General features: G+C 69.8%; 32 protein-coding genes and 2 pseudogenes. 22 read left to right on the top strand and 12 right to left on the bottom strand.

The window, feature by feature from the left end; all coding sequences use genetic code 11:
• The 3 genes and pseudogenes from ACOJVU_RS14655 to ACOJVU_RS14645 all read left to right on the top strand — a co-directional run.
• A partial coding sequence (locus ACOJVU_RS14655) for an aminoacyl--tRNA ligase-related protein (protein WP_421530433.1) occupies positions 1 to 376 on the top strand: 376 nt, incomplete at its 5' end.
• Between the two features lie 118 nt (positions 377 to 494).
• Positions 495 to 1,604 (top strand): GGDEF domain-containing protein, encoded by a 1,110-nt coding sequence (locus ACOJVU_RS14650; RefSeq protein ID WP_421530440.1) that lies wholly within the window; start codon positions 495 to 497, stop codon positions 1,602 to 1,604.
• A gap of 10 nt (positions 1,605 to 1,614) precedes the next feature.
• Positions 1,615 to 1,704: pseudogene (locus tag ACOJVU_RS14645) on the top strand (hypothetical protein); the annotation flags it as partial.
• On the opposite strand, the gene ACOJVU_RS14640 reads toward ACOJVU_RS14645, so the two are convergent.
• Positions 1,668 to 3,431 (bottom strand): AMP-binding protein, encoded by a 1,764-nt coding sequence (locus ACOJVU_RS14640; RefSeq protein ID WP_421530432.1) that lies wholly within the window; start codon positions 3,429 to 3,431, stop codon positions 1,668 to 1,670. The pseudogene ACOJVU_RS14645 and the gene ACOJVU_RS14640 sit on opposite strands and share 37 nt — an antisense overlap.
• A gap of 211 nt (positions 3,432 to 3,642) precedes the next feature.
• Here ACOJVU_RS14640 and ACOJVU_RS14635 point away from each other — a divergent pair.
• From ACOJVU_RS14635 to ACOJVU_RS14620, 4 genes and pseudogenes are all read left to right on the top strand, one after another.
• Positions 3,643 to 5,832 (top strand): annotated as a pseudogene (locus ACOJVU_RS14635) (acyltransferase domain-containing protein); the annotation flags it as partial.
• Positions 5,833 to 5,838: 6 nt separating this feature from the next.
• Entirely contained in the window at positions 5,839 to 6,135 is a 297-nt protein-coding gene (locus tag ACOJVU_RS14630; protein ID WP_421530439.1) for an acyl carrier protein, read from the top strand.
• Entirely contained in the window at positions 6,098 to 7,537 is a 1,440-nt protein-coding gene (locus ACOJVU_RS14625) for an acyltransferase (RefSeq protein WP_421530431.1), read from the top strand. Before ACOJVU_RS14630 ends, ACOJVU_RS14625 begins: the two co-directional genes overlap by 38 nt.
• A 19-nt stretch (positions 7,538 to 7,556) precedes the next feature.
• The gene (locus tag ACOJVU_RS14620; protein WP_421530430.1) at positions 7,557 to 10,748 is read left to right on the top strand and encodes an RND family transporter; all 3,192 of its coding nucleotides are present in this window, start codon (positions 7,557 to 7,559) and stop codon (positions 10,746 to 10,748) included.
• A 2-nt stretch (positions 10,749 to 10,750) separates the two neighbouring features.
• On the opposite strand, the gene ACOJVU_RS14615 is transcribed toward ACOJVU_RS14620, so the two are convergent.
• Together ACOJVU_RS14615 and ACOJVU_RS14610 are read right to left on the bottom strand one after the other, a co-directional pair.
• Positions 10,751 to 11,851 carry a PE-PPE domain-containing protein gene (locus ACOJVU_RS14615; RefSeq protein ID WP_421530429.1) on the bottom strand — a complete coding sequence of 367 codons (1,101 nt, stop codon included), beginning with the start codon at positions 11,849 to 11,851 and terminating at the stop codon, positions 10,751 to 10,753.
• 11 nt (positions 11,852 to 11,862) lie between these two features.
• Entirely contained in the window at positions 11,863 to 12,537 is a 675-nt protein-coding gene (locus ACOJVU_RS14610) for a GAP family protein (RefSeq protein ID WP_421530428.1), read from the bottom strand.
• Positions 12,538 to 12,649: 112 nt separating this feature from the next.
• On the opposite strand from ACOJVU_RS14610, the gene ACOJVU_RS14605 reads away from it, so the two are divergent.
• Positions 12,650 to 14,080, top strand: a complete 1,431-nt coding sequence (locus ACOJVU_RS14605; RefSeq protein WP_421530427.1) for a condensation domain-containing protein — start codon at positions 12,650 to 12,652, stop codon at positions 14,078 to 14,080.
• On the opposite strand, the gene ACOJVU_RS14600 is transcribed toward ACOJVU_RS14605, so the two are convergent.
• A complete protein-coding gene (locus ACOJVU_RS14600; protein WP_421530426.1) occupies positions 14,064 to 14,408 on the bottom strand; it encodes a hypothetical protein in 345 nt (114 codons plus the stop codon). The two genes, ACOJVU_RS14605 and ACOJVU_RS14600, sit on opposite strands and share 17 nt — an antisense overlap.
• Positions 14,405 to 15,955 (bottom strand): Rieske 2Fe-2S domain-containing protein, encoded by a 1,551-nt coding sequence (locus ACOJVU_RS14595; RefSeq protein ID WP_421530425.1) that lies wholly within the window; start codon positions 15,953 to 15,955, stop codon positions 14,405 to 14,407. Before ACOJVU_RS14595 ends, ACOJVU_RS14600 begins: the two co-directional genes overlap by 4 nt.
• A 162-nt stretch (positions 15,956 to 16,117) precedes the next feature.
• On the opposite strand from ACOJVU_RS14595, the gene ACOJVU_RS14590 reads away from it, so the two are divergent.
• Genes ACOJVU_RS14590 through ACOJVU_RS14580 form a run of 3 tightly spaced genes read left to right on the top strand, consistent with a single transcriptional unit; the run spans position 16,118 to position 18,532 of the window.
• Entirely contained in the window at positions 16,118 to 16,879 is a 762-nt protein-coding gene (locus tag ACOJVU_RS14590) for a lysophospholipid acyltransferase family protein (protein WP_421530424.1), read from the top strand.
• Positions 16,880 to 16,902: 23 nt separating this feature from the next.
• Positions 16,903 to 17,688, top strand: coding sequence for a lysophospholipid acyltransferase family protein (locus ACOJVU_RS14585; protein WP_421530423.1), 786 nt, complete (start codon positions 16,903 to 16,905; stop codon positions 17,686 to 17,688).
• A 28-nt stretch (positions 17,689 to 17,716) separates the two neighbouring features.
• Positions 17,717 to 18,532 carry an HAD family hydrolase gene (locus tag ACOJVU_RS14580; protein WP_421530422.1) on the top strand — a complete coding sequence of 272 codons (816 nt, stop codon included), beginning with the start codon at positions 17,717 to 17,719 and terminating at the stop codon, positions 18,530 to 18,532.
• A 3-nt stretch (positions 18,533 to 18,535) separates the two neighbouring features.
• Here ACOJVU_RS14580 and ACOJVU_RS14575 read toward each other — a convergent pair whose 3' ends face one another.
• Both ACOJVU_RS14575 and ACOJVU_RS14570 read right to left on the bottom strand, forming a co-directional pair.
• Complete coding sequence (locus ACOJVU_RS14575; RefSeq protein ID WP_421530421.1) at positions 18,536 to 20,218, bottom strand: N-acetylmuramoyl-L-alanine amidase; 1,683 nt, start codon at positions 20,216 to 20,218, stop codon at positions 18,536 to 18,538.
• A gap of 134 nt (positions 20,219 to 20,352) precedes the next feature.
• Positions 20,353 to 21,249 carry a PirG gene (locus tag ACOJVU_RS14570; RefSeq protein ID WP_421530420.1) on the bottom strand — a complete coding sequence of 299 codons (897 nt, stop codon included), beginning with the start codon at positions 21,247 to 21,249 and terminating at the stop codon, positions 20,353 to 20,355.
• A gap of 212 nt (positions 21,250 to 21,461) precedes the next feature.
• On the opposite strand from ACOJVU_RS14570, the gene glf reads away from it, so the two are divergent.
• The 11 genes from glf to ACOJVU_RS14515 all read left to right on the top strand — a co-directional run bounded on the left by glf (position 21,462) and on the right by ACOJVU_RS14515 (position 40,675).
• Positions 21,462 to 22,667 (top strand): UDP-galactopyranose mutase, encoded by a 1,206-nt coding sequence (gene glf, locus ACOJVU_RS14565; protein ID WP_421530419.1) that lies wholly within the window; start codon positions 21,462 to 21,464, stop codon positions 22,665 to 22,667.
• Positions 22,664 to 24,568, top strand: a complete 1,905-nt coding sequence (locus ACOJVU_RS14560; RefSeq protein ID WP_421530418.1) for a glycosyltransferase — start codon at positions 22,664 to 22,666, stop codon at positions 24,566 to 24,568. Before glf ends, ACOJVU_RS14560 begins: the two co-directional genes overlap by 4 nt.
• Positions 24,561 to 25,133, top strand: a complete 573-nt coding sequence (locus ACOJVU_RS14555) for a phosphatase PAP2 family protein (RefSeq protein WP_421530417.1) — start codon at positions 24,561 to 24,563, stop codon at positions 25,131 to 25,133. The genes ACOJVU_RS14560 and ACOJVU_RS14555 overlap by 8 nt, the downstream gene beginning before the upstream one ends.
• Entirely contained in the window at positions 25,126 to 26,037 is a 912-nt protein-coding gene (locus tag ACOJVU_RS14550; RefSeq protein ID WP_421530416.1) for a decaprenyl-phosphate phosphoribosyltransferase, read from the top strand. Before ACOJVU_RS14555 ends, ACOJVU_RS14550 begins: the two co-directional genes overlap by 8 nt.
• Positions 26,038 to 26,062: 25 nt before the next feature.
• Positions 26,063 to 28,003, top strand: coding sequence for a terminal beta-(1->2)-arabinofuranosyltransferase (gene aftB, locus ACOJVU_RS14545; RefSeq protein ID WP_421530438.1), 1,941 nt, complete (start codon positions 26,063 to 26,065; stop codon positions 28,001 to 28,003).
• A 379-nt stretch (positions 28,004 to 28,382) separates the two neighbouring features.
• Positions 28,383 to 29,444 (top strand): diacylglycerol acyltransferase/mycolyltransferase Ag85A, encoded by a 1,062-nt coding sequence (gene ag85A / locus ACOJVU_RS14540; protein ID WP_421530415.1) that lies wholly within the window; start codon positions 28,383 to 28,385, stop codon positions 29,442 to 29,444.
• A 146-nt stretch (positions 29,445 to 29,590) separates the two neighbouring features.
• Positions 29,591 to 30,502 carry an esterase family protein gene (locus tag ACOJVU_RS14535; RefSeq protein ID WP_421530414.1) on the top strand — a complete coding sequence of 304 codons (912 nt, stop codon included), beginning with the start codon at positions 29,591 to 29,593 and terminating at the stop codon, positions 30,500 to 30,502.
• 86 nt (positions 30,503 to 30,588) lie between these two features.
• A complete protein-coding gene (locus ACOJVU_RS14530) occupies positions 30,589 to 31,599 on the top strand; it encodes a cutinase family protein (protein ID WP_421530437.1) in 1,011 nt (336 codons plus the stop codon).
• Positions 31,600 to 31,771: 172 nt separating this feature from the next.
• Positions 31,772 to 33,664 carry a long-chain-fatty-acid--AMP ligase FadD32 gene (fadD32, locus tag ACOJVU_RS14525; protein ID WP_421530413.1) on the top strand — a complete coding sequence of 631 codons (1,893 nt, stop codon included), beginning with the start codon at positions 31,772 to 31,774 and terminating at the stop codon, positions 33,662 to 33,664.
• A 100-nt stretch (positions 33,665 to 33,764) separates the two neighbouring features.
• Entirely contained in the window at positions 33,765 to 39,086 is a 5,322-nt protein-coding gene (gene pks13 / locus ACOJVU_RS14520) for a polyketide synthase Pks13 (RefSeq protein WP_421530436.1), read from the top strand.
• A gap of 8 nt (positions 39,087 to 39,094) precedes the next feature.
• Positions 39,095 to 40,675: an acyl-CoA carboxylase subunit beta gene (locus tag ACOJVU_RS14515; RefSeq protein WP_421530435.1), complete on the top strand. Its 1,581-nt coding sequence runs from the start codon at positions 39,095 to 39,097 to the stop codon at positions 40,673 to 40,675.
• A 55-nt stretch (positions 40,676 to 40,730) separates the two neighbouring features.
• On the opposite strand, the gene ACOJVU_RS14510 is transcribed toward ACOJVU_RS14515, so the two are convergent.
• From ACOJVU_RS14510 to ACOJVU_RS14490, 5 genes are all read right to left on the bottom strand, one after another.
• Positions 40,731 to 42,524: an acyl-CoA dehydrogenase family protein gene (locus tag ACOJVU_RS14510; RefSeq protein WP_421530412.1), complete on the bottom strand. Its 1,794-nt coding sequence runs from the start codon at positions 42,522 to 42,524 to the stop codon at positions 40,731 to 40,733.
• 21 nt (positions 42,525 to 42,545) lie between these two features.
• Positions 42,546 to 42,920, bottom strand: a complete 375-nt coding sequence (locus ACOJVU_RS14505; protein ID WP_421530411.1) for a Crp/Fnr family transcriptional regulator — start codon at positions 42,918 to 42,920, stop codon at positions 42,546 to 42,548.
• The gene (locus ACOJVU_RS14500; protein ID WP_421530434.1) at positions 42,917 to 43,348 is read right to left on the bottom strand and encodes an FHA domain-containing protein; all 432 of its coding nucleotides are present in this window, start codon (positions 43,346 to 43,348) and stop codon (positions 42,917 to 42,919) included. Before ACOJVU_RS14500 ends, ACOJVU_RS14505 begins: the two co-directional genes overlap by 4 nt.
• A 26-nt stretch (positions 43,349 to 43,374) precedes the next feature.
• Positions 43,375 to 43,842, bottom strand: coding sequence for a hypothetical protein (locus ACOJVU_RS14495; RefSeq protein ID WP_421530410.1), 468 nt, complete (start codon positions 43,840 to 43,842; stop codon positions 43,375 to 43,377).
• Between the two features lie 153 nt (positions 43,843 to 43,995).
• Positions 43,996 to 44,733, bottom strand: a 738-nt coding sequence (locus ACOJVU_RS14490) for an arabinosyltransferase C-terminal domain-containing protein (RefSeq protein ID WP_421530409.1), incomplete at its 5' end; no start/stop codon positions are given.

Here is a 44,733-nt window from a genome sequence, read left to right as displayed (position 1 = left end):
GCGGCTGCTGGGCTGGCAGCGCCAGATGCTGGCGCAGATCGAGGTGCCGTACCGGGTGATCGACGTCGCCGCGGGCGACCTCGGCTCGTCGGCCGCCCGCAAATTCGACTGCGAGGCGTGGGTGCCCACCCAGGGGACCTATCGGGAGCTGACGTCGACGTCGAACTGCACCACCTTCCAGGCGCGCCGGCTGTCGACCCGCTTCCGCGACAACCAGGGCAAGCCGCGGGCCGCGGCGACTCTCAACGGCACCCTGGGCACCACGCGATGGTTGGTGGCGATCCTGGAGAACCATCAGCAGCCCGACGGGAGCGTGCGGGTCCCCCAAGCTCTCGTCCCGTTCGTCGGCGTCGAGGTGCTGGAGCCGAAGGCCTGACCCGTCCGCCTCCGACGGGTGTGCGGCTGGCGCCGCCGCACTATCATCTGACAAGCATCGGCAACCCACGTCGGGTGCGTTGCAAGGGGTACCCCGGAAGGGGGAGACGGTGACCACGATGAAGTGGGTCGGTCGCTGGTGGCGCCAAACCGATGATTACGAACAGCTCATCAGTCACCTGCGCACCCGCGGGATGCCGCACCTTGTCCGGGCCGCGATCTCGCTGATCTCCGCCGGGCTGGCCCTGGCCGCGCTCGCGACCGTGTGGACTCCCACCGGCCCGCGGGGGACGGCTCAGGTCGCCTGCGTCGTGCTCGCCTGCGGCAGCGCCGCGATCGTCGCCGCGGTGTGGGCGGTGTGCTGGCCGCCCCGGGACCGGGCCGTCCGGCTGGCCCTGCTGACCAACACCAGCATCGCGCTGGCGGTGTTGGCCCAGAGCCATCCTGTCGCCGCCCTGCTCGTGTGCACGACGTTCGGGATCAACGCCTGCTATGTCGCGGTGTTCCACACGGCGCGCCAGATGGGGTACTGCGTTGCGGTCGCCGCCGCCGTGGGAGCATTCGAGGCCGATCGGATCGCCGGACGGTACGGCCTTGCCGCTGCCGGGGTCAGCTACTTGTTGATCCTGATGCTTGACGCGGCCATGCCATTCGCGCTCCAGACCATCACCTACATGTTGCGCACCGACGCGGTGCTCGCCGACCGCGACCAACTCACCGGATTGCTGAACCGGCGCGCATTCCGTCGGCGCGCCAAAGTGCGGTTGCAGGAGCAGCGCGTCGAGTTCGGGCATTTCGTCGTCGCCGTGATCGACCTGGACCGCTTCAAACTGCTCAACGACGTCCACGGGCACGGCACCGGCGACGACGCGCTGGTGTCGGTGGCGCGGGCGTTGCGCGCCGGCGCCGACGGTACCGCGGTCATCGGGCGCGTGGGCGGCGAGGAGTTCCTGGTGGCCGACGCCTGGTCCCCCGACGAGGTGCGGGTGCGAGCGGAACGGCTCTGCGCCGCGATCGCCGCGCTGCCCTTCGGTGTCACCGCCAGCGTCGGGACCGCCGGTGTGCACGGGCGTTTCCCGGACCGGGACAACGACGAATTGCTCAATGAGCTGATCTCGGTCGCCGACGCCGCGATGTACGCCGCCAAACGCCGCGGCGGCAACTTGGCCGGCCGCCACGTGCCCCTGACCTTGTGCTGCGGCGACGGGCCCGGCGCCGAGAAAAATTAGGCGTCCACGGTATCTGGGCAGTGCGGGTTGCCACGGTGGGCCGGGGATCACCTTCATCCCCGGCTACAACGCCGGCCGCGCGGCGCTCGAGGAACGGCGCGGTGAGACATCCAGGCGGCTGAACAGGCCGCTGTGGTAGAGCCGGGCGCATTCCGCTCGCCTGACCTTGCCGCTCGTGGTGATCGGGATGGAGCCGGGGGAGACCAGGACGACGTCGGAAACGCCCACGCCGTGCGAGGCCGAGATCGCCGCGGTCACCTCACGCGTGACCACGCGGAGCCGGTCCGCGTCACCGCGCGGACCGAATTCGGCGACGGCAACCAGCTTTTCGGTACCGTCGCCCGGAACCGCGATCGCCGCGCAGCGGCCCCGGGTGATCTCCTGGATGGTCGCTTCGATGTCGTCGGGAGAATGGTTGCGCCCGTAAATGATCAGCAAGTCCTTGATGCGGCCGATCACGAACAGTTCGCCGCCGGAGACGAAGCCGGAATCGCCTGTTCGGAGCCAGGGCGACTCGGGTGTCCCCGGCGACGGCGCAGAGATTCTTTCTCCGAAGGTCCGCTCCGTGTCCCCCGGCCTCTGCCAGTAGCCGGCCGCCACGTTGTCGCCGAATACCCAGATCTCGCCGACCGTGCCCTCCGGACACTCGATGCGGGTGTCGGGATCGACGATCCGCACGAGCGGTGATGCCCGCAGGGGGTAGCCGACCAGCGCGGTGCCCGCCGCGTCCGGGCACCGCCGGGCGCGGCCCTCGGCGAGTTGCCCGGAGTCGAAGTGGGCGATCGACGCCGGTCGACCGGGATCGCCGGCCGCCACGTACACCGTGGCTTCAGCGAGTCCGTAGGAGGGTCGGAGGACCGAGGCGCGCAGGTTGAAACGGGCGAAGCGCTCGGCGAAGCGCTCGAGGGTGGCGGGTTGTACACGTTCGCTCCCGCTGAGGATGGTGTGCACGTTGCCGAGATCGAGGCCGGCCATATCGTCGTCCGACGATTTGCGCGCGGCCAGTTCGAACGCGAAATTGGGGGCCGCCGAAAATGCCCGAGAATTGGTCGCCAGCAACTGCATCCACCGGTGAGGTCGCTGTAGGAACGACGCCGGACTCGTGAGCACGGCGTGAAATCCGCTCAATATCGGCGCGCAGATTCCGAGCACCAAACCCATGTCGTGATAGAACGGCAGCCATGACACCAGCGTGAGGTCCAACGGTGCGACGCCCCCGCTGTCAGCGAAGTAGCCGGACATCAGCTGCGCGAAATTCGTCAGGACGTTCTCGTGGGAAATCATCACTCCCGTCGGCTCACGGGTCGATCCCGATGTGTACTGCAGGTAGGCCGTGTCCGGGAAGTCGGCGCGCCCGCAACCGGATGCCAGCGGGGAGTCGCTGCTCAGCAAATCGGTCTCGATGATCGACGGGGCGGACTCGAACGGCAACGCCGTCACCCGCCGAACGACATCGCCGACGACGGAGGATGTCGTGAGAATTGCGGTGGGCGCGGCGTCGCGCAGCACCGAGTCGACCCGTTCGTCGGCGGCGCCGCCGAGGTCGCCGGTGAGCGGAACCGCGATGACCCCGGCCTCCAACGCGCCCAGAAAAGCCACCACATAATCGAGCCCCTGCGGCGCGAGGAGCACAGCGCGGTCGCCGGGTGATGCAACAATCCGGAGTTCCCGCGCCACAGCGAGAACCCGCCGATACGTCTGCGACCAGGTGAGGCTTTCGCGGAGACCGGCCGGGTCCCGTTCGTAATCGACGAACGTGAAACCCGTGCCGTCGGGCGCCAGGGTGGCGCACTCGCGCAGCATCGCCGGAACGGACCGCTCGATCACGAGGCGCCACCCTACCCGCGGGCGATTTTGCGGCGAACCCGCGATTTCGGACTGCATCGGCGAAGCGGCCGCTACGCTGTCGCTCAACTCGGCGTGCGGACTTCGGCCTCGATGCCGGGGCGGTGCCACCTCCCTGACGTAGGTGCCCTGCCGGATCGGAACCGACCACCACGGCGTGAACCGCTGGCGAGAGAGGTAACGCTTGACGGACGTGGCCCCCCCACATGTGACCCCGGTCGCCGTAGTCGGCATGGCCTGCCGGCTGCCGGGGGGGATCGACTCTCCCGAGCTGCTGTGGGCGGCGCGGCTCGATGGCGGCGACGCGACCGCCGAATCGTCTCGGCAGCGAGGGGATCCGGACGTTTTCGACTGCGACTTCTTCGGGATCGGCGAGCGCGAGGCCGCAGCACTCGACCCCCGGCAGCGTCTGCTGCTGGAGGTCTCCTGGGAGGCGGTGGATCACGCCGGGCTGACCGCAGGGGCGCTGGCCGGCTCGGCGACCGGGGTGTTCGTGGGCCTCACGCAGGGGCCACACGGATCGCCGCGCACCGGTCACGGCACGGCGTCCGGGCGGATCGCCGACGCTATCGGGTCGCACGGCCCGGCGATGACGGTGGACACCGACTGCTCCTCCGGCCCGGGCGCGGTCCACCTGGCCTGCCGCAGCCTGCACGAGGGAGAAAGCGATCTCGCGCTGGCCGCCGACGGGTTCGCTCCGGGCGACGGCGGCGCCGCGCTGATACTCAAACGGTTGTCCGACGCGCTTGCCGACGGTGACCGGGTCCTCGGCGTCATCCGCGACGACGCGGACCCGTGCGCCGTGCGGGCCGACGGCGCGCACCCGTGGTCCGTCGGCGGGGTGCTGGCGCTGATGAAGGAGGTCCTGGCCGTCGGGCCCGCGGTGATCCCGTGCGGTTCGCAGCTCGACCGCATGCCCGCAGAGCTCGATGTCCACGGCGCCGGCAGGTCCGCTTCGCCGGGGCCGGCCGCGTTCCTGGTGTCGGCGTCCTCGGCCGACGCGCTGCGCGAGACCGCCGACCGGCTCGCGGACTGGGTGCACGGGCGGGCGCACTGCGTGGTGCCGTCGGACCTGGCCTACACGCTGGCGCGGCGACGCACGCACCGGGCCGTACGCACGGCGGTGATCGCCGACGGCGTCGAGGAGCTGATCGCCGGCCTGCGGGAGGTGGCCGGCGGCGACACCACGTACCGGCCCGCGGTGGGGCGCGACGACCGCGGCCCGGTGTGGGTGTTCTCCGGTGCGGGATCGCAGTGGGTTGCGATGGGGGCCGATCTGCTGACGAGCGAACCGGTGTTCGCCGCGACCGTGGCCACGCTGGAACCGCTGATCGCGCAGGAGTCGGGGTTCTCGGTGACCGCCGCGATGACCGCGCCCGAACTGGTTGCCGGTATCGCCCGGGTGCAGCCGACCCTGTTCGCGATGCAGGTGGCGCTGGCCGCCGCGCTCGGGTCTTATGGGGTCTCCCCGGGTGGTGTGATCGGTTACTCGCTGGGCGAGGCCGCGGCGGCGGTGGTGGCGGGGGCGCTGTCGCTTCAGGACGGGGTGCGGCTGGTCTGCCGCAGCTCCCGCCTGATGGCCACGGTTGCCGGTCCGGTGGCGATGGCGGCGGTGGAGCTGCCCGCATTGCGCGTGCGTTCGGAACTGACCGCCCTGGGCATCGACGACGTCGTCGTCGCGGCGGTGACCTCGCCGGTGACCGCGCTGATCGCCGGGCCCCCGGAGTCGGTCCGCACGCTGCTCAACGGGTGGGAGGGGCGTGGGGTGACGGCGCGAGAAGTGGCTGTCGATGCCCTCGGCGTGGCACATTGCCCGCACGTCGACGCCATCCTCGACGAGCTGTCCGAGGCACTGGCGCAGCTGCGTCCGACGGCCCCCCGGGTGCCCTACTACTCGGCGACCCTGTTCGACCCGCGCGAGCAACCGGCGTGCGATGCCCGCTACTGGGCGGACAACCTGCGTCACACCGTGCGGTTCTCGGCCGCGGTGCGCGCAGCGCTCGATGACGGGCACCGCGTCTTCGCCGAGCTCTCCCCGCACCCGCTGCTGATCCAGGCCGTCGAGCAAACGGCCGCGGCCGCCGGCACGCCGGTGGCCGCGTTGGCGAGCATGCGGCGGGGCGGACGGCCACCGCACGGACTGCGGGGCGTGTTCGCCGAGTTGTACGGCGCGGGCGCGGCGGTGGATTTCGCGGTGCCCTATCCGCAGGGATGCCTGCTCGACGTGCCGCCGGCGGCCTGGACACGGCGCCGCCTGCCCGGCTCCGGCGGCGTCGCGGACGCGCACGGGCGCGGCGGTGCGAGCGTCGCGGACCAGCCGCTGCCGGGGGCGCACGCACCGCCGCCCGAGGACCGTGCCACGAGCGAATTCCGCGCCGAACTCGACGACCTGCCGCCGCAGGAGCGGCCCGCCCGGCTCCGTCAACTGGTCTTCGAGCAGACCGCTCTGATCCTGCGCCGCGCGGTCGACCCGGACCGGCCGCTGCCCGAGTACGGGCTGGACTCGCTGAATGCCCTCGAACTGCGCACCCGCCTGCAGGCCGAGACGGGAATACGACTGGCGCCCAAGGACATCAGCACCACCGCGCGCGGTCTGGCGGATCATCTCCACGAACAGCTGGACAATCGCCGAGATACAGGAGGCAGCAGTGCGAATAGGGCCACTCGACGTATCGACGGTCACTGACTGGGATCCCGGTCCCGGTTCGCTGGTTTCCTGGCACCCCTCGCCGGCCGTCCGTGCCAAGGCCCTCGCCGCGCCGGTGAGCTCGGTGCCGCCCAGCTACATCCAGACTCGGCATCTGCGCAGCTTCTCCGATCAGGCCGCCCGGGGACTGGATCACTCGAGGCTGCTGATCGCCTCGGTCGACGTGGACGGCCGGTGCGATCTCCGCGCGATGTCCTACGTGATCAACGCGCACCTGCGTCGGCATGACACCTATCGCAGCTGGTTCGAGTACCGCGACGCCGACCACATCGTCCGGCACACCATCGCCGACGCCGCCGACATCGAGTTCGTGCCGACCACGCACGGCGAGCGGACGAGTCCGCAACTGCGCGACCACATCGTGGCCACACCCGGCCCGCTGCAGTGGGATTGCTTCAGCTTCGGGATCATTCAGCGCGCCGACGGCTTCACGTTCTACGCCAGCATCGACCATCTGCACGCCGACGGGCAGTTCGTCGGGGCGGGGCTCATCGAGTTCCAGACGACGTACCACGCGCTCGTCGTCGGCGCTCCGCCCCTCGTGCTGCCCCCGGCCGGCAGCTATGACGACTTCTGCGTGCGGCAGCGCGCGTACACCGCGGCGTTGACCCCGGATTCGCCGGAGGTGGTCTCATGGATCGGCTTCGCCGAGGCGAACGGCGGAACATTCCCGGCGTTCCCGCTGGCACTGGGGGAGTGGTCGGTGCCCTGCGGCGGTGACCTGCTCGGCGTGACCCTGCTGGACCGGGAGCAAACCGAGCGGTTCGACTCCGCCTGCACCGCGGCGGGCGCCCGGTTCGTCGGGGGCATGTTTGCGTGCATCGCCCTGGCGGTCCACGAATTGACCGGCGGCGAAACCTATTACGGCCTGACACCTAAAGACACCCGTCGCACCGAGGCGGACTTCATGACGCAGGGCTGGTGCACCGGGCTGATCCCGATCACCGTTCCCGCGGCGGCGTCCTTCGGCGAGGCGGCCCGCGCCGCGCAGGCGTCCTTCGATTCGGGTGCCGACCTCGCGCAGGTGCCGTTCGAACGGGTCGTGGAACTGGTGCCGTCGCTGATCCGGCCCCGGCCGTTGTTCTCGCTGGTGAACTTCTTCGACGCCCAGGTGAGTCCGCTGTCGGTGCTGACGAAGATGTTCGGGGGCCTGCATGTCGGTGCGCACAGCGACGGCCGGGTCACCTATCCGCTGAACACGATGGTGGGCCGGTTCGACGAGACCGCTGCGAGCGTGCTGTTTCCCGGCAACCCGGTCGCCGGCGAATCCGTGACCCGGTACCTGGCGGCCCTGCGATCGGTCTGCGTGCGCGTCGCCGATGGTGAAGCCGCCGGGGCCGGCGACGACTCCGGGGCGCTTCGGCGCCAGCAGGCGTGCTGACGGTGGGTGACCCGACGCGATGAACGAGACCAGCCGATGCGGTGACGCGGGGGTGTTCCCGCGGCTGGGTCGCGTGATCGTCCGGTGGCCGTGGCTGGTGATCGTCTGCTGGGCCGCGCTCGCAGGCATCCTGTCGTTGACGATGCCGTCCCTGGAAGAGGTCTCCCAGAACCACCCGGTGGACATCCTGCCGCAGTACGCGCCGTCGTCCGTCGCGAACGAACGCATGACGGCGGCATTCGCAGAAGCCGGGTCCGACAGCCTGGCGGTGGTGGTGCTGGTCGATCCCAAGGGGCTGAGCCCGGCCGACGAAGCCGTCTACCGCAACCTGGTCGGCGCGCTGCGCCGCGACACCCGCGATGTCGTGACGGTGCAGGACTTCCTGGCGACGCCGCCGCTGCGCGATGTCCTGACCAGCAAGGACCACAAGGCCTGGATCCTGCCGGTCAGTCTTCCGGGCGAGTTGAGCTCGCGGGAGTCCAAACAGGCGTACGCGCGGGTCGCCGACATCGTCGGGCACGCCGTCGCCGGGTCGACGCTGCGCGCCGACCTGACCGGCCCCGCGGCCACCGTCGCCGATCTCAACCGCACCGGCCAGCGGGACAGGACCCGGATCGAGCTCGCGATCCCGCTGTTGTTGTTCGTCATCCTGCTGGTCATCTATCGCAACCCGGTCACCATGCTGTTGCCGCTGCTGACGATCGGCCTGTCCGTCCTCGTCGCGCAGCGCGTGGTGGCCGGAATCGGGACGCTGGGATTGGGCGTCGCCAACCAGACCGTCATCTTCATGAGCGGAATGATGGTGGGCGCGGGGACCGACTACGCCGTGTTCCTCGTCAGCCGCTATCACGACTGCCTGCGGCGCGGAATGGAATCCGACCAGGCGGTCGTGCGGGCGCTGGCATCGATCGGCAAGGTGATCGCCGCCTCGGCGGCCACCGTCGCGGTCACGTTCCTGGCGATGATCTTCACCCGGCTCGGGATCCTGCGAACGGTCGGCCCGGTGCTGGGTGTGTCGATCGTGGTGGTGTTCCTGGCCGCGGTGACGCTGCTGCCGGCCCTGCTGGTGCTCACCGGGCGCCGTGGCTGGGTTGCGCCGCGCCGCGAGCTGACCCGGCGGCTGTGGCGTCGATCCGGGATTCACATCGTGCGGCGGCCCTGGGCGCATCTGCTGGCGAGTGCGGTGGTGCTGGTCATCCTGGCCGGCTGCGCGGGCATGGCCCACTACAACTTCGACGAGCGCAAGAGCCTGCCGCCCTGGGTCGCCAGCTCGCTCGGATACGCCACTCTGGACCGCCATTTCCCGCCCAACTTGATCGTCCCCGAATACCTGGTCATCACCTCGCCGCGCGACTTGCGCACACCGCGCAGCCTCGCCGACCTGGAGGAGGCGGCGCGACGGGTCAGCCAGGTTCCGGGTGTCGCGGCGGTGCGGGGCATCACGCGACCCATGGGCCGGTCGCTGCAGCAGGCCAGGGCGTCCTGGCAGGCCGGCGAAGTCGGCGAAAAGCTGCAGGACGGCGCCGAGCAGATCACCGGGCACACCGGAGATCTCGACAAGCTGACCGACGGAGCCCATCTGATGGCGGCCAAGCTGGGCGATGTGCGGGACCAGGTGAACCGCGCCGTCGCCACGGCCGGCGGTCTCCTCGACGCGCTGTCCCACCTGGGCAGCGCCTTCGGCGGACACCGGACGCTCGGGGAACTCGACGGAACGGCGAAACTGGTCGGCAGCATGCGCCGACTCGGCGAAAGCATCGGTGCCGACGCTGATTTCGTGGCCGCCAACTCCGACTGGGCCGGCCCGGTACTGGGCGCACTCGACGGCAGCCCGATGTGCGACGCCGAGCCGGGCTGCGCCAAGGCGCGCACGCAACTGCGGCGTGTGGTCATCGCCCGCGACGACGGAACCCTGGGCAAGCTTTCGGAATTGGCGCGGGAGCTGCGGTCGACGCATGCCCTGCAGACCCTGGCGGCCACGGTGGCCGGCTTGCGCAAGGCGCTGAGCGCCGCCGTAGGCGCCCTGGGTGCGCTGGGGATGGGTGAGCCCGGTGGCGTGCGGGGCAAGGTCGGTTTCCTGCAGCAGGGCGCCACCTCGCTCGCCGACGGGAGCCGGCAACTGGCCGACGGGGTGCAGTCGCTGGTCGACCAGGTCAAGAAGATGGGCCTCGGGCTGGGCGAGGCGTCGGATTTCCTGCTGGGAATGAGGGACGAGGCGACCACGCCGGCGATGGCGGGGTTCTACATTCCGCCGCAGGTGTTGACGTACGCCCTCGGCGCGGGGGGCACGCCCGCCGAGATGCCACCCGCCGCGCGGGACCTGTTGGGGGGCTTGAATGTCGACGAACTCAGAAAACTCGCCTCGGCCTTCGTCTCGCCCAGTGGGCACGCGGTACGGTACCTGATCCAGACGAACCTCGATCCGTTCGGCGCCGCCGCCGCGGACCAGGTCCGCGCGATCACGGCCGCTGCTCGGGGCGCCCAACCGAACACCACGCTGGCCGATGCCGCCGTCTCGGTGGTGGGTTTACCGGCGGTGCTCAAGGACATGCGCGACTACTCCGATCACGACGTCCGGCTCATCGTCGTCATGACCATCTGCATCGTGTTGCTGATCCTGATCCTGTTGCTGCGCGCGGTCGTCGCGCCGCTGTACCTGATCGGCTCGGTCATCCTGTCCTACCTGGCGGCGCTGGGTGTCGGCGTCATCGTGTTCCAGTTCCTGCTCGGCCGCGAGTTGCACTGGAGCGTCCCCGGATTGACCTTCGTCGTGCTGGTCGCCGTGGGTGCCGACTACAACATGCTGCTCGTCTCCCGACTGCGTGACGAATCGGCTGCGGGCCTGCGCTCCGGGGTGATCCGCACGGTGGGCTCGACGGGAGGGGTGATCACCGCGGCCGGGCTGATCATGGCCGCCTCGATGTACGGCCTGCTGTTCGCCAGCCTCAGCAGCGTCGTCCAGGACGCCTTCGTCCTGGGCACCGGGCTGCTGCTGGACACCTTCCTGGTTCGCACCGTCACGGTGCCGGCCATCGCGGTGCTGGTGGGCGAGGCGAACTGGTGGCGCCCGTCGCTGCGCTGGCCGTTACGGCCTGATCGCCGGCGCACCCGTCCCGCCGAGCGCACATCGCTGCTGCCCGAGGAACTGCGCATGCCGGCCGACGCCGAGGACCTGATCGGCTTCCGGATGGACCACGGCCTGCGCCTCTGAGGTCATTTACCCTTGGGCAGCAGGCGTCTGATCGTCCCCAACGCGCCCTTGGCGCCCTTGAGTGCGCGGGCACCCCGCAGAGCGTTCGTCGCGGCCCTGGCGGCCCTGGCGGCGCTGAGGGCGGTGGTGGTGCCTGACACGGGAACGCTGACCGACGGGGCGACGGCGGGAGCGTGGCCGACTCCGGTGAGCAGGCGTACAGGGTTCCCGGGCGCTGCCGGCCCCGGGGCGTAGGCCCGGTCGATCATGGGCCGCAGCACCGCGTCGAGCGTCCCCGCCGCCTCGGGCGGCAGGCCGGCCATGTCCACCAGTGCCCGTACCAGCGGTAGCCGGGCGCTGCGGATGAAGTAGGTCGTCGTGGTGGCGCCCAGGCTGTTGGTCGTCGTCGTGACGTCCCACGGCGCCACGCGGGCGGGGTCGGAGAACGCGGTGGCGCTGTGGCCGTAGTACCCGCCCGCGGCGACCGCGTTGAGATCGGCGAGCAGGTTCCCCACATGGTGGGGCGGGTCGGAGAAGATGTCGTACTGGCCGACGACGTTGACCGTGTCGTACTGGCTTTCCGACGGTGCCGGAACGGTGTAGTCGAGCACGGGGATGTGGGTTCCCGGCTTGAACGCACGGGAGAGCAGGTTGTCGGGGTCACCGGCTTTGATGAACGTCAGCCGGTCCGGCGGCGGCGCATTCGGGTCGTTGGCGAGCCTTGCCTGTTCCCGGTCGAGCGCCAGTGCGCCCTGCGACAGCCCGGCCACCGAGATGGGCCCGCCGGTGCCGCGGATGGCCGCGTCCAGGTTGGCGGCTCCGGTGGCCACCGAACTGCCGACGGTCGGCGACTGCAATCCGGTCACCGGCCAGAAGCTGCCGGGATAGGCAATGACGCGCCGGGTGGCATCGGGGCTGTAATAGTTCGCGCCGATCTCGGGCCGGGTCGCGGGATCGAAGTGGTACAGCGACCTCAGCGGCTGGTACGGGGACGGCGCGGTGCCGGGCACGATCAAGGCGGTGTCGGCGGAGGCGACGCCGTCATCCACCGGCACCGCCCACGTCAGCAGCCCCACCGCCACGGCCCGGCCCAGCAATCTGTTCACCGAATCCGCTGATGCCACTGCGCCGGTCCTCAGAGCCTGCTCAATCCGAGCGTGAGCATGAGGCAGCCGCCCGCTCCCACCATGAAACCGGCGCCGCGTTGCGTCCGGGCGCGCAGCCAGTCCCTCAGTTCGGCTGCGGCGGCGCGCGTCTTGTGCGGCGCCACCACGTAGCTGATCAGCGGGATCTCGGCCATCGCGAACGCCACGGCGTTGAATGCGAACAGCGCTTCGGCCCGCACCGCGGGTACGGCACCGGAGGCGAGGATTGCCGCCATGGCCCCCAGGTAGTTCGCCGACGGCAGCGCGGCTCCCAGCCCGGCGACCGCGGCGACACACAGCGAATCGCCGTGCAGAAGCCGCCGCGCGATCGCCGAGAGCCGCCCGACGCCGCGGATCGTCGTCCCCGGCGGAACCCGGCGAAAGAACCTGGCCGAGGCGCCGGTGATCAGCGTCGCGGCGACGAGCAGAGCGATCAGCCCGGTCGAGATCTGCACCCCGGCAATGGTCAGGTGCCCAGCCAACGGGGTGGCGCCGATCAGGAACAGCAGGACCAGGCCCACACCCACGCCCATTGTCACACCGCCGCAGAGAAATACCCACAGTTGAAGCATCGGGCGCCGCCGGTTCAGCATGAGGACCACCAGGCCGATGCGTATCGGTTCCAGCACCACCGAGAGCCCCAACAAGAGCACGGTCGGCCACATGGTGTCGAACCTACTGCACCCGAGCGGGCCTCGGGCGGAAACAAGTCCCGAACCTGCGTCGCCGGGTAAGGTCGTTATCTCGGGCCGGGTGCGGTGGCAGAACAGGGAGATCGTGTTCGGTATAGCAACGCTGCGGGACTGGACGCCGGGGCCCGGACAGGTCGTCTGTTGGCACGCCTCGCCTGCGGCCAAAGACAGAGCCCGCCAGGCGCCGGTCAGCGCGGTGCCGCCCAGCTACCAGCAAGCCCAGAATCTGCGCCGTTACCGCGAACATGCGGCCCGGGGCCTCGATCTGTCGCGGCTGATGATCTTCACCTGGGACGTGGCCGGGCGGTGCGACGTGCGGGCGATGAACTTTGCCGTCAACGCGCACCTACGGCGCCACGACACATACCACAGCTGGTTCGACTGCGAGGATTCGGGTCGCATCGTGCGGCACACCGTCGCCGATCCCTCCGCCATCGAGCTGATGCCGGTCGAGCATGCCGAGATGACGGCGGCGGACCTGCGCGACCACATCAGTGCGCCGCACCCGCTGCAGTGGGACTGCTTCGTGTTCGGAATCGTGCAGAGCGACCACCACTTCACCTTCTACGCGAGCATCGCTCACCTGTTGGTGGACCCGATGGTCATGGGTGTGCTGTTCACCGAGATCCATGCGATGTACGGCGCGTTGGTGGGCGGTGAGCCGCCCGTCGCGCTGCCTGATGCGGGCCGCTACGCCGATTACTGCCTGCGCCAGCAGCGCGACGCGTGCGCGTTGACCGGGGAGTCTGCCCCGGTCCGCGGGTGGATCCGGTTCGCCGCCGACAACGGCGGAACCCTTCCGTACTACCCGTTGCCGCTGGGCGACCTGTCGGTGCCCTACGCGGGCAAGCTGATCACGGAAACGCTGCTGGACGAAGAACAGTCGGAGCGGTTCGAGTCGGCCTGCGTCGCGGCGGGCGCGCGCTTCAGCGGCGGGGTCTTCGCCTGCGCCGCGCTGACGCAACGCGAGTTGACCGGTACCGGAGCGTTCTCCGTGGTCGTCACGACCGATACCCGCAGAACCGCAACAGAACTCGTGACGATGGGCTGGTTCACCGGGCTGGTCCCGGTGACCGTCCCCGCGGGCGCGACGACCTTCGCCGACGCCGCCCGAGCCGCGCAGGCATGCTTCGATTCAGGCGTGGAGTTGGCCACGGTACCGTTCGACCGCGTGGTGGAATTGGCGCCGCCCGCGATGGGGCTCACCAGGCCCCGGCCCGGCAACTTCGTGATGTCCTTCCTGGACGCGAGCATCGCGCCCCTGTCCGCGGTCGCCAATTCCGACCTGAATTTCCGGATCTACGACGAAGGCAGGATCTCCCATCAAGTCTCGATGTGGGTCAACCGTTTTTCGCATGAGACGACGGTGACGGTGCTGTTCCCGGACAATCCGGTCGCCCGCGAATCCATCGATCGGTACCTCTCGGCGATGAAATCGGTGTACGCGCGCGTCGCCGACGGCGGGCACCTCCGCAGTCTGGCCGGTGCGCGGCCGGCCGCTAACGGCGGCGACTGATCAGCTCGTCGAGCAGCGCCAGGAACTCCTCCGGGCGCTCCGGGGTGCACGCCGGGCTGGGCCAGGTCCCCGGTATGTCCAGCGTGACCAGCAGCGACTTCAACGGCCGGTGGACGTCCAGGGGCAGCCAGCGGCGCAAGTCGGAGCTACCCCAGATGCGGAACCGCTGGACGAACAGGCCCAGTCGTTCGGCCTTGTACCCGCGGACGCTGTCGAGTGCGATCACCTTCGACGTACCGGACGGAAAGTGGTAGCGGCGCAGCGTGATCGCCGCCCGGTCCAGCTGGATCAGGCCGTCGTCGTAGGTTTGGCCGCCGGCCCGGCTCACTCCCGCGAGCTTCGCAGCTGATGCCCCCGCGCGGTCAGGCAGTGGCCGTCGGTCAAGCGCCATTGCCATCCGTGCAGGTTGCAGGTCAGCGCATCACCTTCCACGACACCGAATTTGGAGAGGTCGGCCTTGAGGTGTGGGCAGCGGCGTTGAACCTGCCAGCCCCCCAAGGTGATCGACGCGGAGTCGTCGTGCTTTTCGGCGAACCATCCGTCGGCGTAGGCCACCCGTTCGTCGGTCAGGCACTTGAAGAACGTGTACAGGTATTCGTTGTAGCCGCCGATCCGCCATGCCGTGAAACGGGTGGACAAGAAGATGGTGTTGACCCAGTCCGGTTCGTCATCGCGCAGCACGGTGCGCACCAGCTCGGGCGCAATCGTGAAGCCGTAGCGAACCGTTTCGTCGGGATTCGGTTCGCGCACTGTGCGTTTGGGGAAGTCCAGGATCACCGTCTCGGGACCGATCACCAACTCGACCGGGGAGCCGATGCCGTCGCAGATCTCGTCGCTGGCTCCCATGATCGGCTCGAACAGTGCGCGCAGCTGCCCGAGCAGCGGCTCCCCGGCCGCCGGGGCCCAGCCCTCACGCTCCCTGGCGATGACGCCGGCCATCCGGTCGGCGTAGTCGGCGATGTAGTCCGCCTTGGCGGTGGTGAAGATCGCCTCGACCCGATCCTCGGGCAGCGGGTGGTGCAGCGAGATCAGCGTCGCGCCGGAGAACTCGGCGACCGACCCGGGGATCATCAGCAGCCCGCCGTCGTGCCCACCGATGCGCATCTGCTCCAAGAAGACCATCTGGTCGGGGAAGATGTTGGCTGGATCCGAGCCGTCGTCGTTGAGGTGGCGCAGCTCGGGGTCCAGGAAGCACGGCGGACCCGCCGACGGCACCACCCAGGTCGCCCCCACCTGGGCGATGTACTGGCGCGCCCGGTCCATCTGGCGTTGCCGCTTCTGGATGCCGAAGGACTCCTTCGCCCGCGCGGGCATGTCGTAGACCATCGGATACCAGATCGCCCCGGAGTACTGCAGCATGTGCACGTCGACGTGGCCGAATTCACTTGCCAGCACGTCCAAGTCGACCGGGCGGGCGTCGTTCATGTTGAAAACCGTTGTGACGCCGTCGGAAACCGCCAGCGCCGAGTCGCCGATCGGGCCGTCGGCAGGTGCCCGCAGGGCGATGATCATGACGTCGAGGTCGCCCTTGGGGCCGCTGACCCGGTGTTTGACGGCGTTGCCGGTCTCGAAGAACCGGTGAAAGCCCAGTTTTTCCAGCTCGTTTCGCAGGTCGGGCACCGGGAAGTCCGGCAGCAGGACCACCGCATTTTTGTTGACGTGCTCGCGCAGGTTCCGCGCGTCGAAATGGTCTTTGTGCAGGTGGGAGACGTAGAGGTAGTCGCAGTCGCCCAGTGCGTCCCAGTCCAGCGTGCTGTTGTCGGGAAACGGGAACCAGGACGCGAAGTAGGCCGGGTTGACCCACGGGTCGCACAGGATGCTGCCCGCGTGGGTCTGGATCAGAAATCCGGCGTGGCCGACGCTGGTGACCTGCACAAATCCCCCTCGTCGATGGTTGAGGCTTCGCCTCGTCAGCCCCCGAGCTTAGCGCGCGGCGGAATCCTCGGCTCGCCACAATCGCCGGTAGTGGGCGAGTCGGGCCGGGTCGGGTTCGACGCCGTAGGCGGCGCGCGGCCGTGCGCACTAGGCTGGGAACCTGTGGAACCGGCGTACTGGACTCTCATTCAGCTAGCCCGCTTGGTGTGGCGGGTTCAGGGACTGTCCATCACCGTCACGGGTCTGCAGAACCTGCCGGCCGCCGGTGGCGCCGTCGTGGCGATCAACCACACCAGCTACCTCGACTTCACGTTCGCGGGTTTGCCCGCCTACCGGCAGGGCCTGGGCCGCAAAGTGCGGTTCATGGCCAAACGGGAAGTCTTCGACCACAAGGTCACCGGGCCGATCATGCGCCGCCTGCGGCACATCCCGGTGGACCGGCAGCACGGCGCCGCTTCCTACGAGGCCGCCGTGCGCAACCTCAAAGACGGCGAGCTGGTCGGCGTCTATCCGGAGGCCACCATCAGCCGCAGCTTCGAGATCAAGGAATTCAAGACCGGGGCCGCGCGGATGGCGGTCGATGCCGGGGTGCCGATCGTCCCGGTCGTCGTCTGGGGAGCGCAGCGGATCTGGACCAAGGGCCATCCCAAGAAGCTGTGGCGACCCAAGGTGCCGATCACGGTGCTCGTCGGTGAACCGATCGAGCCGACACTGGGCGTTACGGAGCTCAACGCCCTGCTGCACTCGCGCATGCAGCACCTGTTGGAGCGGGCGCAGGAGGAATACGGACCCCACCCGGCCGGCGAGTTCTGGGTGCCGCGCCGGCTGGGCGGGGGCGCCCCGTCGCTGGCCGAGGCGGCCCACCTGGACGCCGAGGAAGCGGCGGCGAGGGCGCAGGACCCTTCGCCGGGCCAGGCGCGGTAAACGCGCGCAGGGGAAGGAGCGACATGGCCGAGCCGTTTTTCCGCTTCGCGGAGACGATCGTCCCGCCCGTCGTGGCGATGAACGGGACGAAGATCACCTACCAGGAATTGGAGAACATCCCGGCGCGGGGTGGGGCGCTGATCGCGCTCAACCACACCAGCTACCTGGACTGGCTGCCCGCGTCGCTGGCCGCCCACCGGCGCAAGCGGCGCCTGCGCTTCATGATCAAGGCCGAGATGGCCGACGTGAAGGGGGTCGGCTACGTCGTCCGGCACGCCGGGCTGATCCCGGTGGACCGCCGTGACGGGCGCGACGCCTACGCGGTGGCCGTCCGGCGGCTGCGCGAGGGCGAGCTCGTCGGCGTGCACCCCGAGGCCACCATCAGCCGCAGCTACGAGCTGCGGGCCTTCAAGACCGGTACGGTACGGATGGCGCTGGAGGCGCAGGTGCCGATCGTCCCGCTGATCGTCTGGGGAGCCCACCGCATCTGGCCCAAGGATCATCGCAAAAAGTTGCTGCGCAACAAGATCCCCATCATCGTGGCGGCTGGGCGGCCGCTGCCGCCGGAAGGCAAACCCGAGCACCTCAACGCGGCGTTGCGGCGGGCGATGAACTCGCTGCTGTACCGGGTGCAGGAGGAATACCCGCATCCAGCGGGTGAATTCTGGGTGCCGCGCCGGATGGGCGGCGGTGCGCCGACCCAGGACGACTCCCGCGCGATGCGGGTGGCCGAACTGCTGCAGCGGGCGCAGCAGTACGGGCACGACGGCGTCACGCCGCCGGGGCGCGCGCAAGACGGAATCCACTGACGGCGGCCGGAAATCCTGTGATCCGACAATGACGCTGCCGGCGCTCGTCGCCTGTGACGTCGACGGCACCCTGTTCGACGACGACGACACCATCAGCCCCCGCACCCGCGCCGCGGTGCGCGCCGCCGTCGCCGGCGGCGCGCAGTTCGTCCTGGCCACCGGTCGCCCACCGCGCTGGATACGCCCGGTCGTCGACGAGCTCGGATTCGCGCCGATGGCGGTGTGCGCCAACGGGGCGGTCATCTACGACCCCGGCAGCGACCGGGTGGTGTCGGCGCGCACACTCGATGTCGACACTCTGGCCGAGCTGGCCGAACTGGCCGCTCGCGTGATCCCCGGTGCGGGTCTGGCGGTCGAGCGGATCGGCGAACGCGCCCACGACACGGCCACCCCGCAGTTCGTCAGTTCGCCCGGCTACGAGCACGCGTGGCTCAATCCGGACAACATCGAGGTGGCGATCGAGGACCTGCTCAGCGCCCCGGCGATCAAGTTGCTGATCCGGCAGTCGGGTGCCCGCAGCGCGGACATGGCCGCCGCCCTGGCCAGACATGTCGGCATCGAGGGCGACATCACCTACTCCACAGACAACGGACTGGTCGAGATCATGCCGGTGGGGATCAGCAAGGCCACCGGTGTCGAGGAGATCGCCACGGCGTCGGAGATCGGTCGCGGTGAGGTGCTCGCATTCGGCGACATGCCCAATGACCTGCCCCTGCTGCTGTGGGCCGGCCATGGTGTGGCGATGGGCAACGCCCATCCCGAGGTGCTCGCCGCCGCCGACGAGATCACCGCGCCCAACAGTGACGACGGGGTGGCGCGGGTGCTGGAACGCTGGTGGCTCTGAGCGCTATACGGTCGGGTGGGTCGGCAGCGAGAAGTGTTCGGCGGGCACCTGAGGCCCGCTCGGGGCCTGGGTCGACGACGGTGTCGACAACGGCGTGGTGATGCCGTCGACGACCTCGGTGACGTCCCCGGTGAGGCGCTCGAAATTCAGGGTTCCGTGCTGGAAGTTCTGCGTGATCTGCAGGGGTTCTTGAATTTCCGCACTTGTCGGCAGCCCCAGCGGACCCCGCTCGTAGCTCAGGGATGCCCACGCGTTGTAGATCGCGCCGGTGACGGGCTGCGGTCCGGTCACCGGCGACCAGTACATCGCGCCCCTGGCGAACGTGGCGAAGCGGGCGTCGCCCCCGGCGTCGTCCTCGGGCGACGTCGGCGCCCCCAACGCACTCTTCATCCCGCCGATCTCCTGCCAGTGCTGGTAGATCGCACCGCCCTCGAGCGCCTTGATCAGCTCTTCCGGCGGATCGTTGACATGCGATGCGATCTCGCGGATTTCGTCCATCAGCGCGTAGGCGGCATTGCCGGGGCAGTCGGTGTTGCCGACATCGCGGTGGGTGAAGATGGTGGGCAGCTCGGCGACCGCGCCGGCCGGGAACGTGGTGTAGTGACTGCCCGCTGACTCGAGGGCGACCGTGCCCTTGGGGTCCACGCCGTCCAGGCCCAGGCGCCAGCCGAGCAGCCGGCCGACGGTGCGGAGCTGGATCGGCGTCGGGGGTACGTCGTCGAAATCCCCGATCATCGCCACGCCCCAGGTGTTGCGGTTGAATCCGCCCGTGTGAAAAGCCTCTACCGGTTTGGTGAGGCCCCCGGCGCTGCCCTCGAACACCTGGCCGTATTTGTCGACCAACGCGTTGTAGGCGATGTCGCACCAGCCCAGGGTTTTGCTGTGGTAGGTGTAGATGGCCTTGACGATCCCCGCCGATTCCAGGGGGGAATAGTCGTTGCTGCCGGCTGTGTGGTGGATGACCGCGGCGCGAATCCCATCGTCGTACTGTGGGTTTCCACAGCGAAGGGCCTCGTCGGCGCCCCACTCGGATCGGCTGATGATGGCCGGCGCCTGACCCGGCATCAACACCCCCGACGGCGGCGTCCACTGATTCTTCGCCGGCGCCTGCGGTGGGGAGATGAGGATCGCGGAGATGTTCTGGGCGAAGCCTTGCTCCTTGGACGCCGGCCTGTAGCCCAGGCCGTTGTCCCGTGGGTGGTCCGGTGCCGCGGGAGCCTGGGTGACCGCCGCATCCATCGGGCGGGTGATGGCGATCTGGACCGTCGTGGTGGTGCCGACGAACACGGGCTCGGTGCTGCGGGGCCCCTCGGGTGCGGCGGCCGGTGGGGCCGACCCGGCGGCGCCGGCGCGGTAGGCCGGCGGGTCGTCGGGGGCGGCGGTTTCGTACTCGGTCTGGTACCACGGACCCCAGGTACCGTCGGGCCGCCTGGCGCGCACGCGGGTCGAGCTTTCTGCCAGGTCACCGGTCAGTGCGACCAGGGAGAAGGGCGTGTCCTGTGTGAGTTCACGGATGGTCACTCCGCCGCCCAGCCCGACCAGTGGCTGCTCGGTGAGCTGCGTCTGGGGGGCTGACGGCGGGGCCGCGGCGCGCTGGTCGGGGACCACGCCGGCCACCGACGCGACGATCACGACGGTCGCCGCGACAGCGGTGAGCAACATCGTGGGCGCGCGACGGGACGACACGGGGCCGATGTTACGTGTGGGTCGCATGTTATTTATGTGGCGACACGGCTTCGGGCGCAGGAACCCCGATGTTCGACGGCACCGCAGAGCCACACAACTCTGCGGTGCCGTCGGGTGACAGGAATTGCCGGTGATTACACGGGAGGGGCAGCCGCGGGCAGGGCACCGGCCGCCGCGCCCGCCGCGCCGGGCAGCGCGCCGGCGACACCCGGCAAAGCACCCGCCGCACCCGGCAAGGCGCCTGCGGCACCCGCGGCGCCGGGCAGGGCTGCGCCGCCTTGCTGGAGCTGCTGCTGGATCGCCGGCATCGCCATGCCCTTGATCAGGTCGATCGCCTGGCCTGCACCGAGCTGGTTGGCGGCCTGCATCACGTCGTTGACGAGTCCGCCTCCGCCGCTGCTGCCGGCCGGCGTGCCGCCGCCCAGTGTGGAGGGGTCGCCGAGGATCGGGTAGGTCCCGTCGGTACCGGGGTCCAGGCCGACCGGCGCGCTGATCGGCACCTCGCCGGCGCCGCCGACGGGGCTCAGGCCCGGCGTGAGCCCGGCGGCCGGGCTGGTCGGGCCGGGGCTGGTCAGGCCGCCGCCGGGCAGGCCCGGTGTCGCCGGCAATGCGGCGGCGGGCGCGAGCCCGGGAGCCGCGGGCGTCAGGCCCGGGTCGGTCAGGCCCGGACTGGTCAGGCCCGGACTGGTCAGGCCCGGACTGGTCAGGCCCGGAGTACCCAGGCCGGGCGTGCCCAGGCCGGGATTCGTCGACCCCGGGCTGGTCAGGCCGGGCGTGGCCCCGGCGCCTCCGGTCAGCGCGGGCACCGGAGGCATGTTGATCCCGAACTGCGAGAGTCCCTGCGACAGGGCACCCACCAGCTCGTTGGGCAGGTCGGTGATCATCGCCGCCTGCGTGAAGTCGTGGTGTTCGGGCGCCTTGCTGCCCGAAGTCGCCTCGTAGACCAGGAAGTATGCGCACGGACTCGCCACTGCCAGGGCGGCGACCGCGCTCATGGTTGTCGAAAGCTTGCGTCGGCGTCGGTTCGGCACGGAAGTCTCCTCAATCTAGCTTCAAACCAGCTATCTGTTTGTGTCGGCGCGTCCTGCCCGTCGAGTCCGGCATGACCCACACACAGTCGATGGTACGAGTGAGAATGGTGTGACTGGAGTGGTGATATTGAATCGTGAGCCAATCGCGACGTAGACCGAGCCGAACGCCGCTGGCTCGTCAAATGGGTTGGGCCCGCGCGGTCGGATACCCTATGCAACCGATGACCGCTCGATTCGACCTCCTCGTCGTGGGATCCGGGTTCTTCGGCCTGACTGTCGCCGAGCGCGTGGCTACCCAACTCGGAAAGCGCGTGCTCGTCGTGGAACGGCGCCCGCACCTCGGCGGCAACGCCTACTCCGAGGCCGAGCCGCAGACGGGGATCGAGGTGCACAAGTACGGCGCCCACCTGTTCCATACCTCCAACACGAGGGTCTGGGATTACGTGCGGCAGTTCACCGAGTTCACCGGCTATCAGCACCGCGTGTTCGCGATGCACGGCGGGCAGGCCTACCAGTTCCCGATGGGCCTGGGCCTGGTGTCGCAGTTCTTCGGCAAATACTTCACCCCGACCGAGGCGCGTCGGCTGATCGCCGAGCAGGCCGCCGAAATCGACCCCGCAGACGCGCGCAACCTGGAGGAGAAGGCGATCTCGCTGATCGGCCGGCCGCTCTATGAGGCGTTCGTCAAGGGCTACACCGCCAAGCAATGGCAGACCGATCCGAAGGAACTGCCGGCGGCCAACATCACCCGCCTGCCCGTGCGCTACACCTTCGACAACCGCTATTTCAGCGATACCTACGAAGGCCTGCCGGTGCACGGCTACACCGCGTGGCTGCAGAACATGGCCGCCGACGATCGCATCGAAGTTCGCCTCGACACCGACTGGTTCGACGTCCGCGACCGGCTGCGCGGCGACAGCCCGGACGCGCCGATCGTCTACACCGGCCCGCTGGACCGCTACTTCGACTATGCCGAAGGGCGCCTCGGCTGGCGCACTCTGGACTTCGAACTCGAAGTGCTCCGCGACTGCGGCGACTTCCAGGGCACGCCCGTGATGAACTACAACGACCTCGACGTCCCTTACACCCGCATCCACGAGTTCCGCCACTTCCACCCCGAGCGCGACTACCCCACGGACCAGACCGTCATCATGCGGGAATATTCGCGGTTCGCCGGGGACGACGACGAGCCCTACTACCCGATCAGCACCGAGGCCGACCGAACCGTGCTGGCCGCCTACCGGGCCCGGGCCAAGTCCGAGACCGCGTCGTCGAAGGTGCTGTTCGGCGGCCGGCTGGGCACCTACCAATACCTGGACATGCATATGGCCATCGCCAGCGCGCTGAACATGTACGACAACTTCCTCGCGCCGCACCTTCGCGACGGCGCGCCCCTGAACGGAGAGACGGGCGTATGACCGCCGTGAGCCTGCTGGCCCGAATCATCCTGCCTCGCCCGGGTGAGCCCCTCGACGTGCGCAAGCTCTACCTCGAGGAGTCGACCACCAACGCGCGGCGCGCGCATGCCACCACCCGCACGTCACTGCAGATCGGCTCGGATAGCGAGGTGTCGTTCGCCACCTACTTCAACGCGTTCCCGGCCAGCTACTGGCGGCGCTGGACGATCTGCAGGTCGGTCGTGCTGCGGGTCGAGGTGACCGGAGCCGGGCGCGTCGACGTCTACCGGAGCAAGGCCACCGGGGCGCGGATCTTCGTCGAGGGCCGCCAGTTCGTCTGCGTCGACGACGAGCCGTGCGTGGTCGAGGTCGAGGTGGGGTTGCAGCCGTTCGAGGACGGCGGCTGGATCTGGTTCGACATCACCACCGACACCGCGGTCACTTTGCGGTCCGGCGGCTGGTACGCGGCCGAACCCGCCCCCGGCACGGCCAGCATCGCGGTCGGCATCCCGACGTTCAACCGGCCCGCCGACTGCGCCAATGCCCTGGCCGACCTCACCGCCGACCCGCTGGTCGACGAGGTCATCGGCGCGGTGATCGTGCCCGACCAGGGCGTGCGCAAGGTGCGCGACCATCCTGACTTCCCGGCGGCGGCCGCTCGGCTCGGCAATCGGCTGTCCCTCCACGACCAGCCCAACCTCGGCGGCTCCGGCGGCTACAGCCGCGTCATGTACGAAGCGCTCAAGAACACCGACTGCCAGCAGATCTTGTTCATGGACGACGACATCCGCCTCGAGCCCGACTCGATCCTGCGGGTGCTGGCGATGCAGCGGTTCGCCCGGACCCCGATGCTGATCGGCGGTCAGATGCTCAACCTGCAGGAGCCCTCCCACCTGCACATCATGGGTGAGGTGGTGAACCGGGCCAACTTCATGTGGACCGCGGCGCCGCACGCCGAGTACGACCACGACTTCGCCGAATACCCGCTCAACGCCAACGACGACCAGAGCAAGCTGCTGCACCGCCGCATCGACGTCGATTACAACGGCTGGTGGACGTGCATGATCCCGCGGCAGGTCGCCGAGGAACTCGGCCAGCCGCTGCCGCTGTTCATCAAGTGGGACGACGCCGACTACGGTCTGCGGGCCGCCGAGCACGGCTATCCGACCGTCACGCTGCCCGGGGCGGCGATCTGGCACATGGCCTGGAGCGACAAGGACGACGCGATCGACTGGCAGGCGTACTTCCACCTTCGCAACCGGCTGGTGGTCGCGGCGATGCACTGGGACGGTCCAAAAACCCAAGTCTCCGGCCTGGTCCGCAGCCATCTCAAGGCGACGTTGAAACACCTTGCCTGCCTTGAATATTCGACGGTAGCCATCCAGAACAAGGCGATCGACGACTTCCTGGCCGGCCCCGAGCACATCTTCTCGATCCTGGAGTCGGCGCTGCCGGAGGTGCACCGCATTCGCAAGCAGTATCCCGATGCGGTCGTGCTGCCGGCGGCCAGCGAGCTGCCGGCACCCTCGCGTCAGTGCGCGGCGATGAAACCCCCGGTCAACCCCGTCTCGATCGGCTACCGGCTGCTGCGGGGGATCGCGCACAACATGACCACCGCGGACCCGGCGCACCACCGGCGCCCGGAGTTCAACGTGCCCACCCAGGACGCGCGCTGGTTCCGGCTGTGCACGGTCGACGGCGTCACCGTGACGACGGCCGACGGCTGCGGCGTGGTCTACCGGCAGCGCGACCGGCGCAAGATGTTCGCGCTGCTGGCCGCCTCGCTGCGCCGGCAGCGGCGGCTGGCGAGCCGGTTCGACGAGATGCGCCGGGTGTACCGCGACGCGCTGCCGGTGCTGTCCAGCACGCAGAAGTGGGAGACGGTGCTGCTGCCGGCCCCCGGCAAGCACCACCATGGCTGAACCGGCTGCGCCGCGCGGCGAGGCGGCCGTGATCGTGGCCGTGCAGTCGGCGCTGGCCGGGCGCCCCGGGGCGCTGCCCGCGGCGCGCGCCTTGTCCCACTTCGGCGAGCACAGCATCGGCTGGCTGGCGGTGGCGTCGTCGGGGGCGGTCCTGTCCCGCACGAGCGGGCGGTACCCCGAGCCGGGGCGCCGCCGGGCGTGGCTTCTCGCCGGGGCGGGCACGCTCGCGGCGCACGCCGCCGCGGTGCTGGTCAAACGGCTGGTGCGGCGCCGGCGGCCACACGATCCGGCCGTCGCCGTCAACGTCGGCACACCCAGCCGGCTGAGCTTCCCGTCGGCGCACGCCACCTCCACGACAGCGGCGGCGATCCTGCTGGGGCGGGCCACCGGGCTGCCTCCGGGGCTGTGCCCCGCGGTCCTGGTGCCGCCGATGGCGTTGTCGCGGATACTGCTCGGCGTGCACTATCCCAGCGACGTGGTTTTCGGCGTGGCGCTCGGCGCCGTAATCGCCCGCCTTGCACTCTGGCTGGATGACGTTCGCGAGGGAGGTGTCCCCCATGAGTGAGGGCGTGGTGACCGGGCCCCCGACGAACCTGATCACCGGGGTCATCAAGGCGATGCGCCCGCGACAGTGGGTCAAGAACGTGCTGGTGCTGGCCGCGCCGCTGGCCGCGTTGGGCCGCCCGCTGCACTACAACCACTACACCGAGGTGCTCACCAAGGCGTCGGTGGCGTTCGTGGTCTTCTGCCTGGCGGCGTCGGCGATCTACCTGGTCAACGACGTGCGCGACGTCGAGGCCGACCGGCAGCACCCCACCAAGCGGTTCCGGCCGATCGCGGCCGGCGTGGTGCCCGAGTGGCTGGCCTACGCCCTGTCGGTGGTGTTGGGGGCGGCGTCGCTGGCGGGCGCCTGGTGGCTGACCCCGAACCTGGCGGTGGTGATGACCGTCTACCTCGGCATGCAGCTGGGGTACTGCTACGGCCTCAAACACCAAGCGGTGATCGACATCTGCATCGTGTCGTCGGCGTATCTGCTCCGGGCCATCGCCGGCGGTGTGGCCGCCGACATCCCGCTCTCGCAATGGTTCCTGCTGATGATGGCGTTCGGGTCGCTGTTCATGGTGGCCGGCAAGCGCTACGCCGAGCTGCAGGTCGCCGAGCGCACCGGGGCCCGGATCCGCAAGGCGTTGGAGAGCTATACCAGCACCTATCTGCGGTTCGTGTGGACGATGTCGGCTACGGCGGTGGTGGTCTGCTACGGACTGTGGGCCTTCGAGCGCGACCACCATGCCGGATCCTGGTTCGCGGTGTCGATGGTGCCCTTCACCATCGCGATCCTGCGCTACGCCGTGGACGTCGACGGCGGGCTGGCCGGCGAGCCCGAGGACATCGCGCTGCGCGACCGGGTGCTGCAACTGCTCGCGCTCTCCTGGATCGCGACCGTCGGAGCCGCGGTTGCCTTCGGCTGACCCCCATCCCGGCGCCGTCCCGGTGATGCGCCGACGCCCACCCGTTCGGCGCTTCTTCCGGACCGCGTTCCCCTACGACACCGCGGTGCGCACCAGCCTGTGGACCAGCGTGGCGGTGGTCTGCGCCCTGTTCGCGTGGGGGGCCTGGCAGCGGCGCTGGATCGCCGACGACGGGCTGATCGTGCTGCGCACCGTGCGCAACCTGCTGGCCGGCAACGGGCCGGTGTTCAACGCCGGCGAGCGGGTGGAGGCGAACACCTCCACGGCGTGGACTTATCTGCTGTGTCTGGGCAGCTGGGTCGGCGGCCCGTTGCGCATGGAGTACGTGGCGCTGGCGTTCGCGCTCGGGCTTTCGGTGCTGGGCGTGGCCCTGCTGATGCTGGGCACCGGCCGGTTGTACGCACCCGGCCTGCGGGGCCGCAAGGCCGTCATGCTGCCCGCCGGGGCGCTCGTCTACATCGCGTTGCCCCCGGCACGCGACTTCGCCACCTCGGGCTTGGAGAGCGGGCTGACACTGGCCTACCTGGGCGTGCTGTGGTGGATGATGGTGCGGTGGGGCCAGCCGGTGCGCAACCGTCCGGAATCGCCGTTCTTCCTCGGTGCGCTCGCCTTCGCCGCCGGGTTCAGCGTCCTGGTCCGGCCCGAGCTGGCGTTGATGGGCCTGGCAGCCCTGTCGATGATGCTGATCGCGGCCCGGACCTGGTCGCGGCGCGGCCTGATCGTGGCGGCCGGGGGGCTGCTGCCGGTGGGCTACCAGATCTTCCGGATGGGTTACTACGGCCTGCTGGTGCCCGGCACCGCGCTGGCCAAGGACGCCGCCGGCGACAAATGGTCGCGGGGCATGACCTACCTGGCGAACTTCGACGCACCGTACGCGGTGTGGGTGCCGGTGGTGCTGCTGGTGCCACTGGGCGTCCTGATCGCGGCGGCGCGCCGTCGGCCGTCGTTCCTGCGACCCATGCTGGCACCGCACTACGGGCCGGTGGCGCGCGCGGTGCAGAGCCCGCCCGCGGTGGTCGCCTTCGTCCTGGTCAGCGGGTTGTTGCAGGCGCTGTACTGGATCCGCCAGGGTGGCGACTTCATGCACGGGCGGGTGCTGCTGGCGCCGCTGGTTTGTCTGCTCGCCCCGGTCTCGGTGATCCCGCTGCCGCTTCCCGACGGGCAGGACTATTCGCGCGAAACCGGCTACTGGGTGGCCGGGGCCGCCGGTGTGCTGTGGCTGGGCGTGGCCGGCTGGTCGCTGTGGGCGGCGAACTCGCCCGGGATGGGCGACGACGCCACCCGCGTCACCTACTCCGGCATCGTCGACGAGCGCCGCTTCTATGCGCAGGCCACCGGCCACGCCCACCCGACGACCGCGGCCGACTACCTGGACTATCCGCGGATGGCCGCGGTTCTGTCGGCGCTCGACAACACGCCCGACGGGGCGTTGCTGCTGCCGTCCGGCAACTACACCCAGTGGGACGTCGTGCCGATGGCCCGGCCCGCGCCGAACGGGCCCGCCGACGATGCAGCCCCGCAACGGCCAGAGCATGCCGTGTTTTTCACCAACCTCGGAATGGTGGCCATGAACGTCGGGCTCGATGTCCGGGTGCTCGACCAGATCGGACTGGCAAATCCGCTCGCCCAGCACACGCAGCGGCTGGCGCACGGTCGCATCGGCCACGACAAGAATCTCTTCCCCGACTGGGTGATCGCCGACGGCCCGTGGGTGAAGTGGTACCCGGGGATTCCGGGCTATCTGGACCAGCAGTGGGTCGCCGAGGCGGAAGCGGCGCTGCGCTGTCCCGAGACCCAGTCGGTGCTGGGGTCGATACGCGCCCCGATGACGCCGCACCGCTTCGCCTCCAACGTGCTGCACTCCTTCGCGTTCACCCGCTACCAGATCGACCGGGTGCCGCGCTACGAGCTCGCCCGCTGCGGACTGCCGGTTCCCGAGGAAATCCCGCCACCGCCCCGCGAGTGACGGTCGCCGGGGCCCGCGAGGGCCGTGCGGAGGCCGATTGTGTGACAAATCTCGAATCGATCACGCCGTCGGGGTCCCCCGCAGAAGCTGGGCGGACAGCAACCACCCATCTGCGCCGCCACCTGCGGGTCACCACGGTCCGGCGTAGACGCGTACGTGGGTTCCCAGGGCCGCCGGCGGCCCGGGAAACCGCCGAAATCGGCGGCCGGACGGGCCTTTGCGTGCCGCTCTCGATGTGAGCCGGGGCCCGCAGGTGTGGTTGACTACACGAGCACTGCTGCGCCTTGTGTATGCGGTGACATGTAATTCGCGTGCAAGACGACGTGATAGGCGATGCACCCGGATCGGGATGCACCGAAAGGATGATGAGGAAGCAAGGATGACGCTTGTCGACAGGTTGCGCGGCGCCGTGGCTGGTATGCCACGTCGGCTCGTGGTGGGGGCCGTTGGCGCGGCGCTGCTCTCGAGTGTGATCGGCGCCGTGGGGGGCTCGGCGACCGCGGGGGCGTTTTCGCGCCCCGGTCTCCCGGTTGAGTACCTGGACGTTCCGTCCGCGGGGATGGGCCGCGACATCAAGGTCCAGTTCCAGAGCGGCGGCAACGGTTCGCCGGCTCTGTACCTGCTCGACGGGATGCGTGCGCAGGACGACTACAACGGCTGGGACATCAACACCCAGGCGTTCGAGTGGTACTACCAGTCGGGGATCTCGACGGTCATGCCTGTCGGCGGCCAGTCCAGCTTCTACTCCGACTGGTACCAGCCCGCGTGCGGCAAGGCCGGCTGCACCACCTACAAGTGGGAGACCTTCCTGACCAGCGAGCTGCCGCAGTGGCTGAACGCCAACCGCAGCGTCAAGCCCACGGGCAGCGCCGCGGTGGGCCTGTCGATGGCCGGCTCGTCGGCGCTGATCCTGGCCGCCTACCACCCGCAGCAGTTCGTGTACTCCGGCTCCCTGTCGGCGCTGCTGGACCCGTCGCAGGGCATGGGCCCGTCGCTGATCGGCCTGGCGATGGGAGATGCCGGCGGCTACAAGGCGTCGGACATGTGGGGCCCCAAGGATGATCCCGCCTGGGCGCGCAACGACCCGACGCTGCAGGTCGGCAAGCTGGTCGCCAACAACACCCGCATCTGGGTGTACTGCGGTAACGGCAAGCCGTCGGACCTCGGGGGTGACAACCTGCCCGCGAAATTCCTCGAGGGCTTCGTGCGCACCAGCAACCTGAAGTTCCAGGACGCCTACAACGCCGCCGGCGGGCACAACGCGGTCTTCAACTTCGACGACAACGGCACGCACGACTGGCCGTACTGGGGTGCGCAGCTGCAGGCCATGAAGCCCGACCTGCAGGCGACGCTGGGCGCCACGCCCGGCGCCGGCCCGGCGGCCACCACGTCGGGTACCGCCAACGGCGCCGCCGCCGGCAACACCGGAGCCGGTCACTGACATACGGCAACGCGTTCAGCGGCGGGGACCCTCGGGTCCCCGCCGCTGAACGTTTCCGGCTGCGTGAGCTGTTTCACCACCCTCGGTTCCGGTCGGGCCACCGCCTGGCTACTCTGCAGACAGCGTCGAGACGATGGAGGGTGGTCATGAGGGTCGTATGGGGTCTTCCGGCGATGCTGCGGGTGGTGTGCGTTGCCGCGCTGTCCGTGGGGCTGAGCGGCGTGGTCGCGGTCGGCGTGGCCGGCAAAGCCGGCGCGGCCGGCTACGAAAGCCTGATGGTGCCCTCGGCGGCGATGGGCCGCGACATCCCGGTGGCCTTCCTCAAGGGCGGCCCGCACGCGGTGTACCTGCTCGATCCCTTCGACGCCGGCCCGGACGTCAGCAACTGGGTCACCGCCGGCAATGCGATGAACACCCTGGCCGGCAAGGGCGTCTCGGTGGTCGCGCCGGCCGGCGGCGCCTACAGCATGTACACCAACTGGGAGCAGGACGGCAGCAAGCAGTGGGACACGTTCCTGTCCAGCGAACTGCCGGACTGGCTGGCCGCCAACCGCGGCCTGGCGCCCGGCGGCCACGCCGCCGTGGGCGCCTCGCAGGGCGGCTACGCCGCGATGGCCCTGGCCGCCTTCCACCCCGACCGGTTCGGCTTCGCCGGCTCGCTGTCGGGCTTCGTGTACCCCTCGGACACCACCACGAGCGGTTCGATCCTGGCCGGTCTGCAGCAATTCGGCGATGTGGACGGCAACGGGATGTGGGGCGCCCCGCAGCTGGGCCGGTGGAAATGGCACGACCCGTATGTCCATGCCGCGCTGCTGGCGCAGAACAACACCCGGGTGTGGGTGTACAGTCCCCGCACCGGCGGGGCCAGCGATCCCGCCGCGATGATCGGCCAGGCCGGCCAGGCGATGGGCAACAGCCTGATGTTCAATCAGCAATACCGCAGCGTCGGCGGGCACAACGGGCACTTCGACTTTCCCGGCGGCGGCGACAACGGCTGGGGCTCCTGGTCGGGCCAGCTCGGCGCGATGTCGGGCGACATCGTCGGCGCCATTCGCTGAGGCGGCGAGCCGGTACCGTGTAGGAGGTGCAGCAGCCGGCCGCGACGGCCGCGTCTGCGAGCTTCCGATTCGGCGGGCTGGAGGACATGGCAACCAATTCGCGGCGTAAGCGCCACCGCATCCTCGCCTGGGCCGCCGCCCTGTCGGTGGCCGGAGTGGTGTTGCTGGTGCTGGTCGCCGTCGTGGTCCTGCTGCGAAGCTCGTCGGGGCCGCCGACCGCTGTGCCGCCCGGGGTGCTGCCGCCGGGCTCGACCCCGGCGCACCCCCACAAGCCGCGCCCGGCCACCCAGGACGCCTCCTGTCCCGACGTGGATCTGATCGCCATCCCCGGCACCTGGGAGTCGTCCCCTGGCGACGATCCACTCAACCCGACGCAATTCCCGAACGCGTTGCTGCTCACGGTGACCGGGCCGCTGCGCCAGCAGTTCCCGGCCTCCCGGCTGGAGACCTACACGGTCCCCTACACGGCGCAATTCAACAACCCGCTGAGCGGCGACACGCAGATGTCGTACAACGCCAGCCGGGCCGAGGGCACCCGCGCGACGGTCACGGCGATGACCGACATGACCACCAAGTGCCCGTTGACCAGCTACGTGCTGATCGGCTTCTCGCAGGGTGCGGTGATCGGCGGCGACATCGCCAGCGACATCGGGAATGGCCGTGGCCCGGTCGACGCCGACCTGGTGCTGGGCGTGACGCTGATCGCCGACGGGCGCCGCCAGCCGGGGGTGGGCAACGACGTCGGGCCCAACCCGCCGGGGGAGGGCGCCGAGGTCACCCTGCACGAGGTGCCGGTGTTGTCCGGGCTCGGTTTGACCATGACCGGTGCGCGGCCGGGCGGTTTCGGCGCGCTCAACGACAGGACCAACGAGATCTGCGCCCCGGGCGACCTGATCTGCGCCGCCCCGGACGAGGCCTTCAGCGTCGCCAGCCTGCCGAACACGCTGAACACCCTGGCCGGTGGCGCCGCGGGGCCGGTGCACGCGCTGTATGCCACCCAGCAGTTCTGGAGCCTGGACGGGGAGCCGGCCACCGCGTGGACGTTGAACTGGGCGCGGGGACTGATCCAGAACGCGCCGCATCCCAAACACGGGTGAGGGGACACAGGTACCGGTAGAACGGGGCCGGACACGATCGGCGGTACCTTGTGATTTGGTGTGCTGCGAGTGACCCCGTAACCTTAAGAGATATTTAAGAGCAACAGGATTCCGTAGCACACCCAATCGGGTCGAATCCGGCCAGCGTGCACCGAGAGCACAGGAGAGCGGTATGGCGTACCACAACCCGTTCATCGTGAATGGGAAGATCCGGTTCCCGGACAACACGAACCTGGTCAAGCACGTCGAGAAGTGGGCGAGGGTCCGCGGCGACAAGCTGGCTTACCGCTTCCTCGACTTCTCCACCGAACGCGACGGCGTGGCACGCGACATCGTGTGGTCCGATTTCAGCGCGCGCAACCGTGCCGTGGGTGCCCGGCTGCAGCAGGTCACCCAGCCCGGTGACCGCATCGCCATCCTGTGCCCGCAGAACCTGGACTACCTCATCTCGTTCTTCGGTGCGCTTTATTCCGGCCGGATCGCGGTGCCGCTGTTCGACCCGTCCGAGCCGGGGCACGTGGGCCGGCTGCACGCGGTGCTCGACGACTGCACCCCGTCGACGATCCTGACCACCACCGAAGCCGCCGAAGGCGTCCGCAAGTTCATCCGCGCCCGCTCGGCCAGGGAACGGCCCCGCGTGATCGCCGTCGACGCGGTGCCCAACGAGGTGGCCGGCACGTGGCAGGAGCCCGAGGCCACCGAGGAGACCACCGCCTACCTTCAGTACACGTCCGGTTCCACCCGCACACCGACCGGCGTGCAGATCACCCACCTGAGCCTGCCCACCAACGTGCTGCAGGTGCTGAACGCGCTGGAGGGCAACGACGGCGACCGGGGCTGCATGTGGCTGCCGTTCTTCCACGACATGGGCCTGATCACGGCGCTGTTGTCGTCGGTGCTGGGGCACAACTTCACCTTCATGACGCCGGCCGCCTTCGTGCGCCGGCCCGGCCGCTGGATCCGCGAGCTGGCCCGTAAACCCGGCGAGACCGGCGGGGTCTACTCGGCCGCACCGAACTTCGCGTTCGAGCACGCGGCGGTGCGTGGCCTGCCCCGCGATGACGAGCCGCCCCTGGACCTGAGCAACGTCAAGGGGATCCTCAACGGCAGCGAGCCGGTGTCCCCGGCGTCGATGCGCAAGTTCTACGAGGCGTTTGCGCCCTATGGCCTGACAGAGGAGGCCATCAAGCCGTCCTACGGCCTGGCCGAGGCGACGCTGTTCGTCTCGACCACCCCGATGAACGAGAAGCCCAGGATCATCCACGTCGACCGCGACGAGCTGAACAAGCAACATTTCGTGGAGGTGCCCGCCGACGCGCCCAACGCGGTCGCACAGGTTTCCGCCGGCAAGGTCGGCGTCGACGAATGGGCGGTCATCGTCGATCCCGACTCGGCCAGCGAACTGCCCGACGGGCAGATCGGGGAGATCTGGCTGCACGGCAAGAACCTGGGTATCGGCTACTGGGGGAAAGAGGACGAGACTTCCGAGGTCTTCAAAAACATCCTCAAGTCGCGGATCGGCGAGTCGCATGCCGAGGGAGCCGCCGACGACGGCCTGTGGGTGCGCACCGGCGACTACGGCACCTACCACCAGGGACACCTCTACATCGCGGGGCGGATCAAGGACCTGGTCATCGTCGACGGCCGCAACCACTACCCCCAGGACCTCGAGTACACGGCGCAGGAATCCACCAAGGCACTGCGGGTCGGCTACGTGGCCGCGTTCTCCGTGCCGGCCAACCAGTTGCCGCAGGTGGTGTTCGACAATCCGCACGTCGGCATCAAGTTCGACCCGGACGACTCCTCCGAGCAGTTGGTGATCGTCGGGGAGCGGGCCCCGGGTACGCACAAGCTCGAATACCAGCCCATCGCCGACGACATCCGCGCGGCCATCGCCGTCGGGCACGGGGTGACCGTGCGCGACCTCCTGCTGGTGCAGGCCGGCGCCATTCCGCGGACCTCCAGCGGCAAGATCGGGCGCCGCGCGTGCCGTGCCGCCTACCTCGACGGAAGCCTGCGCAGCGGCGTCGCCTCCCCGACCGTCTTCGCCACCGACTCCAACTGAACCCCCCGAACCCATGGCTGACACAGAACCTGGATCTGACACGAACCCCGAAAACCCGCCCGCGGTCGCCGGCCCCGATGCATCGGGCGACAAGCCCGACATGCGCGCCGGTGACGATGCTGAGCGCAGCGATGCGCAGCCGCGGCGCACGATCACGGTCCCCGAGATGCGCCAGTGGCTGCGCACCTGGGTAGGTAACGCCGTCGGGAAATCGCCGGACGAGATCGACGAGTCGGTGCCGATGGTGGAGCTGGGGCTGTCCTCGCGCGACGCCGTGGCGATGGCCGCCGACATCGAGGACATGACCGGTGTCACGCTGTCGGTCGCGGTGGCGTTCCAGCATCCGACCATCGAGTCGCTGGCCACCCGTATCGTCGAGGGCGAACCGGAGGCGGACACCTCCGCCGACGGCGACGTCGACTGGACGCGGACGGGCCCCGCCGAGCGCGTCGACATCGCGATCGTGGGCCTGTCCACCCGATTCCCGGGCGACATGGACACCCCCGACGCGACATGGCAGGCGCTGATGGAGGGCCGCGACGGGATCACCGACCTGCCCGAGGGGCGGTGGGAGGAGTTCCTTGCCGAGCCGCGGCTGGCCCAGCGGGTGGCCAGCGCCCAGACCCGCGGCGGCTACCTGAAGGACATCAAGGGCTTCGACTCGGAGTTCTTCGCGGTGGCCAAGACCGAGGCCGACAACATCGACCCGCAGCAGCGGATGGCGCTGGAGTTGACGTGGGAGGCGCTGGAGTACGCCCGCATCCCGGCGTCCAGCCTGCGCGGCAAGCCCGTCGGCGTGTACGTCGGTGTCTCCAACAACGACTACGCCATGATGGCGGTGTCCGATCCGACGAGTGCGCACCCGTACGCGATCACCGGCACCGCCACCTCGGTCATCGCCAACCGGGTCTCCTACTTCTACGACTTCCGCGGACCGTCGGTGGCCCTCGACACCGCATGCTCGAGCTCGCTGGTCGCGGTCCACCAGGCCGTCCAGGCGCTGCGCAACGGCGAATGCGACGCGGCGGTGGCCGGCGGGGTCAACGCGATCATCACCCCCGCGGTGACGCTCGGCTTCGACGAGATCGGCGCCGTCCTGTCGCCGGACGGCCGGATCAAGGCGTTCTCGTCGGACGCCGACGGCTACATCCGCTCCGAGGGCGCCGGCATGCTGGTGCTCAAGCGCGTCGAGGACGCCCGCCGCGACGGCGATGCGATCCTGGCCGTCATCGCCGGCAGCGCGGTCAACCACGACGGACGGTCCAACGGCCTGATCGCCCCCAGCCAGGACGCGCAGGCCGACGTGCTGCGCCGGGCGTACAAGGACGCCGGCATCGACCCGCGCACCGTCGACTACATCGAGGCCCACGGCACCGGAACGGTGCTGGGCGATCCGATCGAGGCCGAGGCCCTGGGCCGCGTCGTCGGCCGGGGCCGTCCCGCCGACCGCCCGGCGCTGCTCGGCGCGTTCAAGTCCAACATCGGCCACCTGGAGTCCGCGGCCGGCGCGGCCAGCATGGCCAAGGTGGTGCTGGCTCTGCAGCACGACAAGCTGCCGCCGTCGATCAACTTCGCCGGCCCCAGCCCCTACATCGACTGGGACGGGGTGCACCTGAAGGTGGTCGACCAGGCCACCGACTGGCCGCGGTACGGCGGATATGCGCTGGCCGGCGTCTCGAGCTTCGGCTTCGGCGGGGCCAACGCCCACGTGGTGGTACGCGAAGTCCTGCCCCGTGACGTCGTGGCCCGTCAACCCGAACCCCAGACCCAACCCGAGGGGGCCGCCGAACCCGCCGAGGCACCTACCCTCGAAAGCCACTCGCTGCGGTTCGACGATTTCGGCAACATCATCACCGACACACCCGCGACCGGGGAGGAAGAGCCCGAACTGCCGGGCGTCACCGACGAGGCCCTGCGCCTCAAAGAGGCCGCGCTCGAAGAGCTTGCCGCCCAGGAAGCCGCGGAACCGACCACGCCGCTCATCCCGCTGGTGGTGTCGGCGTTTCTGACCTCGCGCAAGAAAGCCGCCGCCGCCGAGCTGGCCGACTGGATGGAAGGCCCCGAGGGGCAGGCGTCCTCGCTGGAGTCCATCGGCCGGGCGTTGTCGCGGCGCAACCACGGCCGTTCGCGCGCGGTGGTGCTCGCCCACGACCACGACGAGGCCATCGCGGGGCTGCGCGCGGTCGCCGAGGGCAAGCAGCGCCCCGGCGTCTTCAGCGTGGACGGGCCGGTGACCAGCGGACCGGTGTGGGTGCTGGCCGGTTTCGGCGCCCAGCACCGCAAGATGGGCAAGAGCCTCTACCTGCGCAACCCGGTGTTCGCGGAGTGGATCGAGAAGGTCGACGCCCTGGTGCAGGACGAGCTGGGCTACTCGATCCTGGAGCTGATCCTCGACGACTCGCAGGACTACGGCATCGAGACCACCCAGGTCACCATCTTCGCGATCCAGGTCGCGCTCGGCGAGCTGCTCCGCCACCACGGGGCCAAGCCGGCCGCGGTGGTCGGTCAGTCGCTGGGCGAGGCCGCGTGCGCCTACTTCGCCGGCGGCCTGTCGCTGCGCGACGCCACCCGCACGATCTGCTCGCGCTCGCATCTGATGGGCGAGGGCGAGGCGATGCTGTTCGGCGAGTACATCCGGCTGATGGCGCTGGTGGAGTACTCCGCCGACGAGATCAGAGAAGTGTTCGCCGACTTTCCCGGACTGGAGGTGTGCGTCTACGCCGCGCCCACCCAGACCGTGATCGGCGGCCCGCCCGAGCAGGTCGACGCGATCATCGCCCGCGCCGAATCCGAAGGCCGCTTCGCCCGCAAGTTCGCGACCAAGGGCGCCAGCCACACCACCCAGATGGACCCGCTGCTCGGCGAGCTCGCCGCCGAATTGCAGGGCATCACGCCGATGAGCCCGACCATCGGGATCTACTCGACCGTGCACGAGGGCAGCTACGTCAAGCCGGGCGCCGACCCGATCCACGACGTCGACTACTGGAAGAAGGGTCTGCGGCATTCGGTCTACTTCACCCACGGGATCCGCAACGCCGTGGACAGCGGGCACACCACCTTCCTGGAGCTGGCGCCCAACCCGGTGGCGCTGATGCAGGTCGGTTTGACGACGGCCAGCGCCGGTCTCCATGATGCCCAGCTGATCCCGACGCTGGCCCGCAAGCAGGACGAGGTCTCCTCGATGATCTCGGCCATGGCCCAGCTCTACGTCTACGGCCACGACCTGGACATCTGGACGCTGTTCCCGCGGAGTTCGGCGGCGCGTTTCGACCCGCAGGACTACGCGAACATCCCGCCGACGAGGTTCAAGCGCAAAGACCACTGGCTTGATGTGTCGTTCACCGCGGGCAGCAGTTCGGTGATCATGCCGGGCGCCCACGTCGCGCTGCCGGACGGCCGCCACGTGTGGGAGTACGCGTCCCGGGGCCGCACGGAGCTGCCCGCGTTGGTGAAGGCCGCCGCGGCCGAGGTGCTTGTCGACGCGCAACTGGCGGCCGCCGAGCAGCGCGCGGTTCCCGGCGAGGGCGCGCGGCTGGTGACCACGCTGACCCGGCACCCCGGCGGCGCCTCGGTTCAGGTGCACGCCCGCATCGACGAGTCGTTCACGCTGGTGTACGACGCGCTGGTCACCCGGGGCGGTTCCGAGTCGGTGCTGCCGGCTTTCAACGCTCACGTCGGCGCCGGCACGGCGATCGCGGCGGCTGCGCCGACCGCGCCGTCGGCTTCCGGCGACGATGCCGGGGCCGAAACGCTGACGGACAGCCTGACCAACCGGTACTTCTCGGCCACCATGGGCAAATGGTCGCCGGACTCGGGCGAGACCATCGGGGAACGCCTCGGGCTGATCGTCGGGTCGGCCATGGGGTACGAACCCGAGGACTTGCCGTGGGAGGTGCCGCTGGTCGAGCTGGGCCTGGACTCGCTGATGGCGGTGCGGATCAAGAACCGTGTCGAGTACGACTTCGACATGCCGCCGATCCAGCTGACGGCGGTGCGCGACGCCAACCTCTACAACGTCGAGCAGCTGATCCAGTACGCGGTCGAGCACCGCGACGAGGTCGCCCAACTGCACGAGTACCAGCAGGCGCACACGCCCGAGGAGATCGCGCAGGCCCAGGCGCAGATGCTCAGCGGGGCGACCCTCGAGACGGCTTCCGCGCCCGCGTCCGATCCGCAGGCGGAGCCCGAAGGGCAGCCGGCGTCGGACGTTGCGGTCCCTCCGCCGCCGACCGACCCCTCGGGGCCGGTGGGCACGCCGACCAACGGGGCCGGGCAGGCCAACCTGCAGGCCGCGGCCGCGGCGCTCAACCAGGAGGCGGTCGCCAAGGCGCTCAACTCCGACGTGCCGCCGCGCGACGCCGCCGAGCGGGTCACGTTCGCCACCTGGGCGATCGTCACGGGCAAGTCCGCGGGCGGCATCTTCAACCCGCTGCCCACGGTGGACGACGAGACCGCCGCCAAGCTGGCGCAGCGGCTCGCCGAGCGTGCCGACGGGCCGGTCAGCGTGCAGGACGTGCTGAGCGCGCAGACCATCGAGGCACTGGCCGAGAAGGTGCGCGGCCACCTCGAGGCCGGTGAGCTGGACGGCTTCGTGCGCACCATCAGGGCGCCGCGGGACGATTCGCAGATACCGGTGTTCGTGTTCCACCCGGCCGGCGGTTCGACGGTGGTCTACGAGCCGCTGCTGAACCGGTTGCCGGCGGACACCCCGATGTACGGCCTGGAGCGGGTCGAGGGCACCGTGCAGGAGCGGGCCGCCCAGTACGTGCCCAAGCTGCTGGAGATCAACGGGGACAAGCCGTTCGTGCTGGCCGGGTGGTCGCTCGGCGGTGCACTGGCCTACGCGTGCGCGATCGGGCTCACGCGGATGGGCGCGAACGTGGCGTTCGTCGGCATGATCGACACCGTGCGGGCCGGCGAGGAGATCCCGCAGACCAAGGAGGAGACCCGCAAGCGCTGGGACCGGTACGCGAGGTTCGCCGAGCGCACCTTCAACGTCGAGATCCCCGCGATCCCCTACGAGCAACTCGAAGAGCTCGACGACGAAGGCCAGGTCAAGTTCGTGCTGGACCTCGTCCAGCAGAGCGGCGTGCAGATTCCCGGTGGCATCGTCGAACACCAGCGGACGTCCTACCTGGACAACCGGGCGCTGGAGACGGTCCGGATCGAGCCCTATGACGGACACGTCACCCTGTACATGGCCGATCGCTACCATGACGACGTCATCGAGTTCGAGCCGCGCTATGCCGTCCGCCAACCGGACGGCGGCTGGGGCGAGTACGTGCCCGACCTCGAGGTGGTGCCGATCGGTGGCGAGCACATCCAGGCCATCGACGAACCCTTCATCGCCAAGGTCGGCGCACACCTGAGCGAGGCCCTGCAGAGCATCGAGCGTCAAACGAGTGAGGTGGGCAACCAGTGACGGAGACTCTGCCGGCTGCGGGGCCGGCGTCGGCCCCTGTCGTCCACAGCACCGCCGAGAAGCTCGCCGAGCTGCACGCTCGCCTGGAGCTGGCCAAGGAGCCCGGCGGCGAGAAGGCCGTCGCCAAGCGCGACAAGAAAGGCATTCCCAGTGCCCGCGCGCGCATCCACGCGCTCGTCGACCCGGGCACCTTCCTGGAGATCGGCGCGCTGGCCAAGACGCCCAACGACCCCAACGCCTTGTACGGCGACGGCGTCGTCACCGGCCACGCCATGATCGGCGGCCGGCCGGTCGGGGTGTTCTCCCACGACCAGACCGTCTTCCAGGGATCGGTCGGTGAGATGTTCGGCCGCAAGGTCGCCCGGCTGATGGAGTGGTGCGCGATGGCCGGGTGCCCGATCGTCGGCATCAACGACTCCGCCGGTGCCCGCATCCAGGACACCGCCACCTCACTGGCGTGGTACGCCGAACTGGGCCGCCGCCACGAGCTGTTGTCCGGGGTGGTGCCGCAGATCTCGGTCATCCTGGGCAAATGCGCCGGGGGAGCGGTGTATTCGCCGATCCAGACCGATCTGGTGGTGGCGGTGCGCGACCAGGGCTACATGTTCGTCACCGGCCCCGACGTCATCAAGGACGTGACCGGAGAGGACGTCACGCTCGACGAACTGGGTGGCGCGGATTGCCAGGCCCGCTACGGCAACATCCACCAGGTGGTGGACTCGGAGGCCGCCGCGTTCCAGTATGTGCGCGACTTCCTGTCGTTCCTGCCGTCCAACGCCTACGACAAGGCTCCGGTGGTCAACCCCGGCCTCGAGCCGGAGATCACCCCGAGCGACCTGGAGCTCGACTCGATCGTGCCGGACTCGGACAACACGGCCTACGACATGCACGAGATCCTGCTGCGGATCTTCGACGACGGCGACTTCCTCGATGTCGCCGCGCAAGCCGGGCAGGCCATGATCACGGGCTACGCGCGGGTCGACGGCCGCACCGTCGGTGTCGTCGCCAACCAGCCGATGCACATGTCCGGGGCGATCGACAACGAGGCCTCCGACAAGGCCGCGCGGTTCGTCCGGTTCTGCGACGCCTTCGACATCCCGCTGGTGTTCGTCGTGGACACCCCCGGCTTCCTGCCCGGGGTGGAGCAGGAGAAGAACGGCATCATCAAGCGCGGCGGGCGGTTCCTGTACGCGGTGGTCGAGGCCGACGTGCCCAAGGTGACGATCACGATCCGCAAGTCCTACGGCGGCGCGTACGCGGTGATGGGGTCGCGACAGCTGACCGCCGACTTCAACTTCGCGTGGCCGACCGCGCGCATCGCGGTGATCGGGGCCGATGGCGCCGCCCAGTTGCTGATGAAGCGGTTCCCGGACCCGACGACGCCCGAGGCGCAGCAGATCAAGAAGGACTTCATCGAGGGCTACAACCTGAACATGGCGATCCCGTGGATCGCCGCCGAGCGGGGCTTCATCGACGCGGTCATCGACCCGCACCAGACGCGGCTGCTGATCCGCAAGTCGCTGCATCTGCTGCGCGACAAGCAGCTGTGGTGGCGTATCGCGCGCAAGCACGGCCTGATCCCGGTCTAGTTCGCTCTCGCGAGCAGACATAAAAGCCCCTCCCGACCGGCGTGTCGCGGGGCTTTTACGTCTGCTCGGCGATGAAGGCGCCGGCGACGAGCTCGTCGAAACGCTCCAGCGCCTCCTCGGACTCGTCGTCGATGCCGCGCAGCGGCCCGCGATCGGCCAGGTAGCGCTGCGCATACAGCCGGGCGACGAGCGCCTTGCGCTCGTCGCCGCGGGTCTGACGCTCCCAGGCGGCCTGCTCGGTCAGCAGCGCGCCGGCGTAGACGTCGCCCATGAACTGGGCCAGCGGGAACAGCCGCGCCTCGGCGATCCCCCGGTCCAGCTTGGACCAGGCCGTGACGGCCGCGTCGAGGTCCTCGATCCGCTCGGCGACCAGCCGGGCGGTCGCCCCGCCATCCCCGGTGTCGTCGGACACCGCGATCGCGTCGCGCATCCGGGTCAGCAGCGCTTCGTGCGCGCGGGTCTGCTCGATACCGCGGCGCACGTCGAGGCACAGGATGTTGTCGGGGCCCTCCCAGATCGTGTTGACCTGCCCGTCGCGCAGCAGCCGGGCCACCGGCCAATTCTCGATGTAGCCGTTGCCGCCGTGGATCTCGATCGCGTCCGACGCCGCGGTGATCCCCAGCCGGCACACCTTCAGTTTGGTGATCGGTACCGCGATGCGCTGCCGCGGCCCGCCGGGCCGGTGCTGGTTGGCGGCCCCGGTGCCGTCGAACACCAGCGCGAGTGCGGCCTCCACGTCGACGATCATCTCGGCGAGCTTGCGCCGCATCAGCGGCTTGTCGATCAGCGCACCGCCGAATGCCCGGCGCTGCCGCGCGTAGCACAGCGACTCGACCAGGGCGCGCCGCGCGTTGCCCAGCCCGAACAGGGCGATTCCCAGCCGCGCAGCGTTGGTCAGCTCCATCATGCGGCCCAGCCCCTTGCCGTCGGACGGGCCCGCCTCGCCGGTGGGTTCGCCGGAGAGCAGAAACGCCTCGGCGTCGACGAACTCGACCTCGCCGGAGGCCACCGAGCGGGTGCCCAGCTTGTCCTTCAGGCGCCGCACCCGCACCCCGTTGCGCGAGCCGTCGCGGCGGGTGCGCAGCACCAGGAAGTTGGCGACCCCGCGCGACGAGTCCGGGGCGCCCTCCGGCTTGGCCAGCACCACGAACGCCTCACCGGCACAGTTGGACGCGAACCACTTGAAGCCGTTGAGCAGCCAGGCATCGCCGTGACGGGTGGCGGTCGTCTCCAGCGCGCCCAGGTCGGAGCCGCCGGTGCGTTCGGTGAGCAGCTGCGCCGTCTCGCCCGCCCACTCGCCGGAGGCGAACTTGGCCAGCACGTGTTCGGCTACGTCGGGCGGGGCGTAGGCCGCCACCAGCGAGGACACCATGCCGCCGCCGGTGCCCAGCGCGCAGCCCATCCCGATGTCGGCCTGGTTGAGCAGGTAATTGGAGGCGAACAGCGGCAGCGCCGAACTGATCTCGGCGGCCTTCGCCTCGGAGCGCAGCGCCTGCTGGGCGTCCAGCACGGCGCGCTTGGAACGGGCGAACGACTCGGGCATGACGACCCGGCTGATGTCGTGTCCCCAGCGGTCGTAGCGCTCCAGCCGGGGCGGGTTGCGGTCGGTCTCCTCGGCCCACCGCGCCACCGGACCGCCCATCAGCTCCCCGATGCGCGACAGTTGCGGCTCCACGACGGCCAACTGATCCGGCCCCAGGTAGTACGCCATGGTGGACTGCAGCGTGGGATCGGTGCGGTACCAGTTGAGTCCGACCGCGCCGCCGTAGTCCTCCGTCTGGTAGCGCTGCGCTTTCTCGGGACTGGAGAAGGGCAGTCGATCCACTGCCTCGGGGGCGTAATCGCTCATGACGTGACGGTATTACAAGGCTCACGCCGAAGCGCGTGGCGTTCGCCTGCGATAGGCGCCCGTCCCGCCGCCCGCGACGCGCCGGGCCAGCACCAGCAACTGGTGCGCCACGCGGCTCGCCACATCGCTGGACACCAGCTCGACCTGTTGGTCCTCGGTGTGTTTGAGCCGCTGCGTCAGGGCTTGGAGCAGCTGCTCGGCGATCACCGGCCAGCGGGCGGTCCACGCGCGCAAGATGGCGCGGTCCAGCCCCACCGCGCGAACGCCGGTGATCGCCGCGGCCGTGCAGTTGCGCGGGCCGGGGTCGAACACCGCGAGATCGCCGAACGCGTCCGTCGGGCCCAGGATCGCCAGCACGCTCTCGGGGCCTCCCGGGCCCCGCAGGCTGATCTTCACGGTGCCCGAGACGATGACATACCGGCCAGGAAGACCAGCCGGAAGTTGCCGACCTGGAGCTCGTCGCCGTCGGACAGCACCGCCGAGTCGACCGGTTCCCTGTTGAGGTACGTGCTGTTGAGGCTGCCGAGGTCCACGACGCGGAACGCCCCGGCGGCGTCCCTGCGGATTTCGGCGTGCCGGCGACTGACGGTGATGTCGTCGAGGTAGATGTCGCTGATGGGGTGGCGGCCGACGGACGCGGCCGGTGCCTCCAGCCGGAACTGCGCTCCGGCGTTGGGGCCGCGCTTCACCACCAGCAGGGCCGACCCGCGCGGCAATTCCTCGACTTTGGCGTCGTCTGCCGAACTGGCGAGCTCGTCGTGGATGTCGGCGAGCGAGGCCAGGTGGGCCGTGTTGTCGTCGGGCGCGTGGCCCCACCCGCTCATGTCCTGCAGGGGCGCCGGGTTGCCGATCACGCGGCCCGCGGGAGGTCCGGCACCGCTTTGGTCGCCGGCGACGTGGGCCGGTCCGCCGCGGGCCACCAGCCGACGTAGGCCAGGTACAGCCCGACGAGGGCGAACGCGACACAGAGCGACACCCATGATCCCTGGGCGCCGACCATACTGTTCGCCAGGGAGACGAAGGCCTTGGGGAAAGACAACAGCAGCAGCCCGCGCAGGGTGATCAGCCAGCCCAGCAGCGATACGGTGATCGCGGCCGCGCCGTGCCAGTACTGGTGGCCGGCGACGACGATCAGGCCGAACAGCAGGACGAACGCGCCGGTCACCCAGGTCCACAGCGAGTTCGCCTCGAACTGCGCCAGCAGCGCCTGCATGTCCGAGGCGCGCGCCACGGCGGTGACGTCGACGATGACGAGGAACAGACCCAGCACGCGTGCGAACATGCGCGTTCTGGCCTGCGATTCCGGTTCAGCGTTCATTGCGATGCCTCCGTGTGATGCCCGGTCCTACACCTGAATCGGACCACCCCGGCAAGCGCCCGGCTAGGGACCGAAGTCCCGTTCGTGCGGACCTTGTGCCCTGCCGCGCCGTGTCGCGGCGCCGCCCACACCCTCGGGCGTGACCCCCCGGGGTCAGGGCTTGATGCGGATCGGGCCCGGCGACCACCATCCGGTTCGGGTCGCGGTGCCCAGGTCCAGTTGGGCGGGGCGCGCATCGGCGATGGTGTCGAACTTGCGCAGCGATCCCCAGTCGCGGCCCCAGTCGTGGGACAGATACGTCGACATCACGTGGGCGCGCAGCAGCAGATCGGTGATGCCCAGCAGCCCGCCGTTGCCGCCGTCCTCCCAGGTGTCGGTGTCCTGTTTCTTGGCGTTGTAGTCCGGGGTGATGCGGAACTTCGGGATCTCGGTGACGCCGTTGACGTGCAGCATCGGATGCTGGCACGGGAAGGCCAGCCCGACCGCCCAGTCCATCAGCACCGGCTGCGACGAGCCGACGTATTCCTGCAACGAGCGCAGTTCGGGCACCCGCGGCGGCGTCACCGCGATCCAGTCCTCGGGAGTGAGGGACAGGTCCTCGGCCACCAGCCGGACCGCGACCGCGTCGGCGGGCATCTGGGAGCGGGCGAAGCGCAGGTTGCGCCACACCTTGGGTTGTTCGCCGTAGAGGTCGTAGGGGGTCAGGCGGCCCGCCGCGACCGGCTCACCGCCGGGGCCGGGTCTGCCGTACTCCAGCACGACGGTCTGCCCGGCGGTGTGGCCGTGCAGGATGCTGTTGCCGGTGATCCTGCCCGCGGCGGTCACCACCAGCAGGGGGTGCCCGTCGTCCGGCCTGGGCAGCCGATACCACGCCGAGGTGAGCCTGCTCTG

It is taken from the genome of Mycobacterium sp. THU-M104 (assembly GCF_049197365.1).
Classification (GTDB): Bacteria; Actinomycetota; Actinomycetes; order Mycobacteriales; family Mycobacteriaceae; genus Mycobacterium.
The sequence above is the reverse complement of the archived record's forward strand: the minus strand, read 5'-3'. Positions and strand labels throughout refer to the sequence as shown.

Coding starts and splice junctions, on each gene's coding strand:
- ACOJVU_RS14585 (WP_421530423.1), top strand. CDS start 16,903: ATGGCCGAGCCGTTTTTCCGCTTCGCGGAGACGATCGTCCCGCCCGTC.
- glf (WP_421530419.1), top strand. CDS start 21,462: ATGCAACCGATGACCGCTCGATTCGACCTCCTCGTCGTGGGATCCGGG.
- pks13 (WP_421530436.1), top strand. CDS start 33,765: ATGCGCGCCGGTGACGATGCTGAGCGCAGCGATGCGCAGCCGCGGCGC.
- ACOJVU_RS14510 (WP_421530412.1), bottom strand. CDS start 42,524: ATGAGCGATTACGCCCCCGAGGCAGTGGATCGACTGCCCTTCTCCAGT.
- ACOJVU_RS14620 (WP_421530430.1), top strand. CDS start 7,557: ATGAACGAGACCAGCCGATGCGGTGACGCGGGGGTGTTCCCGCGGCTG.
- aftB (WP_421530438.1), top strand. CDS start 26,063: ATGCGCCGACGCCCACCCGTTCGGCGCTTCTTCCGGACCGCGTTCCCC.
- fadD32 (WP_421530413.1), top strand. CDS start 31,772: ATGGCGTACCACAACCCGTTCATCGTGAATGGGAAGATCCGGTTCCCG.
- ACOJVU_RS14500 (WP_421530434.1), bottom strand. CDS start 43,348: ATGAGCGGGTGGGGCCACGCGCCCGACGACAACACGGCCCACCTGGCC.
- ACOJVU_RS14555 (WP_421530417.1), top strand. CDS start 24,561: ATGGCTGAACCGGCTGCGCCGCGCGGCGAGGCGGCCGTGATCGTGGCC.
- ACOJVU_RS14495 (WP_421530410.1), bottom strand. CDS start 43,842: ATGAACGCTGAACCGGAATCGCAGGCCAGAACGCGCATGTTCGCACGC.
- ACOJVU_RS14535 (WP_421530414.1), top strand. CDS start 29,591: ATGAGGGTCGTATGGGGTCTTCCGGCGATGCTGCGGGTGGTGTGCGTT.
- ACOJVU_RS14550 (WP_421530416.1), top strand. CDS start 25,126: ATGAGTGAGGGCGTGGTGACCGGGCCCCCGACGAACCTGATCACCGGG.
- ag85A (WP_421530415.1), top strand. CDS start 28,383: ATGACGCTTGTCGACAGGTTGCGCGGCGCCGTGGCTGGTATGCCACGT.
- ACOJVU_RS14650 (WP_421530440.1), top strand. CDS start 495: ATGAAGTGGGTCGGTCGCTGGTGGCGCCAAACCGATGATTACGAACAG.
- ACOJVU_RS14560 (WP_421530418.1), top strand. CDS start 22,664: ATGACCGCCGTGAGCCTGCTGGCCCGAATCATCCTGCCTCGCCCGGGT.
- ACOJVU_RS14580 (WP_421530422.1), top strand. CDS start 17,717: ATGACGCTGCCGGCGCTCGTCGCCTGTGACGTCGACGGCACCCTGTTC.
- ACOJVU_RS14530 (WP_421530437.1), top strand. CDS start 30,589: ATGGCAACCAATTCGCGGCGTAAGCGCCACCGCATCCTCGCCTGGGCC.
- ACOJVU_RS14610 (WP_421530428.1), bottom strand. CDS start 12,537: ATGTGGCCGACCGTGCTCTTGTTGGGGCTCTCGGTGGTGCTGGAACCG.